A 56,345-nucleotide genomic window follows, 5' to 3' on the forward strand; every position below is an offset into this window, starting at 1 on the left:
CACTCATCGAGCTCGCAAAACACCTTGGGCGTCTGCGCAAGTTGGAAGGAGCCCTTCCAGCCCGGCAGGCAAGTCCGCAATCGTTCAACGAACTCCGGCAGGCTGCGCCCACCCGAACGTCTCGTCATTTCCCGGAGGCGTTGCTTGAAGGTCGCTTTGGCTTTGTCGGCAACCTTGCACCGGACCTGACCGCCTGGACCATACCAGAGAGTATAGCCCAGGAACTTCCGGCTCGAGGCCGCGGCAACCGCCGATTTTCAGGTGGAGTCGGTCATAGCGCTTCGTCAGGCCCGCCAGCACCCGGTCGCCCGCCTTGCGGCGTGCCTTCGTACCGCTCCATGACCACACCGCCATCCATGATCCCCGCCACGAGGTCGCGACGGATCCGCCGCAGCACGGCCTTGTCGTCGATTCGCCTCGCCAGCCGGGCCATCAGGATGTCGTGATTGACCCGGTCGAAGAATTTCTCCAGATCCACATCGACCACCACCCGGGTGCCATCCTGTACGTAGCGCTGTGCTTCGAGCAACGCGTCGTGCGCACGGCGTCCCGGTCGGAAGCCATAACGGTGTTCGGAGAACGTCGGGTCAATTCTGGGCTGCAAGACTTGCAGCAGGGCTTGCTGGATCAGCCGATCCGTCACCGTCGGGATCCCCAGCTCACGCACGCCCCCGTCAGGCTGCGGGATCTGGACGCGGCGCACCGGCGCGGGCCGGTAGCTGCCATCCAGTCAAGACGCCCGAATCCGGGGCCAGTGCGCGCTCAGCTCGTCCGCCGTCTCGGCAATCGACAATCCATCCACTCCAGCACTGCCACGATTGGATTTGACGCGTTTCCACGCCGCCCCCATGTTCGCGCTCGCGAGCGCCTGCGCAAGCAGGTCGTCTCGCCCTGGGCTTGCGGTTTCATGCCGCACCGTCCGTGCTTCATCGTGCACCGCTTCCGGCGCGGCTTCACTTCGCCCTCCCGCGTTTCGCCCCGGCTCACCGGGCTTCTGATGCTCTGCACGTCCGAGCGACATGGCCTTCGGCCCTCCTACTCGTTCGGCCCTTCCTCGTCGGCCTTCGACCTCACCGGTCCCGCTTCCGAGTACTACGACCTCTGCTGACCTCTCGCTCCGGTTCAGCTCCGTCGCCCTTTCAGGCGCAAGGCGAGATCTCCCCAGGTAAGAACGCACTCCTTCGCGGCACAACCGCCGGATCTACGCCGCGTCGCCTTGATCACGAGCGCTTCGCGGTTGCGTGCCCGCTCGCCCTGCTCGGCAGCGCCTTCTATCCGGTTCTTGTCCATCGGCTCGCAGCTTATGCTCTGCGCGTCCTCCCCACGCTCGGTCACCCTCACGCAGTTGCGCTTCACTTCGTGCGCTGTGATCCACTTACGGTGGGACTTGCACCCGCAGGAGTGCGCCCATGCTGGGCGCACGCAAAAAAGGCGCCCGGGAGGCGCCCTTTTGCTTGCCGGAGCCGGCAGGCTCAGGTGGACGGGGTGCGTACGGCACCGGCGATCTTCTGCTGCATCGCCGCGCTCTCCAGCCAGCGCTTCACGCGCTGGGCATCGGCCACCCGGGTGAAGCGGCCGAAGGAATCGAGCAGCACGATGATCATCGGCTTGTTGAGCAGCCAGGCCTGCATCACCAGGCACTTGCCCGACTCGTTGATGAAACCGGTCTTGGAGACGCCGATCTGCCAGTCGGGGCTGCTCACCAGGGCGTTGGTGTTGTTGAACTGGCGCATCCGCCCGTTGAGGGACACCGGGTAGTTGGCGGTCGTCGAGAACTCGCGGATCAGCGGGTAGCGGGAGGCCGCGGAGACCATCCGCACCAGATCGCGGGCGCTGGACACGTTGGCCGAGTTGAGGCCGGTGCTGTCGGAGAAGCGGGTGTCGCGCAGGCCGAGGGCCGCCGCCTTGCGGTTCATCGCGGCGACGAAGGCCGGCAGGCCGCCGGGGTAGTTGCGCCCGAGGGCCGAGGCGGCGCGGTTCTCTGACGACATCAGGGCCAGGCGCAGCATGTCCTCGCGGGTGAGTTCGGTGCCCACCGGCACGTGGGAGCTGCTGTTGCGCAGGGTGTCCACGTCTTCGTTGGCCACCACCAGCACTTCGCTCAGGCTCAGCCGCGCGTCGAGGACCACCATCGCGGTCATCAGCTTGGTGATGGAGGCGATCGGCAGGACGGCGTCGGAGTTCTTCTCGAGCAGCACCGAGCCGGTGGCCTGGTCGGCGATCATGAAGGCGGCGGAGTGGAGCAGCGGATTGCCTTCGTTGTCCACGTCGGGCGCACCCACCGGGGCGCTGCGCGGGGCGACGGAGGCGGCCTGAGCCAGTTGCGCGCGGCGGGCCTGGCGGGCCTCGGCGCGGGCGAACTTGATCGGCTTGGTCGGGCGCACCGCGACGACCTTGGCCGCCTTGGCGACCTTCTCGGCCTTCGCCGTGCGGGCCGGACTCTCCTTGGCAACCGAGACCTTCTTGGATGCCTTTTGCTGCGACGCAGCAAAAACATCGGCGGGCGCCAGATGGGTCAGCGCGAACACGCCCAGCAGGGTCATCAGGGATTTACGGATTTTCATCGTCTTTCAAGTACTTCGTTGCGGGAAGAAGGATTCTTCCGGGGTGAAACAGAAAACAAACAGGAAACCGTAATCAGCCTTGCCTGCGAAACGGGACCCCCTCACGGGGGACGGCTCCGCAGGCCTCCGGCGTGGCGGGAAGCCGCGGCGGCAGACTTCTCATTCAAAATAAGGCTTTATTTTAAATTTTTGAAGCATCTTGTGAATGATTTTTTTGCGTTGCCCGAATTGGTGCAGGACGCCTCACCGGCCCCCGGCCGTCACGCCTGCCCGACCCGCAGGAAGCGGGCGAGATCGTCGCGGCGGCTCATCGCGTCGCGGTAGCCGAGCTCGATCAGCGCACGGGTGTAGCCGGTCTCGAAGAGCAGGTAGGAGAGCAGCACCGAGCCGTTCTTCCGCGTTGCACCAATCCCGCTCAGGGCCAGGCGCAGGGCCTTCGGCAGGGCATTCCGGTGGCGGGCGGCAAGATAATCCAGGCGCTGGGACGGTGCAATCACCAGGATGTCGAGGGGCTTGAGGGGGATGCCGGCGGCCCGCCGCAGCTCTGGCGGGATCGCCGTGACGGTGGCGTTGATGCGCTCCAGGCGCTCGAGGTCGGTGGACAGCCCGTCGAGGAAGATGCTCGACATGCGTGGCCCGCCACCTGGGCCGGCGACGGATAGGCGTCGGCGCGCTGGCGCGCCTCCTCGGAGCGGCGCCCGCCGGCGATCACCAGGATGCGCTGCGCGCCCAGGTGGATCACCGGGCTGATGGGGGCCAGCTGCCGCATCGACCCGTCGCCGAAATACTCGCGGTTGATGCGTACCGCCGGAAACACGAAGGGGATGGCGCTGGAGGCCATCAGGTGGTCCACCTGCAGTTCGGCGCGCACCCCGATGCGCTGGGCCCGCCGCCAGGGCTGAAGATCTTCCCGCCCCTGGAAGAACGACAGGCTCTCGCCGGAGGTGTAGCCCGAGGCGGTGACCGTCACGGCCTCCAGGTGGCCGCCGGCGACGGCCCTGCCGATCGCCGAGAAATCCAGGTGCTCCGTGAGCAGGGCCCGCAGCGGGGCGTTGTCGAGGAGCGAGCGCGGCGACTGGCGGACCAGCCAGCCCAGGAAGATCGCCGACCCCCAGCGCAGCGCCGACCCGGCGATGGCCAGGGTGTCGGCGCGGTAGATCTGGCCGACATGGAAGTTGCGCCAGATGTGGGCCAGCCGGCGCACCCCGGCATCGAAATCCGCGGCGAACACCGCCAGCGCGACCGCGTTGATCGCCCCGGCGGAAGTTCCGCAGAGGATGGGGAAAGGGTTGCCGGGCCGCTTTCCCCACACCTCCCGGATCGCCAGCAGCACGCCGACCTGATAGGCCGCGCGCGCTCCGCCCCCGGTCAGCACGAGGGCCGTCTTGTCTTCCGTCATCACACCTCCGGTCCGCCGCCCATGCCTGAAGGATAGCGGCGGCCGGCGCGCAATGCACGGATTGACGTTTCAGCGCCCCGCCTCGACGACCGTCAGGGCGGTCATGTTGACGATACGCCGGACGGTTGCCGTCGGCGTGAGGATATGCACCGGCTTGCCCGCCCCGAGCAGGATGGGGCCGATCGTCATGCCGTCGCCGGCCGCCGTCTTGAGGAGGTTGAAGGCGATGTTGGCCGCGTCGAGGGTCGGGAAGATCAGCAGGTTGGCGTCCTCGCGCATCCGGGCGTTGGGGAAGACCTGGTTGCGGATGCCGGCGTCGAGGGCCGCGTCACCGTGCATCTCGCCTTCGACGTCGAGCTCGGGGTGCTCGTTGTGGAGCATCACCAGGGCCTTGCGCATCTTCTCGGCGGTGGGCGAGTTGTCGGTGCCGAAGCTGGAGTGGGACAGCAGCGCGATGCGCGGCTGGATGCCGAAGCGGCGGACCTCGTCGGCGGCCAGGCGGGTCATCTCGACCACCTGCTCGGGGGTCGGGTCGTAGTTCACGTAGGTGTCGCACAGGAAGACCGTGCGGCCCGGAAGCGCCAGCAGGTTCATGGTGTAGCAGTTGCGCACCCCCTTCTGGCGGCCGAGCACCGTCTCGATGAACTTGAGGTGCAGCCCGTGCATGCCGTAGGTGCCGCAGATCATCCCGTCGGCGTAGCCGAACTTGACCAGCAGCGAGCCGAACAGGGTCGCGCGGCGGCGCACCTCGCGCCGGGCGTAGTCCACCGACACGCCCTTGCGCTCCATCAGCGAGTGGTAGTGGGTCCACAGCTGCTCGTAGCGCGGATCGGCGTCCGGGTTGACCATCTCGAAGTCCAGCTCCGGGCGCAGGCGCAGGCCGAAGCGTTCGATGTTGTCGACCATCACCTCCGGCCGGCCGATCAGGATCGGGCGGCACACGCCCTCATCCACCACCGTCTGCACCGCGCGCAGCACGCGCTCGGATTCACCCTCCGAGAAGATGATGCGCTTGGGCGCCCGCTTGGCGGCCTGGAACACCGGCTTCATCACCAGGCCCGAATGCCACACGAAGTTGTTGAGCTGCTGCCGGTAGGCCTCGAAATCGGAGATCGGCCGCGTCGCGACGCCCGACTCGATGGCCGCGCGGGCCACCTCGGGGGCGATCTTGACGATCAGGCGCGGGTCGAAGGGCTTGGGGATGATGTACTCGGGGCCGAAGCCGGCGACGTTCTCGCCGTAGGCCGCCACCACGATGTCGGAGGCCTCGGCGCGGGCCAGCTCGGCGATCGCCTTGACCGCCGCCAGCTTCATCTGGTCGGTGATCGTCGTGGCGCCCACGTCGAGGGCGCCGCGGAAGATGAAGGGGAAGCACAGGACGTTGTTCACCTGGTTCGGGTAGTCCGAACGGCCGGTGGCCATCAGCGCGTCGTCGCGCACCTTGCGGACTTCCTCGGGCAGGATCTCGGGGGTCGGGTTGGCCAGCGCCATGATGAGCGGCCGCGGCGCCATCTTCGCGACCATCTCGGGCTTCAGCACGCCGCCGGCGGAGAGGCCCAGGAAGACGTCGGCCCCCTCGATCACCTCGCCGAGGGTGCGCGCGTCGGTGACCTTGGCGTAGCGGCCCTTGATCGGGTCCATCAGCTTGGTGCGGCCCTCGAAGACGACGCCCTCGATGTCCGTCACCCAGATGTTCTCGACCGGCACGCCCAGCATCACCAGCAGGTCGAGGCAGGCCAGCGCCGCCGCGCCGGCGCCGGAGGTCACCAGCTTGACCTTGGCGAGGTCCTTGCCGAGCAGGTGCAGGCCGTTGAGGATCGCCGCGCCGACCACGATCGCGGTGCCGTGCTGGTCGTCGTGGAAGACCGGGATCTTCATGCGCTCGCGGAGCTTCTTCTCGATGTAGAAGCACTCAGGCGCCTTGATGTCCTCGAGGTTGATGCCGCCGAAGGTGGGCTCCAGGGCCGCAATCATGTCGATCAGCTTGTCGGCGTCGGGCTCGTCGATCTCCAGGTCGAACACGTCGATGCCGGCGAACTTCTTGAACAGCACGGCCTTGCCTTCCATCACCGGCTTGGCCGCCAGCGGCCCGATGTTGCCGAGGCCGAGCACCGCGGTGCCGTTGGTGACGACGCCGATCAGGTTGCTGCGCGAGGTAAGGTTGGCCGCCTCGGCCGGGTCTTCGACGATGGCGTCGCAGGCCGCCGCCACGCCCGGCGAATAGGCCAGCGACAGATCCTGCTGGTTGGTCAGCGCCTTGGTCGGCGTGACGGAGATCTTCCCCGGCCTGGGCAGGCGGTGGTACTCCAGTGCGGCCTGGCGGATACGTTCGTCCATGGTTTCTCCCTCTTGGTTTGTTGTTCCGTTCGAATGACCACATGCTGCAGGCCCGTAATATCGGACGCAATTCGTGACATCCACAGCAGTTCACGCGTGACGTCTGAATTACTTCCGGGCCTGAAGCGTGGCATAATAAACAGCTACGTTCTTACGGGTTAATCCCGATTGACGACAATAATAACGCGCCGCGCGCCCTTGGCCAGAAGACGCGAAGACCACGCCGGTATCTCCCCCTCCGGCAAAGTGCACTCACGCATCCGTAACGTTGGAGAATCGTTAGATGTCCCAAAGCATTGCTCAAGCCGCGATCGCTGCCGCGCCCGCCTACGTCAAGAACGAAAAACTCAAGCAGTGGGTCGGTGAAATCGCCGCGCTCACCGAGCCCGATCGAGTCGTCTGGTGCGATGGCTCCCAGGAAGAGTATGACCGCCTGTGCGCCGAGATGGTCGAGGCCGGCATGCTCATCAAGCTGAACCCGGAAAAGCGCAAGAACTCCTACCTTGCCTGCTCCGACCCCTCCGACGTCGCCCGCGTCGAAGACCGCACCTACATCTGCTCCGTCAACAAGGACGACGCCGGCCCGACCAACAACTGGGAAGACCCGGTCAAGATGCGTGAAACCCTGAACGGTCTGTTCAAGGGCTGCATGCACGGTCGCACCCTCTACGTCATCCCGTTCTCGATGGGCCCGCTCGGCTCCCCGATCGCCCACATCGGCGTCGAGATCTCCGACAGCCCCTACGTGGTCGTCAGCATGCGCACCATGACCCGCATGGGCAAGGCCGTCTACGACGTGCTCGGCACCGACGGCGAGTTCGTGCCCTGCGTGCACACCGTCGGCGCTCCGCTCGGCCATGGCGAGAAGGACTCCTCCTGGCCGTGCAACCCGACCACCAAGTACATCGTCCACTACCCCGAGACCCGCGAGATCTGGTCCTACGGCTCCGGCTACGGCGGCAACGCGCTGCTCGGCAAGAAGTGCTTCGCGCTGCGCATCGCCTCCAACATGGCCCGCGACGAAGGCTGGCTGGCCGAGCACATGCTGATCCTCGGCGTCGAGAGCCCCGAAGGCGAGAAGACCTACGTGGCCGCCGCCTTCCCGTCCGCCTGCGGCAAGACCAACTTCGCGATGCTGATCCCGCCGACCTCCTTCAACGGCTGGAAGATCTCCACCGTCGGTGACGACATCGCCTGGATCAAACCCCGCAAGGATGCCGACGGCACCACCCGCTTCTACGCGATCAACCCGGAAGCCGGCTTCTTCGGCGTCGCCCCCGGCACCTCCGAGAAGACCAACTACAACGCCCTGGCCACCCTCAAAGAGAACATCATCTTCACCAACGTCGCACTCACCGACGACGGCGACGTGTGGTGGGAAGGCCTGACCAAGGAAGCCCCGGCCCACCTGATCGACTGGCAGGGCAAGGACTGGACCCCGGAGATCGCCAAGGAAACCGGCCGCAAGGCGGCCCACCCGAACTCCCGCTTCACCGCCCCGGCCAGCCAGTGCCCGTCCATCGACCCGGCCTGGGAAGACCCCGCCGGCGTGCCGATCTCCGCCTTCATCTTCGGCGGCCGTCGCGCAACCACCGTGCCGCTGGTGTACCAGGCCTTCAACTGGAACTACGGCGTCTACATGGCCGCCACCCTCGGCTCCGAGACCACCGCGGCCGCCTTCGGCGCCCAGGGCGTGGTGCGTCGCGACCCGTTCGCGATGCTGCCCTTCTGCGGCTACCACATGGGCGACTACTTCAACCACTGGCTGAAGATGGGTCACACCGTCGACCAGGCCCCCGGTATCTTCTGCGTCAACTGGTTCCGCATGAACGAGAAGGGTGAGTTCATGTGGCCGGGCTTCGGCGAGAACATGCGCGTCCTGAAGTGGATCGTCGACCGCGTCCGCGGCCGTGTCCACGCCAAGGAAAACGCCCTCGGCTGGATGCCCCAGTACGAAGACATCGACTGGACCGGCTCCGACGTCAGCAAGGAAGAGTTCGAAGCCCTCACCCAGGTCGACGCCGAAGCCTGGAAGACCGAGCTGGCTGGCCACAAGGAGTGGTTCGAGAAACTCCAGGACCGCCTGCCCAAGCAGTTCATGCTCAAGCGCGAGCTGTTCGAGCTGGCCATGTCGGTGTAAGTTGGTTGTCGGCAGCCGGAAGGCTGCCGCGGCTCAGAAAAGGCGCCGGGCAACCGGCGCTTTTTGTTTTTATCGAGGAATCCCCATGAACAAGATCGCCCGCCGGATGGCCGACATCCAGCCCTTCCACGTAATGGAAATCCTGAAGCGCGCCCATCAGCTGGAAGCCGCCGGACGCGACATCATCCACCTCGAAGTCGGCGAGCCGGACTTCCCCACCCCGCCGACCATCGTCGAGGCGGCCCGCGACTTTCTGGCCGGCGGCCACGTGCATTACACCCCGGCGCTGGGCCTCACCGCCCTGCGCGAAGCCATCGCCCGCTTCTACCACGACCGCTTCGGCGCCGACGTCGCCCCCGAGCGCATCATCGTGACCCCGGGCGCCTCGGGCGCCCTCATGCTGGCCCTGGCCGTCACCACCGACCCGGGCGACGAATGGCTGCTGCCCGACCCGGGCTATCCCTCGAACCGGCACCTGGTGCGCAGCTTCGAAGGCGTCGCACGGGCCCTGCCGGTGGATGCCTCGACCCGCTTCCAGCCCACCCCGGCCCAGGTTGCCGACGCCTGGACGGCGCGCACCCGCGGACTGATGATGGCCTCACCGGCCAACCCCACCGGCACCCTGCTCAGCCTGGACGAGATCGTTGCGCTGCAAGAGACGGTGGCTGCCCGCGACGGCATCCTGATCGTGGACGAGATCTACCAGGGGCTCAACTATGGCATCGATGCGAGCACGGCCCTGAGCCGCCTCGACGACGTCTTCGTGGTGAACAGCTTCTCGAAGTACTTCGGCATGACCGGCTGGCGACTCGGCTGGGTGGTGGCGCCCCAGGCCTACGTGCGCCAGATCGAGAAGCTCGCCCAGCACTTCTTCATCTCGCCGTCCACGCCAGCCCAGCATGCGGCCCTGGCGGCCTTCACGCCAGCCACCCTGGAGATCCTCGAGGAACGCCGCCACGCCTTCGCCGCGCGCCGCAACACGCTGCTGCCGGCGCTGCGCGAACTCGGCTTCCGCTTCGCCACGGAGCCGCAGGGCGCGTTTTATCTGTACGCGGACATCTCGGATCTGGCCGACAACAGCGAAACCCTCGCGCGGCGCCTGATCGAGGATGCCGGCGTGGCCACGACGCCCGGCATCGACTTCGGCGACAACGCCCCAGACCGCCACCTGCGCATCGCCTACACGACCGAGGAGGCGCGCCTCGTCGAAGCCGCCGAACGCATCGCCAGCGTGCTGCGCGCCGGCTGAGGGCGCGCGGGCCTGAAATCTGAAAAAACGGGCTGCCGGGCTGGCAGCCTGAAGGATGCATCGGCGGGCTGGGCGGCACAGCGGCAGGGATTGCAGCCAGCCCCGCCGCCGCCCCGGAGCCGGTGGTTGCCCCGACTCCGAAGGCCCCGCCGCGCTCAGGCGCCGACGAACTTGCCGCCGCTGCGGGCCGCCTGGCTGAGCTGGGCCTTCACGGCCATGACCTTGCTGGCGTAGGGCGCCGCCGGATCGCTGGAGCCGTTGTACTGCTGCAGGGCCCGCTCCACCGAGCCGGTGGTCTGGATGTATTCCTTGAGCACCAGCGCGCCGACGCGGATATTGGTGTTGGGGTCGAACATGGCGCTGCGGTCGGCTTTGACGTCCACCTTGTCCGGATGCCACCGGGGGATCACCTGCATCAGCCCCTGGGCGCCCATCGGGCTCTCGGCGAAGGGGTTGAAGCGGGACTCGATGGCCATCACGGCCACGAGGAGGAGCGGATCGACACCCACGCTGCGACCGGTCTGCTGGGCCGCCGCCAGGAGCGGCTCGAGGGCCACCGCCGACACCTGGTAGCGCTTGGCCACATAGGCCTTCACGCGCTGCAGGTCGGGGCTCAGCTTGACCGGCGTCTCGGCGGCCTCGGCCACCGGCTCGATGGCGGGTTCGTCATCGACCATGGCGCTGACGGACGGCTCCGCCGCACCGAAACTACCCAGGGACAAACCCTGAACGCCGTGATTGGCAATGCGCGAGGCAATGAACAGGGTGACGATGAGCCCGGCGACGAGAAGCCCGCCGTGGGCGAAGTGAAGCATGAATGAAGCCGCGTGACGTGCGTACTTCGCGATACGAGTTGCGAACATGGCTCTCCTTTCTGTGGCCACAGCCCGTCGAACGCGCACGCAAACCCACCCGAAGAAAAAGGGAGGCAGGATATCCGTGATGCTTCACCCGACAGCCCCGGGAAGCGGGGCCAGGTTCAACTCATCGGCCAGACTTCAGCCGAAGGCACTCGAAAGACTAGGTCGCCAGGGGTTGATCCAAACACGCTGACGCAACCAGACAGCGTGCCAAAAAAAGCGCCAAAACCAGACCTTTGAGATGGTCAGTAACCGGGGAGGGACGCCCGGTCATGCGACGGTTTCAGCGCTGACGTTTAACAAAAAAATGCATGCTGCACAGCACACAATACGCATTGTATTGATTCGATTCACTTTTGTCAATCCCCGGCCCTGCCGGGGGATCGTGAAGCAAGTCACATTGCATACATCGAAAGATGGCACGACAGGGCGCCGGGACACTGGACAAAAGGAAATCCCAGTGCCTGCGCGGGTTTCAGGGACCCTGCCGACGCCTCAAAGCGGGCGCCCCTGGAGCGGAAAAGGCCAGCGCATATACGCCGGGTCGGCACCGCCATCCCCCTCCCCGGGCTCGACCAGAACCGCAATCCGAGCTGCCCCCAGGTCGCGCAGATGCTGCCGCAAACGCCCCCACGAAAAATACGGCCCCGGATCGGTCTTGCGCCCCGGCGCGATGTCCGAATGGCCGACCACCCCCTCGACCGGAAAGCGGGCACACAGCTCGACCAGCAGCCCAGCCAGCACGGCGTACTGGACGCCCTCGAAGGGCAGGCTGTCACAGCCTTCCAGCTCGATCCCGACGGAGAAGTCGTTGCAGCGCTCCCTGCCCCGCCACGACGACACACCGGCGTGCCAGGCCCGCTTCTCGGGGGGAACGAAACAGATCAGCTCGCCGTCACGGCGGATGAAGTAATGCGCCGAGACGCGCAGATGATGGATCGTCGCGTAGAAAGGGTGCCCTGCAGGGTCGAGGCGGTTGGTGAACAGCTGTTCGACCCCCGCCCCGCCAAACCGGTCCGGCGGCAGGCTGATAGCGTGCACGACGACCAGCGACGGCAGCTCGCCGCCAGACCGCTCATCGCAATTGGCAACAGGCACGGAGGGAAAGGAGACTTTCATGGAGCAGCCCCTGGAGAGCCGCGCGCGGCGGCGCGCCGGACAAAACAAAACGGGGAAAACGAATCATCGTTTTCCCCGTTAATCCTGGAGCGGCAGAAGAGTCTCGAACTCTCGACCTCAACCTTGGCAAGGTTGCGCTCTACCAACTGAGCTACTGCCGCATCAAACTTCACAAACTGGAGGCGCGAGCCGGAGTCGAACCGACCTACACGGATTTGCAATCCGGTGCATAACCGCTTTGCTATCGCGCCGTGCATCTTACGGAACAAGCAACGCTCATCCCAGAATCCTGGAGCGGCAGAAGAGTCTCGAACTCTCGACCTCAACCTTGGCAAGGTTGCGCTCTACCAACTGAGCTACTGCCGCTGAAAGAGCCGCCATTATAGACAGCCAGACAGGCTTGTCAACACGAACACTCAGAAATTTATCGGCTGCGTTTCTGCAGCTCGGGCCAGGCGCAGCGCATGTAGTAGCCCATCGACCACAGGGTGAGCACGGCCGCCACGTAGATCAGCAGGGTGCCGAGCTTGAGGCTGTCGACGCCCAGCACGGGCGACTCGATCAGCAGCAGCGGGATCGCCGACATCTGGGCCGCCGTCTTGAGCTTGCCCACGAAGGCCACCGCGACGCTGCCGGAGGCGCCGACCTTGGCCATCCACTCCCGCAGGGCCGAGATGGTGATCTCGCGACCGATGATCACCAGCGCGATCAGGGAATCCACCCGCCCGAGGTGCACCAGCACGATGAGCGCCGCCGCTACCATCAGCTTGTCCGCCACCGGGTCGAGGAAGGCGCCGAAGGCCGAGGTCTGCCCCAGGCTGCGGGCCAGGTAGCCGTCGAACCAGTCGGTCACCGCGGCGGCGATGAAGGTAAGGGTGGCGATCAGGTTCTTGTTCTCGGCCGACATGACGTCGGGCGGCAGGTAGTAGATGCCGACGAAGAACGGGATCAGCGCGATGCGCGCCCAGGTCAGGGAGTTGGGTATGTTGAAGGGCATTGGGACATTGACTGCGGCTATCGCAGGGCATTGTATATCTGTTCTGCGAGGTGCCGGTTGATCCCATCCACCCGGCAGAGGTCTTCGACCGTGGCATCGCGCACGCCGTCGAGGCCGCCGAAGGCCGCCAGCAGCTTGCGACGGCGCGTCGGCCCGACGCCGGGGATGTCCTCGAGGCGGGAGGTGTTGCGGGCCTTGGCGCGCCGGGCGCGGTGGCCGGTGATCGCAAAACGGTGGGCCTCATCGCGGATCTCCTGGATGAGGTGGAGGGCCGGTGCGTCGGGGCGCATGTGCACCGGCTCGCGACCGTCGGGGAAGACCAGCTCCTCGAGGCCCGGCTTGCGGCTCTCCCCCTTGGCGACGCCAAACATGGTGATGTCGAGGCCGAGCTCGGCCAGCACCTCGCGGGCGACGCCCATCTGCCCCTTGCCGCCGTCGATGAGGATGAGGTCCGGCCGGACGCCCTCACCGCTGGCCACCTTCTCGTAGCGCCGGGTGAGGGCCTGGCGCATCGCCGCGTAATCGTCGCCCGGGGTGATGCCGGCGATGTTGTAGCGGCGGTATTCGGACTTCTTCATGGCGCTGCCGTCCCACACCACGCAGGAGGCCACGGTGGCCTCGCCCATCGTGTGGGAGATGTCGAAGCACTCGATGCGCCGTGGCGTGTCGGCCAGCTGCAGCGCATCGCGCAGGGCCTCGAGGCGCAGCTCGCCCCGCGACGACTCCTGCTCGCGGGCCAGCAGGGCGAGGCCGGCGTTGTTTTCGGCCATCCCGATCCAGGCCCGCTCGTTCTCGTAGCGGGCGGCAACGACCACCACCTTGCCGTCGACGATCGCCTCGAGGGCTTCTCGCACCGGCGCCGGGTCGAGATTGACGAGGATGCGCCCCGGCAACGGATGATCCTGGTAATGCTGCTCGACGAAGGCCACCAGCGCATCGAGGGGCGCGCAGCCCTGGGCGTTGGCCGGAAACAGCGGCCGGTCACCCAGATGGCGCCCGCTGCGGATCATCGCCAGATTGACGCACACCAGCCCGCCCCGCTCCACCGCCGCCAGCACGTCCACGTCCTCGTCGCGGGCGCTCTCGACGAACTGCTTGTGGAGCACCGCCTGCAGGTTGCGGATCTGGTCACGGTAGGCGGCGGCCTGCTCGAAGGCCAGGCGGTCGGAGGCCTCCTGCATGCGCCGCGAGAGATCGTCCACCACGTCGCCATGGCGCCCGCCGAGGAACAGGCTGGCGAGACGCACGTCGGCGGCGTAGGCCTCCTTGTCGATCATCCCGACACAGGGGCCGGTGCAGCGCTGGATCTGGTACAGCAGGCAGGGCCGCGAGCGGTTGCTGAAGGTGCTGTCCTCGCAGGTGCGCAGGCGGAAGATCTTCTGCATCAGGTGCAGGGTGTCCCGCACCGCCCACGAGTTGGGGAACGGCCCGAAGTAGCGCACGCCTTTGCGGAAGCCGCCCCGGTGGTAGTAGATCTGCGGAAACTCGTCACCCGACAGGGCGATGTAGGGGTAGGACTTGTCGTCCCGAAACAGGATGTTGTACTTGGGCCCGAGGCTCTTGATGAGGTTGTTCTCGAGGATCAGCGCCTCGGCTTCGGAGCGGGTGGCGGTGGTGTCCACGCGCACCACCTGCCCCACCATGATCGCGATGCGCGGCGACAGCTGGGTGCGCTGAAAATACGACGACACCCGCCGCTTGAGGTTCTTGGCCTTGCCCACGTAGAGCACCACCTCGCCCTCGCCTATCATGCGATAGACCCCGGGCTCCTCGGTGAGCGTGCGCAGGAAGGCCTTGGCGTCGAAGCTCATCGTGGCGGGCCCGCTCAGGCCAGGGCCAGCACGCGGTCGCGGGCCTGGCTGTAGGGCGCCCAGCCGTCAAGGGTGGCCGGGTCGGCGGGCAGGCTGCCCTCCCGCGGGCGCAGGGCGGCGATACGCTCGGCGCTGCCGGCGGCCAGGGTCGGATGCCAGCGGTCGAGGAGCTGCACCGCCAGATCGGGCCGGTTGCACACCAGCACCATGTCGCAGCCGGCCGCGTGGGCCGCGCCGGCCCGGGCGACGATATCGCCGGCCACGCTGGCCCCTTCCATGGTCAGGTCGTCGCTGAAGATCACCCCGCCGAAGCCGAGCCGCCCGCGCAGCACCTCCTGCAGCCAGAAGGGCGAAAAGCCCGCCGGGCGCGGGTCGATCTTTCCGAAGATCACGTGGGCGGGCATCACGCCGGCCAGCTCGCCGGCCAGCAGGCGGAAGGGCTGCACGTCTTCGGCCCACACCGCCTCGAAGCCGCGGCCATCCACCGGGATCGCCACGTGGGAGTCGGCCTCCACCGCGCCGTGGCCGGGGAAGTGCTTGCCCACCGCGCCCATGCCCGCTTCGCGGAGGCCGGCGACGAGGGCACGGGCCAGCTCGGCGGCCACCTGCGGATCGCGGTGGAAGGCGCGGTCGCCGATCACCGAACTCACACCGTAATCGAGGTCGAGCACCGGCGCGTAGCTGAGGTCGACGCCATGGGCGCGCAGCTCGGCGGCCAGCACGAAGCCGGCGCTGCGGGCCGCCTCCCGAGCCGCAGCCGGATCGGCGCCCCAGGCCTCGCCGAAGCGGCGCATCGCCGGCAGCCGGGTGAAACCCTCGCGGAAGCGCTGCACGCGGCCGCCTTCATGGTCCACCGAGATCACCAGGCCCGGGCGCACCGCCCGGATCGCCGCCGTCAGCGCCCGCAGCTGGCCTGGCTCGGCGTAGTTGCGGGCAAACAGGATCACGCCGCCGACCAGCGGGTGCTGCAGGATCTCGCGCTCCTCGGCGCTGACTTCGTGGCCGACCACGTCGAGCATGACGGGACCGGCGGGGCGATGGGATGGCTTCATGGTTTTTCGATGACGGCAAAGGCGACGACGTAGTCGGTTTCGTCGGAGAGGCTCAGATGGGCGTGCAACCCGCGCTCGCGCATGTACTCGGCGAGGGCCGGGGAAAATTCGAACAGCGGCTTGCCCAGCGCGTCATGGCCGACGCGCACCGCGTGGAGCGTGGCCGGCGCGGCGACGCCGGTGCCAAGGGCCTTGCCGAAGGCCTCCTTGGCGGCGAAGCGCTTGGCCAGCAGGCGGGCCGGGTCGGGCGCGGCGGCGAAGGCTGCGCGCTCGGAGGCGTCGAGGATGCGCTCGGCGAAGCGGGCGCCGTGGCGGGCCAGCGCCTCGGTGAGGCGCGCCACCCGCACGATGTCGGTGCCGACGCCGTGGATCACGGCCGCAGGCCGCGTTCGGCGCCCTCGCGCATCAGGCGCTTCATTTCGCGCACGGCCTCGCGCAGGCCGGTGAACACCGACCGGCTGATGATGGAGTGGCCGATGTGCAGCTCGCGGATGCCGGTGAGGCGGGCAATGGGCTGGACGTTGTAGTAGTTGAGGGCGTGGCCGGCGTTGAAGCGCATGCCGAGGCTGCGCACCGCGGCCCCCGCGTCGGCGATCCTGGCGATCTCGGCCAGCACCGCCGGGCTCTCGGCGTCGCGGCCGGCGGCATGGAAGGCGTGGGCGTAGGGGCCGGTGTGGATCTCGCAGACCTTGGCGCCGATGCGCGCCGCGGCCTCCACCTGGGCGACATCGGCGTCGATGAAGACGCTGACGATGATGCCCCGGTCGGCCAGGCGGGCCACCGCGTCCTTCAGCTGCACCTCCTGGGCGACGATGTCGAGGCCGCCCTCGGTGGTGACCTCGTGGCGCCCCTCGGGCACGAACATCGCCATTTCGGGCCTGATCTCGCAGGCGATGCCGACCATCTCGTCGGTGGCGGCCATTTCGAGGTTGAGCTTGATCTGGGTGAGATCACGCAGCTTGCGGACATCGGCGTCCTGGATGTGGCGGCGGTCTTCGCGCAGGTGCACGGTGATGCCGTCGGCGCCGCCGAGGTGAGCCTCGACGGCGGCCCACACGGGATCGGGCTCCCAGGTGCGCCGGGCCTGGCGCAGGGTGGCAACGTGGTCGATGTTGACGCCGAGTTCGATCAAGACGGATCTCCGGGAAAGGCAAACAGTTCGGTGAACACACGGCGGGACTGGAGCACCTGCCCGCCGAGGTAATGCTGGATCAGCCGGCGCATCAGCGCCTTGGCGCCGGCCAGGGTTTCGGGCTCGCGGAAGTCGCCGCGGGCCATGTCGAGGAGCACCCGGCCGGCCACCACCGACGCGTCGTCGATGCCGTATTCGTCGAGGGGCACCGCGCCGCGCTCGATTATATAGGCGTAGCGTACCTCGGGCCGGACCGGCACGCCGTCGGCGTCCGCATCCAGCTGCAGGCCGTAGCCGAGCTCCTGCAGCAGGGCAAGCTCGAAGCGGCGCAGGATGACCTCCTGCCCCTCCCCCGCCGCCAGCGCACGCAGGGCGTCGCCGTAGGCCCGGTAGAGGGTCGGGTGCGGATCTTCCCGCGGCAGCAGGCGCATCAGCAGCTCGTTGAGGTAATAGGCGCACAGCAGCGCCTGGCCGCCGAGCAGCGGCTGACCACCCTGCCATTCGGCGCGGACGAGGGTCTTCATCTCGCCACCGCCGCTCCAGTCGATCAGGAGCGGCTGGAAGGCCATCAGCACGCCGCGCAGCTGCGACATCGGCCGCCGCGCGCCCTTGGCCACCAGGCCCAGCCGGCCATGGTCGCGGCTGAAGATCTCGACGATCAGGCTGGTCTCGCGGTACGGGTAGCTGTGCAGCACGAAGCCCGGCTGCTGGTCGATGCGTTGCCTGGCGCTCACGGCCGTGCCACGACAGGGGGATTACTCGTAGCCGAGGCTCTTGAGCGCGCGCTCGTCGTCGGCCCAGCCGCTCTTGACCTTGACCCAGGTTTCGAGAAACACCTTGGAGTCGAACAGCTTCTCCATCTCGAGGCGGGCCTCGGTGGCGATGCGCTTGAGGCGCTCGCCGCCCTTGCCGATCACCATCGCCTTATGGGCGTCGCGGTCGACGATGATCGCCGCGTGGATGCGGCGCAGGCCGGGCTCGGCCTCGAACTTCTCGATCTCGACGGTCATGCCGTAGGGCAGCTCCTCGCCGAGTTGGCGGAACAGCTTCTCGCGCAGGAACTCGGCGGCCAGGAAGCGCTCGCTGCGATCGGTGATGTCGTCGGCGTCGAAGATCGGCTCGCCCTCGGGCAGGTAGGGCTCGGCGGCCTTCAGCAGCTCGGCGGTATTGCGGCCCTTCTCGGCGCTCACCGGGACGATCTCGGCGAAGGGGTAAACCGCGCTCATCTTCTGGAGGAAGGGCAGCATGCGGGCCTTGTCCTCGAGGAGGTCGACCTTGTTGACCACCAGGATCACCCTGGCGCCCTCGGGCAGCAGCTTGACCACCTGCTCGTCCGCCGGGCCGTAGCGGCCGCTCTCGATGACGAACAGCACGAGGTCGACATCGGCGAGCACCTGGGTGACGGTGCGGTTCATCGCCCGGTTGAGGGCGTTCTTGTGGCGGGTCTGGAAGCCCGGCGTGTCGACGAAGATGAACTGGGCCTGCCCCTCGGTGAGGACCCCCGTCACCCGGTGGCGGGTGGTCTGGGCCTTGCGCGAGACGATGCTGATCTTCTGGCCGACCAGCCGGTTGAGCAGGGTGGACTTGCCCACGTTGGGGCGGCCGACGATGGCCACGAAGCCGGTACGGAAGGGCTTGGCGGCGGCGCTGTTGGATTCGGTCATTACTTGGGAAGGAGCTCCAGCGCCCGCTGGGCGGACTGTTGTTCGGCGGCGCGGCGGCTCACGCCGACACCGCGGGTCTTGAGGCCAAGGCCGGCGATCTCGCACTCGACCTCGAATTCCTGCTGATGGGCCTCGCCACGGGTATCGGCGAGGGAGTACCGGGGCAGCGGCATGCGCCGGCCCTGCAGCCATTCCTGCAGGGCGGTCTTCGGGTCCTTGAGGGCGCGGGCGGGATCGAGGCCGGCGAGGGACGCCGCGTAGAGCCGGTCGATGACCGCCTTGGCGCCCTCGAAACCGGCATCCAGGAAGACCGCCGCGAAGATCGCCTCGAGGGCGTCAGCCAGGATGGACGGACGGCGATGGCCGCCGCTCTTCATCTCGCCCTCGCCGAGGCGCAGGTAGTCGCCGAGCTTGAGGCCGTCGGCAAGACGGTACAAGGCCTCCTGGCGCACGAGATTGGCCCGCAGGCGCGACATGTCGCCCTCGCGCAGCTCGCCGAAACGCTCGAACAGGGCGATGGCGATCACGCAGTTGACGATGCTGTCGCCGAGAAACTCCAGCCGCTCGTTGTGCGGCGAACCGAAACTGCGGTGGGTGACGGCCTGCTGGAGCAGCTCGGGGCGGGTGAAACGATGGCCGATGGCCTGCTGCAAGGCGTCGAGCTTCATGCGCGCCGCCTAGTGGTTGTCAGCGGTGGACACATTGAAATCGATGAGCAGGCTCACGTTGCCGAACAGCTTGACCTTGCGCGCGTACTCGACGGAGATGACGATGCGGCCGTCCTCCTTGGTGATGTCGAGATCGGAGGCGCTGACGGTGGTGACGTCGTCGACCATGGCGCGCTTGGAGAACGCGCTGCGCAGCTCCGAGACCGTCGCGGTCTGGGGATTGGCCCCCGCCACGACCGCCGCTATCGAGCGCTTGACGCCCATGAACTCGGAAATCACCGGAATCAGCTTGAGGCCGACCAGCAGCAGCGCGACAAGCACGGCACCGCCGACCATCACGCCGATCAGGGTAGCCCCGGACTGAGATTTATATTTCATGATCAATGGAAGCTGCCGATACGCTTCAGGTCACTGAAATTGAACCAGATGAAGAAGGCCTTGCCCACGATGTTTCCTTCCGGGACGAAACCCCAGCCCCGGCTGTCGTAACTCCCGTCCCGGTTGTCACCCATCATGAAGTAGTGCCCCGCCGGAACGGTGCAGGAAACGCCCCGGTTAGTATAGGTGCAGTTGTCGCGGAAAGGGTATTGAACGCTCTGCGATACGAAGGCCGGCGCGTCGTTCTCCACGATGATCTGGTGTTCTACCGCGCCGAGCTTCTCGGTGAAGCGCGGCGAATAGAACAGCCGCTCCGTGTGCAGGTAATCGCCGTCCGGCGTCTGGGTCATGGCCTGGCCGTTGATGGTGAGCTTCTTGTCGATGTACTCGACCTTGTCGCCCGGCAGACCGACGACACGTTTGATGTAGTCGAGGGACGGATCCTGGGGGAAGCGGAAGACCATCACGTCGCCCCGCTGGGGATGGCTCACTTCGACGACCTTCTTGTTGATCACCGGCAGGCGGATGCCGTAGATCCACTTGTTGACCAGGATGAAGTCGCCCACCAGCAGGGTCGGGATCATCGAACCGGACGGGATCTTGAAAGGCTCGACCACGAAGGAGCGCAGGCAGAACACCACCAGGATCACCGGGAAGAAGCTGGCCCCGTACTCGACCCACCAGGGGCTCTTGGCCCCCACGCTGCGGCGCTTGCTCGCCACAAAGTGGTCGAGGGCCCACAGGGCCCCGCTGACGAGGAGCAGTATGAAAAGAATCAACGCGAAATTCACGTAAGCACTCCTGCTGCCGGCCCGGGAGCCGGTTTATTTACCTTCGTCCACCCGCAACACGGCCAGGAACGCCTCCTGCGGGATTTCTACGTTGCCCACCTGCTTCATGCGCTTCTTGCCCTCTTTCTGCTTCTCGAGGAGCTTCTTCTTGCGGGTGATGTCGCCGCCGTAGCACTTGGCCAGCACGTTCTTGCGCAGCGCCTTGATGGTTTCGCGGGCGATGATGTGCGAACCGATCGCCGCCTGCACCGCCACGTCGAACATCTGCCGCGGGATGAGCTCGCGCAGCCTGGAGACGAGCTCGCGGCCGCGGTACTGGGAGCTCGCCCGGTGCACGATGATGGACAGCGCATCGACCTTCTCGCTGGACACCAGCACGTCGAGCTTGACCAGGTCGGCGGCACGGTACTCCTTGAAATCGTAATCGAGGGAGGCGTAGCCGCGGGAGACCGATTTCAGCTTGTCGAAGAAGTCCATCACCACTTCGTTCATCGGCATGTCGTAGATCAGCTGCACCTGGCGGCCGTGATAGCGCATGTCCACCTGCACGCCGCGCTTCTGGTTGCACAGGGTGATCACCGGGCCGACGTAGTCCTGGGGCAGGAAGATGGTGGCGGTGATGATGGGCTCGCGCACCTCCTCCACCTTGGAGAGGTCGGGCAGCTTGGACGGGTTCTCGATCTGCTGGACCGTGCCGTCCTTCATCAGGACTTCATACACCACGGTCGGCGCCGTGGTGATGAGGTTCATGTTGAACTCGCGCTCGAGGCGCTCCTGGACGATCTCCATGTGCAGCAGGCCGAGGAAGCCGCAGCGGAAGCCGAAGCCCAGCGCCTGGGAGACTTCCGGCTCGAACTGCAGGGAGGCGTCGTTGAGGCGCAGCTTCTCGAGGGACTCGCGGAGCTGGTCGTACTCGTTGGACTCGACCGGGTAGAGGCCGGCGAACACCTGGGGCTTGATCTCCTTGAAGCCGGCCAGCGGCTCGGCGGCAGGCCGGCCCGCCAGGGTGATCGTGTCGCCGACCTTGGCCGACTTGAGCTCCTTGATGCCCGCGATGATGAAGCCCACCTGGCCGGCGGAGATGCTGTCGCGGCTCTGGGACTTGGGCGTGAACACCCCGACCTGCTCGCACAGGTGCTGGCTGCCGTTGGACATGAAGAGGATCTTGTCCTTGGGCTTGAGCATGCCGTCGACCACGCGGACGAGCATCACCACGCCAACGTAGTTGTCGAACCACGAGTCGATGATCAGCGCCTTCAGCGGCGCCTCCGGGTCGCCCTTGGGCGGCGGGATGCGCGCGATGACCGCCTCGAGGATGTCCTCGACGCCCATGCCGGTCTTGGCCGAGCAGGGGATCGCGTCGCTCGCGTCGATACCGATCACGTCCTCGATCTCCTGCTTGGCGCCATCGGGGTTGGCCTGGGGCAGGTCCATCTTGTTGAGGACAGGCACCACCTCGACGCCCTGCTCCAGCGCGGTGTAGCAGTTGGCCACGGTCTGCGCCTCGACGCCCTGGGACGCATCGACCACCAGCAGGCCGCCCTCGCAGGCCGCCAGGGAGCGGGAGACTTCATAGGAGAAGTCCACGTGCCCCGGGGTGTCGATGAGGTTGAGGTTGTACACCTGGCCATCGCGGGCGCGATAGCTCAGCGCCGCCGTCTGGGCCTTGATGGTGATGCCACGCTCCCGCTCGATGTCCATCGAGTCGAGCACCTGCGCCTCCATCTCGCGGTCCGACAGACCGCCGCAGAGGTGGATGATCCGGTCGGCCAGGGTGGATTTACCGTGGTCGATGTGGGCAATGATCGAGAAGTTTCTGATGTGTTGCATGGGCCATGAAAAAGGGTGCCGGTGGGCACCCTTGAAAATTTGTTTGCCTGGCAAAGACTTGGATTCTAACCGATACGCTGGAAATGAGCACGAACCGCAGCTTCGTCGAGAAAGTAATGGCACAGTTCGCGCCCGCCGGCCAGCACCACCGGAACCTTCTCGCTCCACTCGGCCTCGAGCTCGGGGAAGGCGTCCACATCGAGCACCTCGACCTCGAAGCCGAGCTCGCCCTGCAGGGGCCTGAGGGCATCGAGCAGGTCGTGGCACAGATGGCACCACTCCCGGCTGAGCACGGTGAGACGGCGTTCAGCGTTCAAGGGTACGCACCGGCACGAAGGTCTGGGTGTCGCCCCGCTGCACCAGCAGGGTCACCGCCTGCCCCGGGTCGAGGGCGGCGACCACGCGGCCGAACTGCTCGGCCGAGCGCAGGTCGGTGCGCACACCGCGATTGACGATGGCCAGGATCGCGTCGCCGGCCTGGATCTCGGAAGCCCGCGCCGACGGGCTGCGCAGCGCCTCGACCACCACCCCCCCCGACGCCAGGCGGCTGTCACGCCTCTGCTGGACACTCGGGTCGGCGACCACGATGCCAAGCTTGTTGGGCGACACCTCCGGCCGGGCCATGGGCAGCACCGGCTTGCGCGGCTTGTCGTCCGGCAGCTCTGCCACCACCACCTGCATCTCCCGCTGGCTGCCCTTGCGCCACACCTGCACCGGCACGCGGCTGCCCGGACGGGTGCTGCCGACGAGGCGCGGCAGATCACCCGAAACCCCCACCGGGCGGCCGTCGAAGCGCAGCACGATGTCTCCCTGCTCGAGGCCGGCCCGGTCGGCCGGGCCGCCCTTCTCGACCGAGCTGACCAGCGCCCCCACCGGCTTGTCGAGCCGGAAGCCGTCGGCCAGCTCGCGGGACACCTCCTGGATGACCACCCCGATCCGGCCGCGCTGAACCCGGCCATGGGCCTTCAGCTGGCTCTGCACGTCCATCGCCACGTCGATGGGGATCGCGAACGAGAGGCCCATGAAGCCCCCCGTCTGGCTGTAGATCTGGGAATTGATGCCGATCACCTCGCCCTTCAGGTTGAACAGTGGCCCGCCGGAGTTGCCCGGATTGATCGCCACATCGGTCTGGATGAAGGGGACGAAGTTTTCCTGGGGCAGCGACCGCCCCTTGGCGCTGACGATGCCGGCGGTGACGGAGTTCTCGAAACCGAAGGGCGAACCAATGGCCAGCACCCAGTCCCCCACCCGCAGCTTGCCCGGATCCCCGAGGCTGACCTTGGGCAGGCCGCTGGCCTCGATCTTGAGCAGCGCCACATCCGAGCGCGGATCGGCCCCCATCAGGCGGGCACGGAACTCGCGCTTGTCGCTCAGCTTGACGATGATCTCGTCGGCGCCCTCCACCACATGGGCGTTGGTCAGCACATAACCATCGGACGACACGATGAAACCCGACCCCAGGGAGCGGTTGTCGGGGTCGATCTTCGGGCTGCCGCCCGGCTGACGGGGCACGAAGCGGCGGAAGAAGTCGAACATCGGGTCGTCTTCGTCGAGCCGCGGCAAGCCCGGCCGCGCCTGACGGAGCGCCTGCGTGGTGCTGATGTTCACCACCGCGGCCCCCTGACGGTCGGCGAGTTCGGCAAAATCGGGGAGATCCCGGGTCGGCGCCGCCGCCGCGGGCAGATGGACGGCCGCCGACGCAATCAGCGCCGCAGCCCAGACACGCAACAGACGACTCACCCGCGACACTCCCCCGGAGCCGTGCCGCCACCCCGCTCGAGGCGCACCGGCAACTCGGCACCAGCCGGCACCGGCTTACCGCGGACCAGCCAGACGGCGACACCGCCCCCGGCCAGCGCGCCGAGCCCGGCGGACAGATCCACCAGCCCCACCGGCGCAAACGAAGTCCCGAGCGCAGCCCCCGCCAGCACGCCAAGTACCGGCGCCGCATAGGCACGGAGGGCCGCCTTGAGCGGAACCCCGTCATCGATCACCACGCCGACCTGCTCGCCGGGCTGGGCGCCGGCGTCGTTGCAGACCTTGAGCACCTGCCGGGCGGCACCGAAAGGCTTCGCGATATTGACGCCGCCGCACCCCCCCGGCTCGTGGCAGCGGCCACAACCCTGGGCAACGGACACGTCCACCCACGCATAGGGCCCATCGACCCGCTGCACCACGCCATTCACCTTCATCAACGCTTCCGCATCTCGACACCGTCGGCGATACGCATCAGCGCCTGGGGCGGCACCTCGCCGAGCACGGTGATCAGCTTGTCGCCGATCGTCCGCCGGAAGATGTTGAACGCACCCGAGGTGCTCATGCCGCTCTGGGTGTTGTTCTTTGCCGCGAGGGGTTCGATGAACACCGAAATCGCCGCCAGGCCATCGGAGAAGACCACATGGTAGGCATCCCCGTGGCCATGGCGCGACGGCCGCAACACCGACACCACCTGACGGAAACCCGGAATGGTATGGCGGAAGGCCCAGCCGGTATCCTCCATCCGGACCTCGTTGCCGCGGGCGTTGACGACCTTCCAGTCGCTGCCGCGGACAAAACGCGGCCGCACCGTCTCCTTGTCGAAGGGCGCGCCGATGGTCACCTCGGTAAAGGTGAACTGCTCGACCGTCTCGCCCTTCTCGCCGACGATGCGCGCGCGCAGCAGCAGCCCCGACGCGACGTCGGCCCAGAAGTGATGCCCGAAACGCATGTCGTCCTTGGGCTCGAGGATGATCTGCTGGCTCTCCATGCCGGCGATCCGCACGACCTCACCCTTTCGGATGCGGTAGTGTTCGCCGAGCGCCGCCGGCGACTGGGGCAGCCGGGCCGGAAAGCTCCGGCGCGCCGAGGACTGGTCGACGATCAGGAGCTTCTGATCCGGCAGGAAACACTGCACTTCATCCTGGTTGCGGACGACCTCCCGCGGGCTCCCGTCGAGGGCTTCGAGGCGCTCGTATTCGGCGCCATTGCCATCCACGAGATGCGCGATGCGCGAGGTCTCTATGCTCTTGCCGCTCTGGTAGGTGAAGCTTCCGGTGTAATTGAGCTTGTGGGCTGCACTGGAAATCCGCCCGAGCCAGCTGAGGGGGTCCCCCGGCGTCTCGGCTGCAACAGCGCTGCCCCAGCACAGGGCGGCAACGAGGATGCTGAAGAGATGCTTCATCGTTCGCCGGCCACGCGGGTATCCGAGACCGTGCGTACGTAATGCGCCACCCCGGGCATGCCGGCGGCCGGCGCCATGGCCTGGTGGGCAAACAGGTATTCCCGCTCCGAAGCCTCGGCCGGCGCCAGCGCCACCCGCTCCACGGGCGCCGCCGCAACGGCGGCCGGCCTGGCACTGGCGAGGCGCTGCACCTCGGGAGCGGGGCCGTTCAGGGTCAGGGCAACCCAGCCCACAGCCGCAACGCCCATCACCGAGGCGGCGATCGGCATCAGCCGGGCAGCCCAGGCGGAGCGCTCCCGCCGGACCGGCGCCAGCACCGTCGGCTCGCCGTCGAGGCTCGCCATCACCTTGTCGGTAAAACCCGCCGACAGCGAGGACTCGTCGCGGAGGACGTCGCCGATCAGGCAATAGCGCTCCCAATCCTCGCACAAGCCCGCATCCCGCTTGATGGACTCGAACACTCGCGCGGAGGCGTCGTCGTCGAGCGCGCCATCCAGCAGGGCAGAGACTCTTTCTTTCATCGTGTTACCACCTCTTGTTCGGAGCCGTGTCGAGCAACGGCTTGAGCTTCTCGGAAATGGCCTCGCGCGCACGGAAGATCCGCGAACGCACCGTACCTATCGGACAATCCATGATCGTGGCGATCTCGTCGTAGCTCAAACCTTCTATCTCCCGCAGCACGATCGCAGTCTTCAACTCTTCCGGCAGGGCTTCCATGGCCGAATTCACCGTATCCCCGATCTGCCGCGTCATCAGCAGCCGCTCGGGCGTATTGATGTCGCGAAGCTGGTCGCCATCCTCGAAGGTTTCAGCCTCCTCGGAATCGAAGTCGGTCGTCGTCGGTGCGCGCCGCCCCTGGGAAACGAGAAAGTTCTTCGCCGTGTTGATCCCTATCCGGTAAAGCCACGTATAGAAAGCACTATCCCCCCGAAAGGACGGCAAGGCGCGATACGCCTTGATGAAGGTCTCCTGAGCGACGTCCTCGACCTCGGCAGGATCCCTGATCAATCTCGACAGCAGGCGACCGAGCTTGCGCTGATACTTGGCAACCAACAGGCCAAAGGCCTGCTTGTCGCCGCGCTGGACGCGCTCGACCAACTGCTGGTCAACTTCACGATCACTCATGGTCGGGGCATCCACCTCCGTTATCGTGACCAGACTGGTCACCGACCGCGCAGTATACCCGAGAGACCACCAATGGCCGTCGAAGCACTCTTATTGACCAATGCACTTGCGCATAGTTCAGTCAGCAGAAGGGTTTTGCGAAATTCGGCACGCTCCGGTGCGCGTGCTATAGTCGCCGCTCACAATATCGCTCCCCGCGCGGAATTCCCGAAGTGACCGCTTTCGATGTACTGATCCTGGGCAGTGGTCTTGCTGGCCAATCGCTCGCCCTGCGCCTCGCTGACAAACTCAAGGTCGCCCTCGTCACCAAACGCAGCCTGGAGGACAGCGCCAGCGCCTGGGCCCAGGGCGGTATCGCCTCCGTACTCGACCCCAGCGACACGACCGAAGCCCACATCGCCGACACGCACACGGCCGGCGCCGGCCTGTGCGCAGAAAAGGCCACCCGCTTCGTCGTCGAAAACGGCCCCCGCGCCATCCGCTGGCTGATCGATCACGGCGTCCCGTTCACGCCGGACGCCAACTCGCCCATCGGCTACCACCTCACCCGCGAGGGCGGGCATAGCGCGCGACGCATCATCCACGCCGCCGACGCCACCGGCGCCGCCGTCCAGGCGACCCTCACCGAGCAGGTCCGGACCCACCCCAACATCGCGATCTTCGAGCAGCACATCGCCGTAGACCTCATCATCGGCCGCAAGATCGGCCGCCCCGATGAAGGCTGCCTCGGCGCCTACGTCCTCGACATCGCCAACGACGAAGTCCGCACCTTCACCGCACGCCACACGGTGCTGGCGACCGGCGGCGCGGGCAAGGTCTACCTGTACACCACCAACCCCGACACCGCCACCGGCGACGGGGTTGCGATGGCCTGGCGTGCCGGCTGCCGGGTGGCCAACATGGAGTTCATCCAGTTCCACCCCACCTGCCTGTACCACCCCCAGGCCAAGTCGTTCCTGATTTCCGAAGCCGTCCGCGGCGAAGGCGGCCTGCTGCGACGCCCCGACGGCAGCCGCTTCATGCCCGAGCACGACGCCCGCGCCGAACTCGCACCCCGCGACATCGTGGCCCGCGCCATCGACTTCGAGATGAAGAAGCACGGCCTCGACTGCGTCTTCCTCGACATCAGCCACAAGCCGGCCGACGAGCTCAAGGACCACTTCCCCAACATTCTGGCCCGCTGCCTCGAGCTGGGCATCGACATCACGCGCCAGCCGATTCCTGTCGTCCCGGCGGTGCACTTCTCGTGTGGCGGCGTCGTCACCGACCTGCGCGCACGGACCGACGTGGCCGGCCTGTATGCCATCGGTGAAACCGCCTGCACCGGCCTCCACGGCGCCAACCGCCTGGCCAGCAATTCGTTGCTGGAATGCCTGGTGTTCGGCGAAGCCGCCGCGGCCGACATCCTGGCCAATCCGCGCGCCCTCGCCACCGAGTTGCCGCAATGGGACGAAAGCCGGGTAACCGATGCCGACGAAGCCATCGTGATCTCCCACAACTGGGAGGAACTGCGACGCTTCATGTGGGATTACGTCGGGATCGTCCGCACCAACAAGCGCCTGCAGCGGGCCCAGCACCGGATTCGCCTGCTGGCCCGGGAGATCGACGAGTTCTACAGCCACTTCCGCGTCAGCAACGACCTGATCGAGCTGCGCAACCTCGTCGTGACGGCCGACCTCATCGTGCGCAGCGCACTCCAGCGCAAGGAGAGCCGCGGCCTGCACTTCAGCCGGGATTACCCGGAAACCCTGCCCAAGGCCCGCGACACCGTCCTGCGGCCGCGCCGCTGAAGCCGCGCCCCTAAGAGCGCGCCACCCCGGCCTCCGGCCGGGCCCGCAGGCGGGCCCACACCTGCAGATGCCGCCAGTCTGCGGGCGCCAGTTGGTCCTCCAGCAGCACCAGAACGCCTCGCCGCCTGCCTTGCCGCTCCCGCCAGGTCAGCCACAGCGCCTGACGCAGCACGACAGACGCTCCGTCCGCCAAAGCCTGGAGTTCGTCCTCACCGCCCGCCCGCAACACCAGGCCGCCATCGTCCCCGAGCCCCAGCATCATCGGCAAGCCGCGCCGCGCCCGCGCGATGCTGCGGAACAAGGACACGGCCACCAGCATCGCGGCCAGCTCCCCCAAAAGGCCGTCATCCAGACCGAGCAGAAACGAAAAGGCCGCCGCTAGATGCAGGGCCACCAGAAAGATGACCTGCAGCCGCGACGGCCTGACTTCAACGACGATCATCGCACGGCTTCCCGCGCCACGATAGCGTCAGAATTTCTTGAACACGAGCGTACCGTTGGTACCGCCAAAACCGAAGTTGTTCTTCAGCGCAAAATCGATCTTCATCGGGCGGGCGACGTTCGCACAGTAATCCAGATCACACTCCGGATCCTGCTCGAAGATGTTGATCGTCGGCGGCGACACCTGATGATGGACCGCCAGCACCGTAAATACCGACTCCAGACCGCCGGCGCCACCCAGCAGATGACCCGTCATCGACTTGGTGGAGTTGACCACCAGCGACTTCGCGACATCCGCACCAAAAGCGAGCTTGATCGCTTCGGTTTCGTTCTTGTCGCCGAGGGGGGTCGAGGTGCCGTGGGCGTTGAGGTAATGCACCTGATCCGGATTGATGCCCGCGTTCCGCATCGCCGAGACCATGCTGCGACGGGGTCCGTCGGTATCGGGGGCCGTCATGTGGTAAGCGTCGCCGCTCATGCCGAAGCCGGAGAGCTCGGCGTAGATGCGCGCACCGCGCTTGACCGCATGCTCGTACTCCTCGAGCACCAGCACGCCGGCACCTTCACCGAGCACAAAGCCGTCGCGATCCTTGTCCCATGGCCGACTGGCAGTGGCCGGGTCGTCATTGCGGGTGGACAGCGCCTTCGCCGAAGCAAAGCCGCCCACCGCCAACGGCGTGACCGAAGATTCACTCCCGCCGCAAACCATCACGTCCGCATCGCCGTATTCGATCATGCGGGCGCTCATGCCGATCGCGTGCAGGCCCGTTGTACAGGCCGTCACCACCGCGATGTTCGGCCCCTTCAGGCCAAGCATGATCGACAGGTTGCCGGAGATCATGTTGATGATCGTGCCGGGAATGAAGAAGGGAGAGATCTTGCGAGCCCCACCGGCGAGGAAATCGTCGTGGGTATCCTCGATCATCGGCAGGCCACCGATGCCCGAACCGATATTGACACCGATCCGGTCGGCATTGGCCTCGGTCACTTCGAGGCCGGAATCACGGAACGCCTGGATGCCCGCAGCGAGGCCGTAATGGATGAACTTATCCATGCGGCGCGCTTCTTTCGGGGAAAGATAGGCCCCAACGTCGAAGTTCCTCACCTCGCCGGCGATCTTCACCGGAAAGGCAGTGGTATCGAAGCGGGTTATCTCGCCGATGCCGGAACGGCCATTGGTAATGGCGTCCCAGGCCTCAGCCACGGTATTGCCGACCGGCGAAATTGCGCCTAGGCCGGTTACGACGACTCTGCGACGGGTCAAGGCAGGGCTCCGGGAGTCTTACTTCTTGAGGTGAGCGGTGACGTAGTCGATCGCTTGCTGCACGCTGGTGATCTTCTCGGCCTCTTCGTCGGGGATCTCGCACTCGAATTCTTCTTCGAGGGCCATCACCAGCTCGACGGTGTCGAGGGAGTCGGCGCCGAGGTCGTCCACGAAGGAGGACTCGTTCTTGATTTCGGATTCGTTGACACCGAGTTGTTCGGCAACGATTTTCTTGACGCGCTGTTCGATATTTTCCATGTAAATACTCCTTCGCTGATTGAGCGGGGTGAATTCAAAACCCCTGCATTCTACCAAAAACGCGCACCCTCGCCAGTGGGACGAGATTTACGCCATGTACATGCCGCCGTTGACGTGCAGGGTGGCGCCCGTCACGTAGGCCGCTGCCGGAGTGGCGAGGAAACCCACCACGGCCGCGATTTCTTCGGGCTTGCCGAGACGACCCAGCGCGATCTTGCCCTGCAGGGCCTCGCGCTGCGCGTCGGGCAATTCCTTGGTCATGTCCGTGTCGATGAAGCCCGGCGCGACGCAATTGACCGTGATGTTGCGGCTGCCGAGCTCCTGGGCCAGCGCACGGCTCATGCCCGCCACGCCGGCCTTGGCCGCTGCGTAGTTGGCCTGGCCCGGGTTGCCGGAGCTTCCCACCACCGACGTGATGTTGATGATGCGGCCGGTACGCGCCTTCATCATGCCGCGCATGACCAGCTTGGACATCCGGAACACCGACTTGAGGTTGGTGTCGAGCACGTCGTCCCACTCGGCATCCTTCATCCGCATAGCGAGGTTATCCCGGGTGATCCCGGCATTATTGACGAGGATCGTTACAGCACCGAGACTTTTTTCGATATCGCCGAGGGCCGCCTCGCAAGCCGCCGCGTCGGTCACGTCGAGAGCCAGGCCACGCCCGGCGATCCCGGCGGCGTCGAGGCCGGCCTGGATGTCGGCTGCGCCCTTGTCGGACGTTGCGGTGCCCACGACAGTCGCCCCCAGCCGCCCCAGCTCGAGGGCGATGGCGCGACCGATGCCACGGGAAGCGCCGGTGACCAGCGCCACCTGACCTTGCAGAACCTGGCTCATGCGGCCTCCGTCGTCTTGAGGATTTCTTCGAGGCTGGCCGCATCGGCGATCGCGGCGCCCTGCAGGCTGCCTTCGATGCGCTTGGTCATGCCGGCCAGCACCTTGCCCGGGCCGCACTCGAACACATGGGTGGCACCACGGCGGGCGATCTCCTGGACCGTCTCGATCCAGCGGACCGGCGAATAGGCCTGCCGCACCAGGGCGTCCTTGATGCGCGCCGGATCGGTCTCGACCGCCACGTCCACGTTGTTGAGGACGGGAATTGCCGGCACGCGCACCTCGATTTCGGCCAGACGCTGCTGCAGCCGCTCGGCGGCCGGCTTCATCAGGGCACAGTGGAAGGGCGCGCTCACCGGCAGCAGCACCGCGCGCTTGGCACCACGGGCCTTGGCCGCAACCATCGCCCGCTCGACCGCCGCCCGGGCGCCGGCGATGACGATCTGACCCGGGGAGTTCAGGTTGGCGGCCGAGACGACCTCACCCTGGGCCGCTTCGGCACAGGCTTCGACCGTGGCGGCCTCGTCGAGGCCGAGCAGCGCCGCCATGGCACCCTCGCCCTGGGGCACGGCTTCCTGCATGGCCTGGGCGCGCAGACGCACCAGCTTGACGGCTTCCTGGAAGTCCAGGGCGCCGGCAACCACCAGCGCGGAATATTCACCGAGGCTGTGGCCGGCCACCAGGGACGGCTGGACGCCGCCCCGGGCGATCCATTCGCGGTACACGGCGACGCCGGCAGTCAGCATCAGCGGCTGGGTATTGACCGTCTGGGCCAGCACTTCGGCGGGGCCGTCGGCCACCATCTGCCAGAGGTCCTCGCCCAGCGCCTCGGAGGCCTCGGCGAAGGCCTGGCGGATCACCGCCGACTCACCGTAAGCGGCCATCATGCCGACGGACTGGGAACCCTGCCCCGGAAACACAAACGCGAAATTCATCGTCGCCTACCCTTCAATGGCTGTGACTGGATTGATCAGAACTCGAGCAGCGCGGCGCCCCAGGTGAAGCCGCCGCCGACTCCCTCGAGGAGAATCTTGTGGCCCCGCTGGATGCGTCCGTCGCGGACGGCCAGGTCGAGGGCCAGCGGAATCGACGCCGCCGAGGTGTTGCCGTGCTGGCCCACCGTGGCAATGACCTTCTCGGGCGGCACGCCGAGGCGCTTGCCCGTGGCCTGGATGATGCGGATGTTGGCCTGGTGGGGAATCAGCCAATCGACGTCGTCGATGCCGAGGCCGGCAGCCCCCATCACCTCGCGGGCCACATCGGCCAGCACCTTGACCGCGAACTTGAAGACGGCCTGCCCGTCCATGCGCAGGAAGGGGTCGCCGACCACCTCGCCGCGGTTGATCTGACCGGGCACGGCCAGGATGGGGTTGTGGCTGCCGTCGGCATGCAGGGCCGTGGCGAGGATGCCCGGCCGCTCGCTGGCCTCGAGCACCACCGCGCCGGCGCCGTCGCCAAAGAGCACGCAGGTGCCACGATCCTTCCAGTCGAGGATGCGCGAGAACACCTCGGCCCCCACCACCAGCGCGCGCCTGTGGCTGCCGGAGCGGATGAACTTCTCGGCGGTGGCGAGCGCGTAGGCGAAGCCGGTGCACACCGCCTGCAGGTCGAAGGCGGCGCCGCCGTTGGCAATGCCCAGGCGGGCCTGGAGCAGCGCCGCGGTGCTCGGGAAGATATAGTCGGGCGTGGACGTGGCGACGATGATCAGGTCGATGTCGGCGGGCTGCACCCCGGCCGCCTCGATGGCACGCCGGCTCGCCTCGTAGGCCAGCTCGCTCGCGGTGACCTCCGGCTCGGCCAGGTGGCGCTGGCTGATGCCGGTACGTTCGACGATCCATTCGTCCGAGGTGTCTATCCCCCGCGCCACCAGGTCATTGTTGGTAACGGGCTTGCCGGGCAGGAAGCTCCCCGTCCCGGCCACACGAGCGTGAATCATGCCTCGGACCTCTCACGTTCCATCATGCGTTCGCTGATTCGATCGATGAGGCGGTTGCGCGCCGCTTCGGCCGCCCGCCAGATCGCCTGTTCAAATGCAAAGACATCCGCCGAGCCGTGGCTCTTGACCACCACCCCGCGCAAGCCCAGCAGGGCCGCGCCGTTGTAGCGCCGGGAATCGACGCGGCGCTTGAAGCCCTTGAGGGCCGACATCGCAAAGAGCGCCGCCAGCTTGGTGAGCCAGTTGCGCGAGAACTGCTCGCGCAGGAAGGTCGCCACCATCTGGGCCAGGCCTTCGGAGGTCTTGAGGGCGACGTTGCCGACGAAGCCGTCGCAGACGACCACATCGACGGTGCCCTTGTAGATGTCATCCCCTTCCACGTTGCCGTAGAAGTTGAGGCCGCTGTTGCGGAGCAACTCGCCGGCCTGCTTGACGATCTCGTTGCCCTTGATGTCCTCTTCGCCGATGTTGAGCAGCCCGACGCTGGGGCGCTCGTTGTGCTCCACGGCGGCCACCAGCATCGCCCCCATGATGCCGAACTGCAGCAGGTGCTCCGGGGAGCAATCGACGTTGGCGCCGAGGTCGAGCATGTGGGTCTGGCCGCGCATCGACGGCAGCGTGCTGCAGATCGCCGGGCGGTCGATACCGGGAAGGGTCTTCAGGACGAAGCGGGAGATCGCCATCAGCGCGCCGGTATTGCCGGCGGACACCGCGGCCTGGGCCTCCCCTTCCTTGACGAGATTGACCGCCACGCGCATCGAGGAGTCTTTTTTGTTGCGCATGGCGAGCGCGGGCGGCTCATCCATGGCAACGACCTCGGAAGCCCGCTGAAGGCGCAGGCGCTCTCCGAACTCGGCGAGGGCCGTGCCGATGTGCGGCTCGATGGCTTCCGGACGACCAACCAGCACGATGCGGGTGTCGCGGTCGGCGCGCAGAAAATCCAGGGCGGCGGGAACGGTCACCGAAGGGCCGTGATCGCCCCCCATGCAATCAATGGCGAGCGTGACAGTCATTCGGCGCGAACATAGGAAATTTTTATAAAAACGGCGCGATCACCCCGGGGGTGTCGCGCCGCTTCCCGACCGGGAGAATTACTCGCCCTTGGCCTTGGCAACCTTCTTGCCACGGTAGACGCCGGAGGGCGACACGTGGTGACGCAGGTGCACTTCGCCGGTGGTCGGCTCGACGGCCAGCGGAGGGGCAACCAGGAAATCGTGCGAACGGTGCATACCGCGCTTGGACGGGGACTTCTTGTTCTGTTGGACAGCCATGAAAAACTCCTTGAGGAATACTTAAACCTTGCCGCGCAACTGGCGCAGTACGGCGAAGGGTGATGTCTCTTCATCTACGCCGGCCTTCACAGGCGGCTCGCAATCATCGTGACGCGGCACGAGCGGCAAGGCAAGCAGCACCTCGTCCTCCACCAGCGCGAGCAGATCGGTCAGCGGCTCCACCTCGAGGGCGTCCACCGCGTCGTTCTCCAGCTCATCCTCCGGCAACGGATCGCCGGGACGGAGGAGCAGCAGACGATTCTGCACATCGCAAGGCCACTTCAGGCCCTCGAGACAACGCTGGCATTCCAGCACCAGACCCGCCTGGATGTGCAGATCGACATAGAGCTTGCCCTCGTCGTCACGCTCACCCTGGAACGAAAACACCACCGTACCGGACGGCTCCAGCACCGACCCGGCCAGACGACCGAGCCTCGACACCGGCGCTTCGCCTTGTACGAGACGTCCGTCCCTGGCGAGTGCGCGCAGGTCGATCACGAAGCTTTCTTGCGACATAAGCGCGGCATGATATTATTTTCGGCTTCCCCTGTCAAAACCCTTCGACGCTTCCGCGGCCATCTTCTGGCCCATGGCGTCCGCCCCCATGAAACTCGTCCTCGCCTCCACCTCGGCTTACCGCCGGGAGCTCCTGCAGCGCTTCGACCTGCCCTTCGACGTCGCCCGCCCGGACATCGACGAAACCCCGCTGCCCGGCGAAACGCCCCAGGCCACCGCCGAGCGCCTGGCCGTCGAGAAGGCCCGCGCCGTGGCGGGCCAGTTCGAGGACGCGCTGATCATCGGCAGCGACCAGGTGGCCCACATGGGCGACACCCGCTTCGGCAAGCCGGGCACCGTCGAGCGCGCCATCGCGCAGCTCCAGGCCATGAGCGGCCGCACGGTGATCTTCCACACCGCGCTGGCCGTGCTCAACACCCGCAGCGGCCACGTGCAGCTCGACGCCGTCCCCACCCAGGTGCGCTTCCGCACGCTCGGCGACGACGAGATCGTGCGCTATGTAAACAAGGAGCGTCCCCTCGACTGCGCCGGCAGCGCCAAATCCGAAGGGCTGGGCATCACCCTGCTCGACGCCCTCTCCGGCGACGACCCCAACGCCCTGGTCGGCCTGCCGCTGATCGCGCTGGCCCGCATGCTGCGTAACGAAGGCATCGCGCTCCCCTGATGGCCGCCGGCACCCTTTACCTCATCCCGGTCAGCCTGGGCCCCGCCGGCACCGGCCTGACGACCCCCGCCGACGTGGCCACGCGGGCGCGCAGCCTCGGTTATTTCGTGGTCGAGAACGCCAAGACCGCGCGCGCCGAACTCAAGCGCCTCGAGCACCCGGCGCCGCTGCGCGAGCTCGACATTCGCGAACTGCCCGAAAAACCCGGCACAGCCGACCTCGACGCCCTGCTCGCCCCGGTCCTGGCCGGCCAGGACGCCGGGCTGATGTCCGAAGCCGGCTGCCCGGCGGTGGCCGACCCGGGCGCCCTGCTCGTCCGCCGTGCCCACGAGAAGGGCGTCAAGGTCGTTCCGCTGGTCGGCCCGTCGTCGCTGCTGCTGGCGCTGATGGCCTCCGGCCTCAACGGCCAGAGCTTCGCTTTCCACGGCTACCTGCCGGTGGACGAGGAAGCCCGCAAGCGCCGCATCCGCGAGCTCGAGGCCGAATCGGCGCGCCATGCGCGCACCCAGCTGTTCATCGAGACGCCCTACCGCAACGACCGCATGTTCGAGGCCCTGAAGGCCACCTGCGACCCCGAGACCCGGCTGTGCGTGGCCCGCGACCTGACCACCGCCGACGAATGGATCGCCACCCGGCGGATCGCCGACTGGAAGAAGACCAGCGCTCCCGACCTCTCCAAGCGTCCGACGGTGTTCCTGCTCCTCGCCGGCTGAGGCGCGGCGCTCAGCGCAGCGGGCTGCCCGCCAGCACGCTCGCCGCCCGCTCGGCCATGCCGGCGCCGAAGCGCTGGGCAAAACGCTCGGCCAGGTTCTGCTTCTGGGTGTAGTCGCGGATGTTCTCGGCCTTGATCACATCCCGCGCCACCGAATCCACCGTCCCGAAACCGTCGGCCAGGCCCATCTCGACGCTCTTCGCGCCGGACCACATCAAGCCCGAGAACATCTCGGGCGTCTCTTTGAGCCGCCCGCCGCGACCCTTGCGCACCGTGTCGACGAACTGGGCATGGATCTCCTGGAGCATCAGTTTGGCGTGCTCCAGCTGCTTCGGCTGCTGGGGCGAGAAGGGATCGAGGAAGCCCTTGTTCTCACCGGCGGTCAGCAGGCGGCGCTCGATGCCCAGCCGCTCCATCAGCCCGGCAAAGCCGAAGCCGTCCATCAGCACGCCGATCGAACCGACGATGCTCGCCTTGTCCACGAAGATCCGGTCGGCCACCGCCGCCACGTAGTAGCCGCCCGAGGCGCAGATATCCTCCACCACCGCGAACACCGGCACCTGCGGGTGCAGCGTGCGCAGGCGCACGATCTCGTCGCTGATGATGCCCGCCTGCACGGGGCTGCCGCCGGGGCTGTTGATGCGCAGCACGACCCCCTGGGTGCCCGCGTCGGCGAAGGCCGCCTGCAGCGAGGCCACCACGTGCTCGGCGCTGACCTCGCCCTTCGCGGCGATCTCGCCCTCCAGGCTGATCAGGGCGGTGTGACGCCCCCCCTCCAGCTGCTCGACCTCGCCGAAACCGCCAAAGATCCACAGCGCCGTCGCCACGCAGGCCAGCGTGGTGAGCCGGAAGAACACGCTCCAGCGCCGCCGCCGCCGCTGCTCCGCCAGGGTCTCCAGCGCCAGCCGCTCGAGCACCTGGCGCTCCCAGCCTTCATCCCTGCCTTCAGTCATTGTCGTCCTTCAAGAAAACACCGCCGTCCCGTTCGATGACCGCCACGGGCTCCAGCCGGGCACCCCGGCACGGCCCCTCGACACAATAACCGCTCCCGGGCACATACATCGCACCATGGGTGGCGCAGATCAGAAAATCGCCGGACGCATCGAAGAAGCGCCCGGGCAGCCAGTCGAGCTCGATGGGCACATGGGCGCAGCGGTTGATGTACGCATGCACCCGGCCACCGTGGCGCACCACGAAGGCCGGCAGCTCCGCATCGCCCCGCTGCACCATGAAGCGCACACCGTCGCCGCCGTCCTGCAGGGCCGCGGAGGTGCAGATCATGCATGGGCCTCGAGCCAGCCGCGCAGCTCGGCCGGCGTATGCACGCAGGCCAGCGGCGCCTCGGCCAGCAGCTGGTCCACCGGATGGGCGCCGAAGCTCACCGCCAGGCCCGCCACACCGGCGTTCCTGGCCATCAGCAGGTCGTGGGTGGTGTCGCCGATCATCAGGCAGGCGTCGGCCATCACGCCGAGCTCGTCCATCAGCTCGTGGAGCATCGCCGGGTGCGGCTTCGAGAAGCACTCGTCGGCACAGCGGGTGGCGTGGAAATACGCCCCCAGCCCGGAATGCCCCAGCGCCCGGTTCAAGCCCTGGCGGCTTTTGCCCGTCGCCACCGCCAGCAGGTAGCCGGCGGCGTGGAGCGAGGCGATCAGCTCGACGGCGCCCTCGAACAGGGTCAGCTCGTGGTCGGTGGCCAGAAAATGGTGACGATAGCGCTCGACCATCTTGGGGTAATCATGCGGCGCCAGCTCGGGCACCGCGTGGCGCAGCGCGTCCTGCAGGCCCAGCCCGATCACGTGGCGGGCCCGCGCGTCCGGCGGCACCGGCAGCCCCAGGTCGGCGCTTGCGGCCTGGATGGCCCGCACGATCGCCGCGGCGGAGTCCATCAGGGTGCCATCCCAGTCAAAGACGATCAGCTCGAAACGCTTAGCCATATTCCCTCTCCTCGTTCTGTTCCACGCTCGCCACAAACGCTTCGAGCTCCGCCGGCAGCGGCGACTCGAGCTCGATCTCCCGATCCGTGAGCGGATGCCGGAAGGCAAGCTTTGCCGCGTGCAGGAACATGCGCTTCAGGCCGGCCTTCTCGAGCTGCTTGTTGAGGGCGAAGTCACCGTACTTGTCGTCGCCGAACAGTGGGAAGCCCGAATGGCTGAGGTGCACCCGGATCTGATGGGTGCGCCCGGTCTTGAGCTCCACCTCCACCAGGCTGCAGGTCTGCCAGCGCCGGACGAGCCGCACGATGCTGTGGGCCGGCTTGCCGTCGCGGCTCACGCTCACCCGGCGCTCGCCGTCTTCGGTGAGATATTTGTGCAGCGCCAGCTTGATGTGCTGCTGCAGGTTGAGCCAGCGCCCCGCCACCAGGGTCAGGTAGCGCTTGTGCACGCGCCCCTCGCGCATCATGTCGTGGAGCACGGTGAGGGCGCTGCGCTTCTTCGCGACCATGAGCAGGCCGGAGGTCTCCCGGTCGAGGCGGTGGACCAGCTCGAGGAACTTCGCCTCCGGGCGCTGGCGGCGCAGTTGCTCGATGACGCCGAAGCTCACCCCGCTGCCGCCATGCACGGCCAGCCCGGCCGGCTTGTCGAGCACCAGCAGGGCGTCGTCCTCGAAGACGATGTCGAAGGGCTTGCCCACCGGCACCGGCGGCGCGTCGGGCTTGTCGGCCAGGCGGATCGGCGGGATGCGCAGCTCGTCGCCCTCCTGCAGGCGGTAGGTCTGGGCCACGCGCTTGCTGTTCACGCGCACCTCGCCACTGCGCAGGATGCGGTAGATGTGGCTCTTCGGCACGCCCTTGCAGACGCGCACCAGGAAATTGTCGATCCGCTGACCGGCACTGCCGTCATCCACGCGAACATGGGTAACGGCGGGAGCTTTACTCAAGGCCATCTTTTTGAAATATACTGTTTAGCGGTTTTTCGGTTCTGCTGCGTCGTGCACGCCTCATCCGGTGTTGTTCTGAGATTCGACACCCGGCCGCGCCGCGCCAGAGCGACTCAACGCTGAGGCCCCAAAGTCTGGGCCGCACCCGGCGCCACATCCAGCCCATCCAGCGTGTAACCCGCTCCCGAAAAGCCACAGGAAGGTCCGTCGCCAGACAAAAAGAGGGCGATGGTACTGTATTCGACACTAAACTTGTACCAATTGCGCACTAGCGCACACGCAGATTGACGGCCCTGAAACCGGGGGCCGCGAAGACTCCAGGCAAGCAGGCCCGAGGTCGCGAGGGGAGCGTTCCGTACCGGAAGTACGGCCTCCCTGATCCGCGAGACCAGGCGACGCAGCCCGCCCTTCGCAGCCTCCCAGCGATCATCGCGGTTCAGGGTGCCATAGACGAAACCCGCCACCCGTTTTAGTTTGATTCCCCTCGATGAAGGACAGTCGCGACAACGCCAAACTAAGTCACCGCAGTTAAGCGGGTGGCGCGCTTCGTCCTGCCCGTGTGCCGCGCGGGAGAAAAAGACGAATGAAGCGCATGCTCTTCAATGCGACGCAGGCCGAGGAACTCCGCGTTGCCATTGTCGACGGTCAGAAGCTGATCGATCTCGACATTGAGTCGGCCGCCAAGGAACAACGCAAGAGCAACATCTACAAAGCCGTCATCACGCGCATCGAGCCCAGCCTCGAAGCCGCGTTCGTTGACTATGGCGCCGAGCGCCACGGCTTCCTGCCGTTCAAGGAAATCTCCCGCTCCTACTTTCAGCCCGGTGTCGAGGCCAGCCGCGCCACCATCAAGGAAGCCCTGCGCGAAGGCCAGGAGCTGATCGTCCAGGTCGAGAAGGACGAGCGCGGCAACAAGGGCGCCGCCCTCACCACCTTCGTCTCGCTGGCCGGCCGCTACCTGGTGCTGATGCCCAACAACCCACGTGGCGGTGGCGTGTCCCGCCGCGTCGAGGGCGACGAGCGCGCCGAACTGCGCGACGTCATGGACCAGCTCGAAGTGCCCGGCGGCATGAGCCTGATCGCCCGCACCGCCGCCATCGGCCGCAACGCCGAAGAGCTGCAGTGGGACCTCAACTACCTCCTGCAGCTGTGGCGCGCCATCGACGGCGCCGCCCAGGCCCAGGACGGCGCCTTCCTGATCTACCAGGAGGGCAGCCTCGTCATCCGCGCCATCCGCGACTACTTCCAGCCCGACATCGGCGAGATCCTCATCGACACCGACGACGTCTATGAGCAGGCGCGCCAGTTCATGGCCCACGTGATGCCGCAGAACGTCAACCGCGTGAAGCGCTACCACGACGACGTCCCGCTGTTCTCGCGCTTCCAGATCGAGCACCAGATCGAATCGGCCTACTCGCGCCAGGTCAGCCTGCCCTCCGGCGGCGCCATCGTGATCGACCACACCGAGGCCCTGGTCTCCGTGGACGTGAACTCCGGCCGCGCCACCCGCGGCGCCGACATCGAGGAAACCGCCTTCAAGACCAACTGCGAAGCCGCCGACGAAGTGGCCCGCCAGCTGCGTCTGCGCGACCTCGGCGGCCTGATCGTCATCGACTTCATCGACATGGAGTCGCAAAAGAACCAGCGCGAGGTCGAGAACCGCCTGCGCGACGCCCTGCGCTACGACCGCGCCCGCGTACAGACCGGCAAGATCAGCCGCTTCGGCCTGCTCGAGCTGTCCCGCCAGCGCCTGCGCCCGGCCCTCGCCGAGACCAGCTACATCCCCTGCCCGCGCTGCAACGGCACCGGCCACATCCGCAGCACCGAATCCTCGGCCCTGCACATCCTGCGCATCCTCGAAGAGGAGGCCATGAAGGACAACACCGGCGCCCTGCACTGCCAGGTCCCGGTGGATGTCGCCACCTTCCTGCTCAATGAGAAGCGTGACGACATCGCCAAGATCGAGCTGCGCCACAAGGTCGGCCTGGTGCTGATCCCCAACCGCCACCTCGAGACGCCGCAGCACGAGATCGTCCGCCTGCGCCACGACCAGCTCAACCAGGACGACAGCAGCATCCCCAGCTACCGGATGGCCATCAAGCCGGTCAGCGAGGACTACACCCCGCCGTCGGCCAACACCGATCGCCCGGCCCGCCAGGAAGCCGCGGTCAAGGGCATCACTCCCGACCAGCCGGCGCCGGTCTTCGAACCCAAGGCAACCCCGGCACCGGCTCCGGTGCCCGAGAGCCAGCCCGGCCTGCTGGCCCGCATCTTCGCCTTCTTCCGCGGCGAGAAGCAGCCCGCGCCGGCCCCGGTGGTGGCCCAGCCCGAGGAGCCCCCGCGCCGCGAAGCCCGCCCGCGCAACGACCGCAGCCGCCGCGACGGTGGCCGTGGCGGCCGGCGTGACGGCCAGCGCGAGGAGCGTGGCGAACGCGCCGAGCGCCCGGAACGCGCTGAACGTCCCGAGCGCGGCGAAGGCCGTGACAACCGCGAAGCCCGCGACAACAACCGCAACCCCGACGCAAACGGCGAGCAGCGCGAGAAGCGCCCCCGCGGCGAGCGCCAGGAACGCGGCGAACGCACCGAGCGGGGCGAACGCCCGGAGCGCGGCGAACAGCGCGGCCGTAACCGCAACGCCGCCAAGCCCGCCGACGCAGAAGGCGTGGCCGCCAGCGCCGAGCAGCTGACCGCCGTTGCCGCCACTGCCGCCGTCGCCGTCGCCAGCGCCGTGGTGGCCGACGAAGCCACCGCTGCCCCCGGCGCCGAAGGCGAAGCCGGTGCCGAACGCAGCCGCCGCAGCCGTCGCGGCCGCCGTGGTGGTCGTCGCAACGAGGAAGGCAACACCAGCGAAGGCAGCGCCCAGGCCGAACTCGAGATCGGCGAACAGCCCAGCCCGGCCGCAGAAGCTGCCGAAGCTGCGCCGGTCGCCGCCCAGGTCGAAGCCGCCGCGGTCGTCGACACCGTGGCCGTGACGCCGGCTGCCGAAGCGCCCGAGGTCGCAGCCGCTGCAGCCGTCGTCGAGGCACCGGCCGCCGCACCTGAGGTCACGACCGCGGTGGCCGCTGAAGCCACCGAGCCGGCAGCCAAGCCCGATCTCATCGAGCAGGCCGTCGAAGCCGCCCGCCAGGTCGCCGCCGAACCGGCCCCGGTGGCGCAGGCCGCAGCCGAGGAGGCTCCGGTGGTGGTCGAGACCGCTCCGATCGTCGAAGCCGCTCCGGCGGCTGCCGAAGCCAGCGTCGCCGAGGCCGCTCCGGTCCCCGTCGAGGTGGCACCAGCCAGCGAAGCGCCCGTCCCCGTGGAAGCGCCGGTCGCCGAAGCCCCGGTCGTGGCCGAAGCCGCCCCGGCACCGAGCGCACCGGTCGATCTGTCCACGGCGCTGGTCGACAGTGGCCTCGTGATGATCGAGACCCGCCCCGAAGCCGTCCAGGCCTACCAGCCCGAGGCGCCGGCCGAACAGCCCGCCCAGCCCCGCCGCCGTCGCCGTGCCGCGGCACCGGTCGTGGATGAGCCGCTGATCCAGGTGGAAACCGGCCAGAAGTAACAGCGCCGCCCATCGGCAAAAAGGCCAGCCCTCACGGGCTGGCCTTCTTTTTTTGGCTTCGGCCAACGGGCCGTGGCAACCCAGCCGCGGGGACGCTCAGACCGCCGATCGGCGGCGGCGCTCCACCTCCGGCCGGATCTCCTCGAGCAGGCCCTGGACGGCCTCCTCGCACAGGTCGAGCACCGCGTCGAAACCCTTCGCTCCTCCGTAATAGGGGTCGGGCACGTCGTCGCGGGAGACCCGCGGCGCAAAGCTCAGGAACATCCGGACCTTGTGGCGGGAGCCCTCCGGCGCCTTGTCGCGCAGGTAGTGAAAATGGTCGCGGTCCATCGCCAGCAGCAGATCGAACTCGGCAAAATCCCTGGGCTCGACCTTGCGCGCCCGGAGCCGCGACAGATCGTAGCCGCGCCGCTGTGCCGCCGTCTGGCTGCGCGGGTCGGGCGACTCGCCCACATGATGACCGCTGATCCCCGCGGACTCGACGTGCACCTGTCCCTCGAGGCCGGACATGGCGATCCAGCGCCGCGCAACCCCCTCGGCGGTCGGCGACCGGCAGATGTTGCCGGTACAGACAAACAGTATTTTCATTATCGGAACCCCTCCTGCCTTCAATTTAAGCAGGCGGCGGGCCGAACGTACAAGGGTCAGCACCAATTTGGACAGCTCCCTTCAGGCATCGGGTTGGGCGGGCACATCGTGGGCATCGGCCCCGAAAGCTTGCTGGCGCAGACGGAACAGCTTGTCCCGGGCCGCGGCGGCCTTCTCGAATTCGAGGTTGCGGGCATGCTCCTGCATCTCCTTCTCGAGCTGGCGGATGGTTTTCGCCAGGGCCTTTTCGTCGAGCGTGGCATAGTCGGCGCCGGCCTCGGCCACGCCCTCGGCGCGCTCCGACGACGCATCATAGACGCCATCGATGATGTCCTTGATGCGCTTTGTCACGGACTTCGGCGTGATGCCGTTGGCCGCGTTGAAGGCCAGCTGCCTGGCGCGACGGCGTTCGGTCTCGCCGATGGCGGCCTTCATCGAATCGGTGATCCGGTCGGCGTAGAGGATCGCGGTGCCGTGGAGGTGGCGGGCAGCCCGGCCGATGGTCTGGATCAGCGAACGCTCGGAGCGCAGGAAACCCTCCTTGTCCGCGTCGAGGATCGCCACCAGCGAGACCTCGGGGATGTCGAGGCCCTCCCGCAGCAGGTTGATGCCCACCAGCACGTCGAACTCACCCAGGCGCAGGTCGCGGATGATCTCGACCCGCTCCACGGTGTCGATGTCGGAGTGCAGGTAGCGCACCCGGATGCCGTTCTCGGCCAGGTACTCGGTGAGGTCCTCGGCCATCCGCTTGGTGAGCACCGTGACGAGGATGCGCTCGTGGGCGTCGAGGCGCTGCTTGATCTCGCCGAGCAGATCGTCTACTTGCGTGGACGCCGGCTTGACCACGATGATCGGGTCTACCAGACCCGTGGGCCGCACCACCTGCTCCACCACCTGGCCCTGGTGCTCCTTCTCGTAGGCCGCCGGGGTGGCCGACACGAACACCGTCTGGGGCAGCAGGCGCTCGAACTCCTCGAACTTGAGGGGCCGGTTGTCCAGCGCCGACGGCAGGCGGAAGCCGTACTCGACGAGGTTCTCCTTGCGCGAGCGGTCTCCCTTGTACATCGCCCCCACCTGCCCGATCGACACGTGGGATTCGTCGATGAACATCAGGCCGTCCTTGGGCAGGTAGTCGATCAACGTCGGCGGCGCCTCGCCCGGGCTGCGCCCCGACAGGTGCCGCGAGTAGTTCTCGATGCCCTTGCAGAAGCCCAGCTCGCCCAGCATCTCGAGGTCGAAGCGGGTGCGCTGCTCGATGCGCTGGGCCTCGACCAGCTTGCCGGCCTTCTGGAAGACCTCGATGCGCTCCCGCAGCTCCTCCTTGATGCCCTCGATGGCCTTCAGCACCGTCGCCCGCGGCGTCACGTAGTGGCTGGACGGGAAAACCGTGAAGCGCACGATCTTCTGCTTGAGGTGGCCGGTGAGCGGGTCGAACAGCGTGAGGTGCTCGATCTCGTCGTCGAACATCTCGATGCGCAGCGCGTGCTCGGCGCTTTCGGCCGGGAACACGTCGATCACGTCGCCCCGCACCCGGAAGGTGCCGCGCCGGAAGTCGATGTCGGCCCGGTCGTACTGCATCGCCACCAGGCGCTGCACCAGGTCGCGGTGGGCGACGCGCTCACCCTCGCGCAGGTGCAGCACCATCGCGTGGTAGTCGGCCGGGTCGCCGATGCCGTAGATGCACGACACCGAGGCCACGATCACCACGTCGCGCCGCTCCATCAGGCTCTTGGTGGCCGACAGGCGCATCTGCTCGATGTGCTCGTTGATCGCCGAATCCTTCTCGATGAAGAGATCCCGCGACGGCACGTAGGCCTCCGGCTGGTAGTAGTCGTAGTAGCTCACGAAGTATTCCACCGCGTTCTCGGGGAAGAACTCGCGAAACTCGGCGTACAGCTGGGCCGCCAGGGTCTTGTTGTGGGCCAGCACCAGGGCCGGGCGGCCGCAGCGGGCGATGACGTTGGCCATCGTGTAGGTCTTGCCCGAGCCCGTCACGCCCAGCAGCGTCTGGAACATCAGGCCATCCTCGATGCCCTCGACGAGCTGCCGGATCGCCTCCGGCTGGTCGCCGCCGGGCGGAAAGGGCTGGTGGAGCCGGAACGGGCTCCCCTCGAAAACCGCCACGCGCCCGCTACCTGATTGATCGGCCATGATAATATTTTCGTCTTGAGTCAATCGGCGCTGCCCGCCTCGGTTCCCGGGGCAGACAACTTCGCATTATCACCCAGCGGCCGCGCTCCTGCGCACCGCTCCTTCGCCCCCAATGGAGAATCCATGAGCTCTTCGATCTTTGCTGCGGTGGAAATGGCCCCCCGCGATCCGATTCTTGGCCTGAATGAAGCCTTCAACGCGGATAGCCGCAGCACCAAGGTCAACCTGGGCGTTGGCGTCTACTTCGACGACAACGGCAAGATCCCCCTGCTCGGCGCCGTGCGCACCGCCGAAAAGGCCCGCCTCGAAGCCGCCCCCCCGCGCGGCTACCAGCCCATCGAAGGCCCGGTCGCCTACAACAGCGCCGTGCAGAACCTGCTCTTCGGCGCCGACAGCGCCATCATCCGTGACGGCCGCGTCGTCACCGCCCAGGCCCTCGGCGGCACCGGTGCCCTCAAGATCGGCGGCGACCTGATCAAGCGCATCGTCCCGGGCGCCACCGTGTACATCTCCGACCCGAGCTGGGAGAACCACCGCGCCCTGTTCGAGGCCGCCGGCTTCCCGGTCGAGAACTACCCCTACTACGACCCGGCCACCCGCGGCGCCAACGCCGAGGCGATGATCGCCAAGCTGAACACCCTGCCGGCCGGCTCGGTGATCGTGCTGCACGCCTGCTGCCACAACCCCACCGGCGCCGACCTCACCGAAGCCCAGTGGGCCGAAGTGGTCAAGGCCTGTGCCAGCCGCGGCCTGATCCCCTTCCTCGACATGGCTTACCAGGGCTTCGCCGACGGCATCGAGCCCGACGCCGTGGCGGTCAACCTGTTCGCCGCCTCGGGCCTGTCCTTCTTCGTGTCCAGCTCCTTCTCCAAGAGCTTCTCGCTGTACGGCGAGCGCGTCGGCGCCCTGTCCATCGTCACCCAGAACAAGGACGAATCGGCCCGCGTGCTGTCGCAACTGAAGCGCGTGATCCGCACCAACTACTCCAACCCGCCGATCCACGGCGGCGCCATCGTGTCGGCCGTGCTGTCCACCCCGGCCCTGCGCGCCGAGTGGGAAGCCGAGCTCGCCGGCATGCGTGACCGCATCCGCGCGATGCGCACCGGCCTCGTCGACAAGCTGGCCGCCCGCAACATCGACCAGGACTTCTCCTTCGTCATCAAGCAGCGCGGCATGTTCTCGTACACCGGCCTCACCGCCGCCCAGGTCGAGCGCATGAAGGAAGAGTTCGGCATCTACGCCGTCAGCACCGGCCGCATCTGCCTGGCTGCCCTCAACACCAAGAACCTCGACTACGTCGCCGACGCCATCGCCGCCGTCGTCAAGGGCTAAGCCAGCACCGCAGCACTCCATCCAGGCCGCTGCCGGGTTTCCGGCGGCGGCTTTTTTTACGCCCTCACGCCAGCCCTGCGGTGCACCAGCCGGCGGACTCACGGGCCCACAAGCACAACTCGCGCCTCCTCCCCAGCCTCTCCTGACCTCCCCCATAAGGCGAAAACAAAAAACCCTTGACACCCCACACGCCAGCCACTATATTGCGCGCCTCTGTTCCTCGATAGCTCAGTCGGTAGAGCGCCGGACTGTTAATCCGTAGGTCCCTGGTTCGAGCCCAGGTCGAGGAGCCAGAATAATTTTCGGTGATGTGTTCAAAAGAGCGCACGACCAACCCTTAGTTCCTCGATAGCTCAGTCGGTAGAGCGCCGGACTGTTAATCCGTAGGTCCCTGGTTCGAGCCCAGGTCGAGGAGCCAAACAATTTGCGGTGACGTGTTTTGCAAAAACACGTGGCCAGATCCGTCAGATCCTCGATAGCTCAGTCGGTAGAGCGCCGGACTGTTAATCCGTAGGTCCCTGGTTCGAGCCCAGGTCGAGGAGCCAAGACAACAAAAAAGCCAATCCGCGAGGGTTGGCTTTTTTGTTGTCTGGTCGATTGCTGGTCCGGAGTTTTCGATGCCGGGCACGGGATCGCGCATCCAGGCGCGGCCGCTCAGCCGCCCTCGCCCAATGCGCCGCGAGGGGCGCCCCAGCAGCTCGTCACGCCACGAACCCGGTTCCGCAGCCCTTGCGGCGCGACGGCCCCCTTCCAACTGCATGCCCCCGCTATCTGCCACAGTCTCACCGTCGCGCGGAGCCGGGAAACACAGACTCTTCAACGCACTCCCCGCCTTGAGACCGGCAAGGACCGGCCCTTCGGCGGATTCCGAGCGGCCGATCGCCCTTGGTGTCAATTTCGACAAGGGGGTCTATGTAGTACGCCAATTGACACCACCCTTGCCAGCTCTCCGTTCTGCCGCCATCCCCCCCTGCCCCTGACAAGACCACTCCATCGGCGCCAACTTGAGCCCGGCGCAGGATCAAAGAACCTGCGCCGGGTGTCCCGATCGTTAATCCCCTGCGAGTCTGGCTCGCTGGGGTGACCTTGAAGACGTTAAGGCTGCAGGTGGAGCTTGTGGAAGCGTTGCTGGAGAACCTGCTGACCGAGGCGGAAGGAGCCAGTGGACCGCGTTCCTTGTGAGCTGCTGCTGGTCGGCCATCGCGGTCATTCGGCCCGCTGGCGAGTTCAGTCAGCAATACATCTTTAAGCGGATCCAAAACGTCCAACCGGGCTGGGTTGCAGCATTTTCGGTCAGCGAACTCAACCGACTGTGTCGAGCCGTCTGCGGACCAGCAAAAATCTTAAAGCCCGACCCGACTACTCTGGCGTAGCCAATTAATTAAGAATCCATATCAAAACTGCCCGTTTTATCGCTAGTCACAGACAGAATGATGGATGTCGCCGACGCGACATCCATCATCAGTTTTCCGACACGACATACTTCTGATAATGCCCATTTCCTGAACCACTTCCGCAACGCGATAGCCCTCGCTCTGCAGACACGTGGCCGAGTCACTTTGGGCTGTCGTTCAGCTCATACCCGGTACTCCGCCCGCCTCCAGCCATCTTCCGAAGCACTCCGCGGGCCAGCAGCTCATTGATGTCCCGCAGCGCCGTGTCCGCCGAGCACTTGCAGATTGCCGCCCACTTGCTGCTGGTGAGCTTTCCATCGAAGCCATCCAGCAGCCGGTTGAGCACCTTGACCTGGCGCTCGTTGAGCGGAGTAGCCGCCCACCGCTGCCAGAATCGGGCCTTGGTCAGCACGGCATCGAGGGTATGATGGGCTTGATCCAGCGCGCGGTGAAGGCTGTCGAGGAACCACGCGAGCCAACCCGTGACATCCATATCGCCTTTCTGGATTCGCTCGAGAATCTCGTAGTAAGCCTTCCGGTCCCGCTGGATCTGCGCCGAGAGGCTGTAAAAGCGTTGTGGGCTGCCGTCCGCTCGGGCGAGTAACAGGTCGCCTATGGCTCTGGCGATCCGGCCATTGCCATCGTCAAACGGGTGCAGCGTGACGAACCACAGGTGCCCCAACCCTGCCTTGAGAAGAGGCGGAATATCAGTGTCGGCGTTGAGCCAGTCGAGAAAGCAGACCATCTCCAGAGGCAGACACTCGGCTGGCGGCGCTTCAAAGTGAACCTTCTGCCGACCCATCGGCCCTGAAATCACCTGCATCGGCCCCGTCGCATCGTCCCGCCAAGCCGCAACCTTGATCCGCGCCATCCCCGAATACCCAGTCGGAAACAGCGCCGCATGCCACCCGAACAGGCGTTCTTCAGTCACCGACCGCTGGCAGTTGGCGGTTGCATCCAGCACCATCTCGACCACGCCCTCGACGTGGCGATCGACCGGCGCCAGGGCCCCGATATCCACACCGAGACGACGCGCGATGCTCGAGCGGACAGAGGCGACGTTGAGGTGCTCACCTTCGATCTCGCTGGTCTTTACAACGTCGTCGGTGAGCGCCAACAGACTTGCCTGATCTCGCATCGTTGCACCGACATCGACCAGCCGCCCGAGGAGAAGGCCCTGAGCCCGACTGACTTCTGCAAGCGAGCGAGCCAACGCCGTGAGGTCGTAACGCCACTGTGGCCAGTCGGGGGCCTGCCAGATATAAAGATAATCACCGTAATTCATGCGGTGATTATCAACCGCTTTCACCGCACCGGCAAGCCAATCGCCGCGCGAAACGCGGCGATTGATACACATATTGTCCGCGAAACCTGGACGAACGACTCTCCTTGCAAACCAATCCAGGTTAGTGCTCCAGCACCCGAGTTCCAGCTTGCAAGCTGGATTCAAAAACAAAAAAGTTCTTTTTTTCAATGGACTGTTAATCCGTAGGTCCCTGGTTCGAGCCCAGGTCGAGGAGCCAAGACAAGCAAGCAGAAAAGCCAATCCGCGAGGGTTGGCTTTTTTGTTGTCGATTGGCGATCCTGGAGGGGTACGGCAACGGAAGGCGAAATCAAGCGCTCCACACCCAGGCACAAGAAGGCATTGGTGATGGCGATCCCGCAAGGAAAGACGACGAAGGCAGCAGTCAGCCGCGCGTGGGCTCTCCCCCCGACCAGGATCAAGACCTGGACCGACATGTTGTCTGCCGTCGAGCCGGGTGTCGATCGAGGGCTGCAACTACGCGATCTCGTCCTCAGGCAAGGCGGGGCGTCAGGGCCAACAACGGTGCCGCCCGATACGTCATACTGCCGCCATGACCAAACGCCGACTCCCCTCCCGCATCGTTTGCCTGACCACCGAAACCGTCGAGGTGCTGTACGCCCTCGGCGAGGAGGCACGCATAGTCGGAATTACCGGCTACACCGTCATCCCGCCCCGTGCGCGCAAGGAAAAGCCCAAGGTGTTCGCTTTCTCCAGCGGCGACCTTGAGAAGATCCTCGCCGTCCAGCCCGATCTGGTGTTGGGCTTTTCCGACATGCAGGCCGAGGTCGCCCGTGATCTCATCAAGGCCGGGGTGGCGGTACATGTGTTCAACCAGCGCAGCATCGACGGCATCCTGGCGATGATTGAAACCGTCGGCCGACTGGTGGGAGCGGAGGACCAAGCCCTTTCCCTCGTTGCGGAGCTCGAGGCCACGATCGATACCGTGCGGGCCCAGGCGGCACTGCTGCCGCGTCGGCCGCGGGTCTATTTCGAGGAGTGGGACGAGCCGCAGATCAGTGCGGTGCGGTGGGTGTCCGAGCTCATCGGGATTGCTGGCGGCGATGACATCTTCGCCGAGCGCGCCTGCCACCCGGCGGCAGCCCAGCGCATCCTCGCCGATCCGCTGGAGGTGGTGCGCCGGGCGCCCGACCTCATCGTGGGCTCCTGGTGCGGCAAACGCTTCCGCCCCGAGCACGTAGCCGGCCGTGCAGGCTGGGCAGAGGTGCCTGCGGTGCGCGATGGAGAAATGCATGAGCTCAAGTCGGCGCTGATCCTGTCACCCGGTCCGGTCGCGATCCGCGAGGGGCTGCCGGCACTGGCGGCCATCATTGCGCGCTGGGCGGCGCGTACGTCGACGGAATGACACACCAGCCCCCGCCTTCCCCCAGTGGGTGAAGACCAGGGGCATCTCACCTTCATCAAAAGCCAATCCGCGAGGGTTGGTTTTTTGTTGTCCGAACGCCTCCCCAAGCAAGACCCTCGCCAAGAAACGTCCGCCCCCGTCGTCGATCGCAGCCCACTGGTGAATGCCGCCCTACCCGATGCGAACCGGGCTGCGGCCTCGGGCTTTATCTTGGGGTCAGGCGAAGGCTGCCGCCACGCGCCCCCACAGACGAACAATCAAATTTATGTTTTTTGGTAAAAATAACATTTTCTTTGAAATTTACTGATCCAAGCCCTAGGATTGGACTGTAGAGGTACGTTCGCATAGAGGAGTCTCGTCATGGTCGCGGATATTTACGGTGTGATGTCGCAGGCCAGCCTGCAAAGGCTTGGCCCGTCCTTGTCCGCTCAAGCTTCGCAGCGCAACCCGCCGGCGTCGCCGAGTGGCAACGATGGTGCCGGCAGCCTGGTCAGCCTCAGCGAGCGGGCGAAGCGGATGTCCAGCGCCGAGGGTAAGGCGGAAATGCAGGCCCTGGCCGCACAGATCAAGGACGCACGGGCAACAGCCGATACCGGCAGTGCGGAAGGGAAAGCCCGCTTGCGTGCCGACATCCAGACCATGGTGGACGGTTACGGCAGCCAGCAGAAACCGGCGACGGCCGTCGACCCGGCGTCCCAGAGCCAGGGCATGCAGCAGGCTGCAGTGGCTTCGTATCTGGCCATGAGCCTCATGCGCTGAGCGACGCAGACCGGGCAGGCGGGACGGCTTGAGGACGCCCCGCCCAAGCAAGGCGTCGCGCATCGCGAGGCAACGGCTTGGTTGCGACCAAGGAGCCGGAGCATGAGCAGCGGTCTCGAGATTACCGGGGGTTCGGCTCTCTCCCAGGGCTTCGTCCAGCTTCAGCGCCAGCAGGCATTACGCCAGGCCCGGCAACTGGAGGTCCAGGCGGAAGCCCTGGCCTCCCAGGCTTCACGCGCCCGCCAGGAGGCCGATGCCGCCGACCGCCGCGCAGATGAGCTCGAGACCCGCGCGGGTGGCGTCCGCTCGGCAGCCCGTTCGGCCGGCCTCCGCAATGCCTCGGCCGAGGGCTTCGACCGGCTTGTGCAAAGAATCAACAACGGGGCCGCCACCTCCGTCCAGCCCGCCGCAGCGCCGGCGGCCGGCGGCGTGACCTACACCAGCACGGCCGGCACCAGCCCGGTGTTACAGGCCGGGGCCGGACAGATCATCAACGAGCTGGCCTGAAGCGGCGGCGCTCCTCAGCCCGCAGCGCTCAGCGCCAGACGCGGCTTGCGCCCCTCGGTCACCCACCCCAGCACGCTGGCGTACATGTCGGCGAGCGCCGGACGGCTGGCGCGCTCCTTGTCGGCGCGGTCGGCGTAGAAGGCGAGGGATTTCTCGCGGTTGGCGGACCACTGGTAGGCCACCCACAGCGCGGCCTGGCTCTCGTCCTTGCGACCGGCGAGGGCCAGCGCCTCGGCCAGCGGCGTCCAGGTGGAACTGCGACGGGGGTCGAGCTGCAGCGCGGCGGTCAGCACCTCGGCGGCCTCCTGGGGCTTGCCGGCCTTCACCAGCGCATAGCCGAGGTTGCCGGCAATCTCCACGTCGCGGGGGTTCTCCGCGAGTCCCTTGCGGAACAGTTCGGCGGCCCGCGCCGGGTCATCGGCCTTCAACGCCTCCAGCCCTTCGGTGTTCAGCTTGCGGGAGACCGGTCGGTTGCCGGGCGCCGGCTTGCCCAGCTCCTCGATGCGGGCGGCCAGCGCGAAGACGCCATTCACATCCTCCCGCGCGGCGGCGCCCAGAGTCTGGGCCAGACACTGGCGGGCCGACGTGCAGGCGGCGGCGAGCGGCGCCGCAGGGGCGGCTGCGGGCGCAGCCATCGGAGCAGCAGCAACGGGGGCCGGCGCGGCTGCGGGAGCTTCGGCGGGAGCGGCCGGCGCGGCGGGCGCCTCCAGTTCCTCCTCGAACAGCACCGGCGCGGGCGCAGCCGGCTCGGCGCGCGGCAGGTTGCGGGCCAGCCGCGGCGCGTCGAGGAAGGCGTTCAGCGCGAGATCGGCGTTGGCGAGGCTGGCCTGCACGACACTGCCGTCGAAGATCCGGCCGTTGGTGCGCAGCACCCCCTCAGCGTACTCGAAGCTGCCCTTCAGGCTGCCGTCCTTCTCCTGGATGAAACCGGCGGCGAGCGCGTTCTGGCGCTTCTGCGCGTCGAGCGCCTCGCCCTTCACCAGCAGCTCGCCGCTGGCGCGGAACAGCTGGGCCAGCGAGATCGGCCCGGTGGCCGACGGCGCCTTGCGCGCCTCGAGGATCAGCTTGCCTTCGAGGCTGCCCTTGCCCACCGACCCGGCGAGCTTGGGCACGCCAACGGAGAAGCCCTGGGTCAGCAGGGTGCGCAGCGCCTTGCGGAAGGCCTGATCCTCGTCGGCGGTCATGTTCTGCATGCCGCAGGTGTCGCCGGCGAGGCGGCTGAGGGTTTCGACGCTCCGCTTGTCGAGGTCGCGGATGGCGATCTCCAGGCTCAGGTCGCGCATCGTCTCGCCGCCGAAGGCGGCCATGCGCAGGCTCTCCGTCACCTGGGCGTTGAGACGTTCGCCCTCTTCCGTCACCAGGGTGGCGTGGCGGAAGCCCTCGGCGGTGCCGTGGCTGGTGGAGATGCGCTCGATCGACAGGGAGGTGGAGCCGGTGCCGAGGTGACGGTCCTTCAGGTCGAGGTCGAGGACGATCTTGCCCAGTTCGAGGGCCTCGCCGTGGCCGCGGGAGAGCAGCTTGTCCACACCCCAGCTGACCGCCAGCGCGCTCTTGCCGATGGTCACGCTGCCGCTCGACGGGGCGATGGTGAGCTTCTGGCCGCCCCGGTCCATCGCCAGCTCGGGCAGCGCCATGGCCGAACGGAAATCACCGCCGAAGCTTACCCCGCCGTTGCCCTGCAGCCTGAGGCTGGGCCCGAAGACCTCGGCCAGCGCCACAGCAAGCTCGCCGGTGGGCCTGGCGCTCCAGGTCACGCGCAGCGGCGCGGTGGGCAGGATCAGGTTGGCGATGCCGTATTCGACCTCGAAGGCGGCGCCAGGCTCGCCCTCGTCGCCGGCGCACTGGTTGACCACCTCCAGCCCGAAGGAGCCGGTGGCCGAGAGCAGGCCGGCGTTGTGCTGGAGGTTGCGCACCCGCACGCCGGTCTCCGACGACGGCCGGGCTGCGAAGGCGCGGATCTCGCGCTCCGCCACGCTGCCGGCATACATGCTGGCGCCGAACCAGCCGGCCAGCACGACGCTGACACCGCCCACCGCCAGGATTTTCTTGTTGCCATTGCCCATTTCGATCTCCCGCCGTTGGACGGCGACTGGTTTGAACGAAACGGAGCAGACACCCGGACGGCCGGACCGACAGCGGCACAGGAAGGAAGGGAATGCCCACGGAAAACCCGACGCGGGCGCGAACGCACCGGCGCTGAGGCAACCCGGCCATCCTTTCTGCATGCAGGTTAGGATCCGAAGCTTTGCGTCCGGGGCTCTCACCCCGTTTGCCTTTATCTCGTAAGCAAATGATAACGCGGCCGCCGGCGCCGGGACTGACTTATGTCACAGGCGGGGCAATCAAAGCGCATCCCCGGGATATGGCAGACGGCCACGCCGGCATGCTCAGCGCCCGGCCACGATGCCCCGCCGGGCAAGCCCCTGACGGAGCACCTCCGAGGCGGCGGCAAAGTCGCAGTGCTGGACGGCCCAGGTGAGCTCGCGCTGGGCATCGCCGAGCAGGCTGGCCAGCAGCGGCGCATTGTCGGCGAGCACCTGATGGCAGGCGAAGTCGTCCTCGTCGAACATCTCCAGCAGCACGCGGCAGACCTCCCCGGCCCGCCCGGTGTCGAGCTCCTCTGCCACCGCGCCCGCGGGGTCGGCGACCGGCGCCCCGTCGGCGGCGCTCCGCGGCCTGATCCACCGCACCAGCCGGGCGGCGATTTCCGCATGGTCGATGGGCTTGGCGATGAAATCGTTCATCCCGGCCTCGAAACAGCGCGCCCTGTCCTCGGACATCGCGCTGGCGGTCATCGCGAGGATGGGCAGGCCGTCGAAACGTGGGTCGCGGCGGATCTCCCGCGTGGTGGCGATGCCGTCCATCACCGGCATCTGCATATCCATCAGCACGAGATCGAACGCACCGGCCCTGACCTTGTCCAGGGCGGCCGCGCCGTCGGCGGCGACATCCACCTCGAGGCCGGCGTCGGTCAGGATGGCCCGCGCCACCTCCTGGTTCACTTCGTTGTCCTCGACCAGCAGCACCCGCGCGCCGGAAAGCGCCGCCAGGTCGGGCTCCACGGGCCCGGCAGACGGGCCGGCTGGCACCGCGCCGCCGGCCCCCAGCACGCGCCGCAGCGCATCCCGCAGCGGCGACACTCCCACCGGCTTGACGAGCACGCCCGCGATGCCCGACGCCGCCGCCTGCGCGGCGGCGCTGCGGTGGTCGATGACGTCCGCCAGCAGCAGGCACGGCGGCGCTCCGGGCTGCAGGCGATCGATCTCGCGGGCGGCAGCGATGCCGTCCAGCCCGGGCATCCGCCAGTCGAGCAGAACCACCGCATGGGCCAGCGGACCGCCCCGGGTGCGGCGGACCTCATCGATCGCCGCGGCCCCCGAGCCGACCGCGGTGACGGTGAGGCCCTGGCGGCCGAGCATGTCGCCGAGGGCGCGGCGGGCCGCCGCGTTGTCGTCGGCGAGCAGCACCCGCGCCGCCGGCAGCGGTCCGACGGCCCCCGCCCCGGCCACCTCCCCCGCCTCGAGGCGCGCGGTGAACCAGAAGGTCGAGCCGACGCCCAGGGTGCTTTCGACGCCCACCATACCGCCCATCAACCCCGCCAGCCGCTTGGTGATCGCCAGGCCAAGGCCGGTGCCGCCGTATTTGCGGGTGATCGACTGGTCGGCCTGCTCGAAGCTGCGGAACAGCGACTGGCGCTGCCGCTCGTCGAGGCCGATGCCCGTGTCCCGCACCGAGAAGCGCAGCGTGACGGCCGCATCGTCGGGCGCTTCGACGCGGTCCACCCGCACTTCGATCTCGCCCTGGGTGGTGAACTTCAGCGCATTGTTGGCGTAGTTCAGCAACGCCTGGCGCAGGCGCAGGGGGTCGCCCTTCAGCCGCGCGGGCACGGCGTCGCCCTGCCCCACCACCAGCTCGATGCCCTTCTCGGCGGCGCGCTCGGCGAGGAGCTCCGTCACCTCGGCGAGCAGCTGGTCCACGTCGAAATCGATGTGTTCGAGATCCAGCTTGTCCGCCTCGATCTTGGACAGGTCCAGGATGTCGTTGATGAGGGCCAGCAGGTGGTGGCTGGAGGCCTGGATCTTCACCAGGAACTCCTGCAGCCGCGCCGACGGGTCGGCCTTGAGGGCGAGGTGGGTCAGGCCGACGATGGCGTTCATCGGGGTGCGGATCTCGTGGCTCATCACCGCCAGGAAATTGCTCTTGAGGCGCGTCGCCGCCTCGGCGGCCTCCTTCGCCTCGCGGAGGTCGAGCTCCAGCTGCTTGCGGGCGGTGAGATCGACGTGGGTGCCGGCGGCGCGCAGGGGCCTGCCGTCCGCCCCGCGGGCGACGACCTTGCCGCGGCTCAGGATCCACTTGTAGCTGCCGTCCTTGCAGCGCATCCGGAACTCGACCTCGTGGGCGCCGCGGCTGTCGAGCTCGGCCCGCACGCGGGCCGGCACGCTGTCACGCTCGTCGGGATGCAGCAGCGCCACCCAGCCCCCCTCGGGATTGGCGGGCAGCTCGTCCGGCGCGTAGCCGAGCATCCGGGCGTAGGCCGGGTTGACGTGGCTGCCGCCGGTCTGCAG

General features: G+C 67.1%; 51 protein-coding genes, 6 tRNA genes, 1 pseudogene and 1 riboswitch (1 of these 59 running past the window's edge). Of the genes and pseudogenes, 13 read left to right on the plus strand and 45 right to left on the minus strand.

Translation table 11 applies throughout. The annotated features are described in order from the left end of the window. The 5 genes and pseudogenes from ACE3OU_RS01820 to ACE3OU_RS01840 form a co-directional block, all read right to left on the minus strand. A partial coding sequence (locus ACE3OU_RS01820) for a group II intron maturase-specific domain-containing protein (protein ID WP_374240090.1) occupies nt 1-128 on the minus strand: 128 nt, incomplete at its 3' end. A 143-nt stretch (nt 129-271) separates the two neighbouring features. Next, nucleotides 272-703 carry a reverse transcriptase domain-containing protein gene (locus ACE3OU_RS01825; protein WP_374239829.1) on the minus strand — a complete coding sequence of 144 codons (432 nt, stop codon included), beginning with the start codon at nt 701-703 and terminating at the stop codon, nt 272-274. A 769-nt stretch (nt 704-1,472) separates the two neighbouring features. Beyond that, complete coding sequence (pbpG, locus tag ACE3OU_RS01830; protein ID WP_374239830.1) at nt 1,473-2,564, minus strand: D-alanyl-D-alanine endopeptidase; 1,092 nt, start codon at nt 2,562-2,564, stop codon at nt 1,473-1,475. Nucleotides 2,565-2,824: 260 nt separating this feature from the next. Then, nucleotides 2,825-3,963: pseudogene (locus ACE3OU_RS01835) on the minus strand (patatin-like phospholipase family protein). A 69-nt stretch (nt 3,964-4,032) separates the two neighbouring features. Next, nucleotides 4,033-6,300 (minus strand): NADP-dependent malic enzyme, encoded by a 2,268-nt coding sequence (locus tag ACE3OU_RS01840; RefSeq protein ID WP_374239831.1) that lies wholly within the window; start codon nt 6,298-6,300, stop codon nt 4,033-4,035. Nucleotides 6,301-6,583: 283 nt separating this feature from the next. On the opposite strand from ACE3OU_RS01840, the gene ACE3OU_RS01845 reads away from it, so the two are divergent. Continuing rightward, nucleotides 6,584-8,440 carry a phosphoenolpyruvate carboxykinase (GTP) gene (locus ACE3OU_RS01845; RefSeq protein ID WP_374239832.1) on the plus strand — a complete coding sequence of 619 codons (1,857 nt, stop codon included), beginning with the start codon at nt 6,584-6,586 and terminating at the stop codon, nt 8,438-8,440. Between the two features lie 85 nt (nt 8,441-8,525). Beyond that, nucleotides 8,526-9,689, plus strand: coding sequence for a pyridoxal phosphate-dependent aminotransferase (locus tag ACE3OU_RS01850; protein WP_374239833.1), 1,164 nt, complete (start codon nt 8,526-8,528; stop codon nt 9,687-9,689). A 155-nt stretch (nt 9,690-9,844) separates the two neighbouring features. On the opposite strand, the gene ACE3OU_RS01855 is transcribed toward ACE3OU_RS01850, so the two are convergent. From ACE3OU_RS01855 to rpoE, 22 genes are all read right to left on the minus strand, one after another. Then, entirely contained in the window at nt 9,845-10,504 is a 660-nt protein-coding gene (locus tag ACE3OU_RS01855; protein WP_374239834.1) for a transglycosylase SLT domain-containing protein, read from the minus strand. A 540-nt stretch (nt 10,505-11,044) separates the two neighbouring features. Continuing rightward, entirely contained in the window at nt 11,045-11,668 is a 624-nt protein-coding gene (ampD, locus tag ACE3OU_RS01860) for a 1,6-anhydro-N-acetylmuramyl-L-alanine amidase AmpD (RefSeq protein ID WP_374239835.1), read from the minus strand. Nucleotides 11,669-11,753: 85 nt separating this feature from the next. After that, nucleotides 11,754-11,829: transfer RNA gene (locus tag ACE3OU_RS01865), tRNA-Gly, on the minus strand. 16 nt (nt 11,830-11,845) lie between these two features. After that, a tRNA-Cys gene (locus ACE3OU_RS01870) sits at nt 11,846-11,919 on the minus strand. 39 nt (nt 11,920-11,958) lie between these two features. Next, nucleotides 11,959-12,034 (minus strand) — tRNA-Gly (locus ACE3OU_RS01875). A 58-nt stretch (nt 12,035-12,092) separates the two neighbouring features. Further along, the gene (gene pgsA, locus ACE3OU_RS01880) at nt 12,093-12,665 is read right to left on the minus strand and encodes a CDP-diacylglycerol--glycerol-3-phosphate 3-phosphatidyltransferase (protein WP_374239836.1); all 573 of its coding nucleotides are present in this window, start codon (nt 12,663-12,665) and stop codon (nt 12,093-12,095) included. Nucleotides 12,666-12,682: 17 nt separating this feature from the next. Further along, complete coding sequence (gene uvrC, locus ACE3OU_RS01885; protein ID WP_374239837.1) at nt 12,683-14,476, minus strand: excinuclease ABC subunit UvrC; 1,794 nt, start codon at nt 14,474-14,476, stop codon at nt 12,683-12,685. 14 nt (nt 14,477-14,490) lie between these two features. Then, nucleotides 14,491-15,528, minus strand: coding sequence for a beta-N-acetylhexosaminidase (gene nagZ / locus ACE3OU_RS01890; protein WP_374239838.1), 1,038 nt, complete (start codon nt 15,526-15,528; stop codon nt 14,491-14,493). Beyond that, complete coding sequence (gene acpS, locus ACE3OU_RS01895) at nt 15,525-15,902, minus strand: holo-ACP synthase (RefSeq protein ID WP_374239839.1); 378 nt, start codon at nt 15,900-15,902, stop codon at nt 15,525-15,527. Before acpS ends, nagZ begins: the two co-directional genes overlap by 4 nt. Next, nucleotides 15,899-16,660, minus strand: coding sequence for a pyridoxine 5'-phosphate synthase (locus ACE3OU_RS01900; RefSeq protein WP_374239840.1), 762 nt, complete (start codon nt 16,658-16,660; stop codon nt 15,899-15,901). The genes acpS and ACE3OU_RS01900 overlap by 4 nt, the downstream gene beginning before the upstream one ends. Further along, nucleotides 16,657-17,394 (minus strand): DNA repair protein RecO, encoded by a 738-nt coding sequence (gene recO / locus ACE3OU_RS01905; RefSeq protein ID WP_374239841.1) that lies wholly within the window; start codon nt 17,392-17,394, stop codon nt 16,657-16,659. Before recO ends, ACE3OU_RS01900 begins: the two co-directional genes overlap by 4 nt. 21 nt (nt 17,395-17,415) lie before the next feature. Continuing rightward, nucleotides 17,416-18,324 (minus strand): GTPase Era, encoded by a 909-nt coding sequence (gene era / locus ACE3OU_RS01910; RefSeq protein ID WP_374239842.1) that lies wholly within the window; start codon nt 18,322-18,324, stop codon nt 17,416-17,418. Next, nucleotides 18,324-18,992: a ribonuclease III gene (rnc, locus tag ACE3OU_RS01915; RefSeq protein WP_374239843.1), complete on the minus strand. Its 669-nt coding sequence runs from the start codon at nt 18,990-18,992 to the stop codon at nt 18,324-18,326. Before rnc ends, era begins: the two co-directional genes overlap by 1 nt. 9 nt (nt 18,993-19,001) lie before the next feature. Then, nucleotides 19,002-19,370: a DUF4845 domain-containing protein gene (locus ACE3OU_RS01920; protein ID WP_374239844.1), complete on the minus strand. Its 369-nt coding sequence runs from the start codon at nt 19,368-19,370 to the stop codon at nt 19,002-19,004. 2 nt (nt 19,371-19,372) lie between these two features. Further along, nucleotides 19,373-20,161, minus strand: a complete 789-nt coding sequence (gene lepB / locus ACE3OU_RS01925; protein ID WP_374239845.1) for a signal peptidase I — start codon at nt 20,159-20,161, stop codon at nt 19,373-19,375. A 33-nt stretch (nt 20,162-20,194) separates the two neighbouring features. Beyond that, entirely contained in the window at nt 20,195-21,991 is a 1,797-nt protein-coding gene (lepA, locus tag ACE3OU_RS01930) for a translation elongation factor 4 (RefSeq protein ID WP_374239846.1), read from the minus strand. Between the two features lie 65 nt (nt 21,992-22,056). Then, complete coding sequence (locus ACE3OU_RS01935; protein WP_374239847.1) at nt 22,057-22,308, minus strand: glutaredoxin family protein; 252 nt, start codon at nt 22,306-22,308, stop codon at nt 22,057-22,059. Further along, the gene (locus tag ACE3OU_RS01940) at nt 22,298-23,740 is read right to left on the minus strand and encodes a DegQ family serine endoprotease (RefSeq protein WP_374239848.1); all 1,443 of its coding nucleotides are present in this window, start codon (nt 23,738-23,740) and stop codon (nt 22,298-22,300) included. Before ACE3OU_RS01940 ends, ACE3OU_RS01935 begins: the two co-directional genes overlap by 11 nt. Continuing rightward, the gene (locus tag ACE3OU_RS01945; RefSeq protein ID WP_374239849.1) at nt 23,728-24,183 is read right to left on the minus strand and encodes a SoxR reducing system RseC family protein; all 456 of its coding nucleotides are present in this window, start codon (nt 24,181-24,183) and stop codon (nt 23,728-23,730) included. Before ACE3OU_RS01945 ends, ACE3OU_RS01940 begins: the two co-directional genes overlap by 13 nt. Next, on the minus strand, nt 24,183-25,151 hold the full coding sequence (locus tag ACE3OU_RS01950) for a MucB/RseB C-terminal domain-containing protein (RefSeq protein WP_374239850.1): 969 nt from the start codon (nt 25,149-25,151) through the stop codon (nt 24,183-24,185). Before ACE3OU_RS01950 ends, ACE3OU_RS01945 begins: the two co-directional genes overlap by 1 nt. Beyond that, nucleotides 25,148-25,672, minus strand: a complete 525-nt coding sequence (locus ACE3OU_RS01955; RefSeq protein ID WP_374239851.1) for a sigma-E factor negative regulatory protein — start codon at nt 25,670-25,672, stop codon at nt 25,148-25,150. The genes ACE3OU_RS01950 and ACE3OU_RS01955 overlap by 4 nt, the downstream gene beginning before the upstream one ends. A 4-nt stretch (nt 25,673-25,676) precedes the next feature. Further along, nucleotides 25,677-26,276, minus strand: a complete 600-nt coding sequence (rpoE, locus tag ACE3OU_RS01960; RefSeq protein WP_374239852.1) for an RNA polymerase sigma factor RpoE — start codon at nt 26,274-26,276, stop codon at nt 25,677-25,679. A 212-nt stretch (nt 26,277-26,488) separates the two neighbouring features. On the opposite strand from rpoE, the gene nadB reads away from it, so the two are divergent. Continuing rightward, nucleotides 26,489-28,066, plus strand: coding sequence for an L-aspartate oxidase (gene nadB, locus ACE3OU_RS01965; protein WP_374239853.1), 1,578 nt, complete (start codon nt 26,489-26,491; stop codon nt 28,064-28,066). A gap of 10 nt (nt 28,067-28,076) precedes the next feature. Here nadB and ACE3OU_RS01970 read toward each other — a convergent pair whose 3' ends face one another. The 9 genes from ACE3OU_RS01970 to ACE3OU_RS02010 all read right to left on the minus strand — a co-directional run bounded on the left by ACE3OU_RS01970 (nt 28,077) and on the right by ACE3OU_RS02010 (nt 34,568). Next, nucleotides 28,077-28,508, minus strand: coding sequence for a protein YgfX (locus tag ACE3OU_RS01970; protein ID WP_374239854.1), 432 nt, complete (start codon nt 28,506-28,508; stop codon nt 28,077-28,079). Between the two features lie 27 nt (nt 28,509-28,535). Then, nucleotides 28,536-29,771: a beta-ketoacyl-ACP synthase II gene (fabF, locus tag ACE3OU_RS01975; protein WP_374239855.1), complete on the minus strand. Its 1,236-nt coding sequence runs from the start codon at nt 29,769-29,771 to the stop codon at nt 28,536-28,538. Between the two features lie 18 nt (nt 29,772-29,789). Continuing rightward, nucleotides 29,790-30,029, minus strand: coding sequence for an acyl carrier protein (gene acpP / locus ACE3OU_RS01980; protein ID WP_079435598.1), 240 nt, complete (start codon nt 30,027-30,029; stop codon nt 29,790-29,792). An 87-nt stretch (nt 30,030-30,116) separates the two neighbouring features. Then, nucleotides 30,117-30,866: a 3-oxoacyl-ACP reductase FabG gene (gene fabG / locus ACE3OU_RS01985; protein WP_374239856.1), complete on the minus strand. Its 750-nt coding sequence runs from the start codon at nt 30,864-30,866 to the stop codon at nt 30,117-30,119. Then, the gene (gene fabD / locus ACE3OU_RS01990; protein WP_374239857.1) at nt 30,863-31,798 is read right to left on the minus strand and encodes an ACP S-malonyltransferase; all 936 of its coding nucleotides are present in this window, start codon (nt 31,796-31,798) and stop codon (nt 30,863-30,865) included. Before fabD ends, fabG begins: the two co-directional genes overlap by 4 nt. A 35-nt stretch (nt 31,799-31,833) precedes the next feature. After that, a complete protein-coding gene (locus tag ACE3OU_RS01995) occupies nt 31,834-32,799 on the minus strand; it encodes a beta-ketoacyl-ACP synthase III (protein WP_374239858.1) in 966 nt (321 codons plus the stop codon). Next, nucleotides 32,796-33,812, minus strand: coding sequence for a phosphate acyltransferase PlsX (plsX, locus tag ACE3OU_RS02000; RefSeq protein ID WP_374239859.1), 1,017 nt, complete (start codon nt 33,810-33,812; stop codon nt 32,796-32,798). The genes ACE3OU_RS01995 and plsX overlap by 4 nt, the downstream gene beginning before the upstream one ends. A gap of 78 nt (nt 33,813-33,890) precedes the next feature. Next, nucleotides 33,891-34,070, minus strand: a complete 180-nt coding sequence (gene rpmF, locus ACE3OU_RS02005) for a 50S ribosomal protein L32 (protein ID WP_079435603.1) — start codon at nt 34,068-34,070, stop codon at nt 33,891-33,893. A gap of 21 nt (nt 34,071-34,091) precedes the next feature. Continuing rightward, nucleotides 34,092-34,568: a DUF177 domain-containing protein gene (locus ACE3OU_RS02010; RefSeq protein ID WP_374239860.1), complete on the minus strand. Its 477-nt coding sequence runs from the start codon at nt 34,566-34,568 to the stop codon at nt 34,092-34,094. A gap of 106 nt (nt 34,569-34,674) precedes the next feature. Between ACE3OU_RS02010 and ACE3OU_RS02015 the strand changes: the two genes are divergently transcribed. Further along, nucleotides 34,675-35,250 carry a nucleoside triphosphate pyrophosphatase gene (locus tag ACE3OU_RS02015; RefSeq protein WP_374239861.1) on the plus strand — a complete coding sequence of 192 codons (576 nt, stop codon included), beginning with the start codon at nt 34,675-34,677 and terminating at the stop codon, nt 35,248-35,250. After that, nucleotides 35,250-35,963, plus strand: coding sequence for an SAM-dependent methyltransferase (locus tag ACE3OU_RS02020; RefSeq protein ID WP_374239862.1), 714 nt, complete (start codon nt 35,250-35,252; stop codon nt 35,961-35,963). The genes ACE3OU_RS02015 and ACE3OU_RS02020 overlap by 1 nt, the downstream gene beginning before the upstream one ends. A 10-nt stretch (nt 35,964-35,973) precedes the next feature. Here ACE3OU_RS02020 and ACE3OU_RS02025 read toward each other — a convergent pair whose 3' ends face one another. The 4 genes from ACE3OU_RS02025 to ACE3OU_RS02040 are packed head-to-tail and all read right to left on the minus strand — an operon-like array spanning nt 35,974 to nt 38,845. After that, the gene (locus ACE3OU_RS02025; RefSeq protein ID WP_374239863.1) at nt 35,974-36,915 is read right to left on the minus strand and encodes a S49 family peptidase; all 942 of its coding nucleotides are present in this window, start codon (nt 36,913-36,915) and stop codon (nt 35,974-35,976) included. Next, nucleotides 36,908-37,243 carry a Rieske (2Fe-2S) protein gene (locus ACE3OU_RS02030; protein ID WP_374239864.1) on the minus strand — a complete coding sequence of 112 codons (336 nt, stop codon included), beginning with the start codon at nt 37,241-37,243 and terminating at the stop codon, nt 36,908-36,910. The genes ACE3OU_RS02025 and ACE3OU_RS02030 overlap by 8 nt, the downstream gene beginning before the upstream one ends. Next, nucleotides 37,240-37,896 carry an HAD-IA family hydrolase gene (locus tag ACE3OU_RS02035; protein WP_374239865.1) on the minus strand — a complete coding sequence of 219 codons (657 nt, stop codon included), beginning with the start codon at nt 37,894-37,896 and terminating at the stop codon, nt 37,240-37,242. Before ACE3OU_RS02035 ends, ACE3OU_RS02030 begins: the two co-directional genes overlap by 4 nt. Beyond that, a complete protein-coding gene (locus tag ACE3OU_RS02040; protein WP_374239866.1) occupies nt 37,889-38,845 on the minus strand; it encodes an RluA family pseudouridine synthase in 957 nt (318 codons plus the stop codon). Before ACE3OU_RS02040 ends, ACE3OU_RS02035 begins: the two co-directional genes overlap by 8 nt. A gap of 577 nt (nt 38,846-39,422) precedes the next feature. Between ACE3OU_RS02040 and ACE3OU_RS02045 the strand changes: the two genes are divergently transcribed. Continuing rightward, complete coding sequence (locus ACE3OU_RS02045) at nt 39,423-42,380, plus strand: Rne/Rng family ribonuclease (RefSeq protein ID WP_374239867.1); 2,958 nt, start codon at nt 39,423-39,425, stop codon at nt 42,378-42,380. A gap of 96 nt (nt 42,381-42,476) precedes the next feature. On the opposite strand, the gene ACE3OU_RS02050 is transcribed toward ACE3OU_RS02045, so the two are convergent. Together ACE3OU_RS02050 and uvrB are read right to left on the minus strand one after the other, a co-directional pair. After that, nucleotides 42,477-42,971 (minus strand): low molecular weight protein-tyrosine-phosphatase, encoded by a 495-nt coding sequence (locus tag ACE3OU_RS02050; protein WP_374240091.1) that lies wholly within the window; start codon nt 42,969-42,971, stop codon nt 42,477-42,479. A gap of 78 nt (nt 42,972-43,049) precedes the next feature. Then, nucleotides 43,050-45,119, minus strand: a complete 2,070-nt coding sequence (uvrB, locus tag ACE3OU_RS02055) for an excinuclease ABC subunit UvrB (RefSeq protein WP_374239868.1) — start codon at nt 45,117-45,119, stop codon at nt 43,050-43,052. A 123-nt stretch (nt 45,120-45,242) separates the two neighbouring features. On the opposite strand from uvrB, the gene ACE3OU_RS02060 reads away from it, so the two are divergent. The 4 genes from ACE3OU_RS02060 (at nt 45,243) to ACE3OU_RS02075 (ending at nt 46,996) form a co-directional block, all read left to right on the plus strand. Beyond that, nucleotides 45,243-46,451, plus strand: a complete 1,209-nt coding sequence (locus ACE3OU_RS02060) for an amino acid aminotransferase (protein WP_374239869.1) — start codon at nt 45,243-45,245, stop codon at nt 46,449-46,451. Between the two features lie 217 nt (nt 46,452-46,668). Continuing rightward, nucleotides 46,669-46,744: transfer RNA gene (locus ACE3OU_RS02065), tRNA-Asn, on the plus strand. 49 nt (nt 46,745-46,793) lie between these two features. Next, nucleotides 46,794-46,869 (plus strand) — tRNA-Asn (locus ACE3OU_RS02070). Nucleotides 46,870-46,920: 51 nt separating this feature from the next. After that, nucleotides 46,921-46,996 (plus strand) — tRNA-Asn (locus ACE3OU_RS02075). A gap of 1,009 nt (nt 46,997-48,005) precedes the next feature. Here the strand turns inward: ACE3OU_RS02075 and ACE3OU_RS02080 are convergent. Then, nucleotides 48,006-49,202, minus strand: a complete 1,197-nt coding sequence (locus ACE3OU_RS02080; RefSeq protein WP_374239870.1) for a Fic family protein — start codon at nt 49,200-49,202, stop codon at nt 48,006-48,008. Between the two features lie 499 nt (nt 49,203-49,701). On the opposite strand from ACE3OU_RS02080, the gene ACE3OU_RS02085 reads away from it, so the two are divergent. The 3 genes from ACE3OU_RS02085 (at nt 49,702) to ACE3OU_RS02095 (ending at nt 51,780) form a co-directional block, all read left to right on the plus strand. Next, on the plus strand, nt 49,702-50,514 hold the full coding sequence (locus tag ACE3OU_RS02085) for an ABC transporter substrate-binding protein (RefSeq protein ID WP_374239871.1): 813 nt from the start codon (nt 49,702-49,704) through the stop codon (nt 50,512-50,514). A 360-nt stretch (nt 50,515-50,874) separates the two neighbouring features. Beyond that, the gene (locus tag ACE3OU_RS02090) at nt 50,875-51,273 is read left to right on the plus strand and encodes a hypothetical protein (RefSeq protein ID WP_374239872.1); all 399 of its coding nucleotides are present in this window, start codon (nt 50,875-50,877) and stop codon (nt 51,271-51,273) included. 102 nt (nt 51,274-51,375) lie between these two features. Continuing rightward, entirely contained in the window at nt 51,376-51,780 is a 405-nt protein-coding gene (locus ACE3OU_RS02095) for a hypothetical protein (protein ID WP_374239873.1), read from the plus strand. Between the two features lie 14 nt (nt 51,781-51,794). Here the strand turns inward: ACE3OU_RS02095 and ACE3OU_RS02100 are convergent, their stop codons facing one another. Beyond that, the gene (locus ACE3OU_RS02100; RefSeq protein ID WP_374239874.1) at nt 51,795-53,843 is read right to left on the minus strand and encodes a DUF945 family protein; all 2,049 of its coding nucleotides are present in this window, start codon (nt 53,841-53,843) and stop codon (nt 51,795-51,797) included. A gap of 134 nt (nt 53,844-53,977) precedes the next feature. Then, a riboswitch (cyclic di-GMP riboswitch) is annotated at nt 53,978-54,064 on the minus strand. 103 nt (nt 54,065-54,167) lie between these two features. Beyond that, nucleotides 54,168-56,345, minus strand: partial view of a response regulator gene (locus tag ACE3OU_RS02105; RefSeq protein ID WP_374239875.1) — the 3' portion only. The gene runs 1,485 nt beyond the window's last position; 2,178 of the gene's 3,663 nt are visible here — the last part of the coding sequence; the start codon falls outside the window, past its right edge; it ends in the stop codon at nt 54,168-54,170.

The organism is Zoogloea sp. (assembly GCF_041908905.1).
Taxonomy (GTDB): domain Bacteria; phylum Pseudomonadota; class Gammaproteobacteria; order Burkholderiales; family Rhodocyclaceae; genus Zoogloea.

Excerpts from the sequence above, each read along its gene's own strand:
- ACE3OU_RS02100 (WP_374239874.1), bottom strand. The coding sequence starts at position 53,843 with ATGGGCAATGGCAACAAGAAAATCCTGGCGGTGGGCGGTGTCAGCGTC.
- ACE3OU_RS01920 (WP_374239844.1), bottom strand. The coding sequence starts at position 19,370 with ATGAAATATAAATCTCAGTCCGGGGCTACCCTGATCGGCGTGATGGTC.
- ACE3OU_RS01850 (WP_374239833.1), top strand. The coding sequence starts at position 8,526 with ATGAACAAGATCGCCCGCCGGATGGCCGACATCCAGCCCTTCCACGTA.
- ACE3OU_RS01845 (WP_374239832.1), top strand. The coding sequence starts at position 6,584 with ATGTCCCAAAGCATTGCTCAAGCCGCGATCGCTGCCGCGCCCGCCTAC.
- ACE3OU_RS02015 (WP_374239861.1), top strand. The coding sequence starts at position 34,675 with ATGAAACTCGTCCTCGCCTCCACCTCGGCTTACCGCCGGGAGCTCCTG.
- ACE3OU_RS01955 (WP_374239851.1), bottom strand. The coding sequence starts at position 25,672 with ATGAAAGAAAGAGTCTCTGCCCTGCTGGATGGCGCGCTCGACGACGAC.
- ACE3OU_RS02040 (WP_374239866.1), bottom strand. The coding sequence starts at position 38,845 with ATGGCCTTGAGTAAAGCTCCCGCCGTTACCCATGTTCGCGTGGATGAC.
- ACE3OU_RS02080 (WP_374239870.1), bottom strand. The coding sequence starts at position 49,202 with ATGTGTATCAATCGCCGCGTTTCGCGCGGCGATTGGCTTGCCGGTGCG.
- ACE3OU_RS02060 (WP_374239869.1), top strand. The coding sequence starts at position 45,243 with ATGAGCTCTTCGATCTTTGCTGCGGTGGAAATGGCCCCCCGCGATCCG.
- rpoE (WP_374239852.1), bottom strand. The coding sequence starts at position 26,276 with ATGAGTGATCGTGAAGTTGACCAGCAGTTGGTCGAGCGCGTCCAGCGC.
- ACE3OU_RS01950 (WP_374239850.1), bottom strand. The coding sequence starts at position 25,151 with ATGAAGCATCTCTTCAGCATCCTCGTTGCCGCCCTGTGCTGGGGCAGC.
- fabD (WP_374239857.1), bottom strand. The coding sequence starts at position 31,798 with ATGAATTTCGCGTTTGTGTTTCCGGGGCAGGGTTCCCAGTCCGTCGGC.
- ACE3OU_RS01995 (WP_374239858.1), bottom strand. The coding sequence starts at position 32,799 with ATGATTCACGCTCGTGTGGCCGGGACGGGGAGCTTCCTGCCCGGCAAG.
- rnc (WP_374239843.1), bottom strand. The coding sequence starts at position 18,992 with ATGAAGCTCGACGCCTTGCAGCAGGCCATCGGCCATCGTTTCACCCGC.
- ampD (WP_374239835.1), bottom strand. The coding sequence starts at position 11,668 with ATGAAAGTCTCCTTTCCCTCCGTGCCTGTTGCCAATTGCGATGAGCGG.
- ACE3OU_RS01855 (WP_374239834.1), bottom strand. The coding sequence starts at position 10,504 with ATGCTTCACTTCGCCCACGGCGGGCTTCTCGTCGCCGGGCTCATCGTC.
- ACE3OU_RS02025 (WP_374239863.1), bottom strand. The coding sequence starts at position 36,915 with ATGACTGAAGGCAGGGATGAAGGCTGGGAGCGCCAGGTGCTCGAGCGG.
- ACE3OU_RS01840 (WP_374239831.1), bottom strand. The coding sequence starts at position 6,300 with ATGGACGAACGTATCCGCCAGGCCGCACTGGAGTACCACCGCCTGCCC.
- era (WP_374239842.1), bottom strand. The coding sequence starts at position 18,324 with ATGACCGAATCCAACAGCGCCGCCGCCAAGCCCTTCCGTACCGGCTTC.
- ACE3OU_RS02085 (WP_374239871.1), top strand. The coding sequence starts at position 49,702 with ATGACCAAACGCCGACTCCCCTCCCGCATCGTTTGCCTGACCACCGAA.
- ACE3OU_RS02090 (WP_374239872.1), top strand. The coding sequence starts at position 50,875 with ATGGTCGCGGATATTTACGGTGTGATGTCGCAGGCCAGCCTGCAAAGG.
- ACE3OU_RS02035 (WP_374239865.1), bottom strand. The coding sequence starts at position 37,896 with ATGGCTAAGCGTTTCGAGCTGATCGTCTTTGACTGGGATGGCACCCTG.
- nagZ (WP_374239838.1), bottom strand. The coding sequence starts at position 15,528 with ATGAAGCCATCCCATCGCCCCGCCGGTCCCGTCATGCTCGACGTGGTC.
- lepA (WP_374239846.1), bottom strand. The coding sequence starts at position 21,991 with ATGCAACACATCAGAAACTTCTCGATCATTGCCCACATCGACCACGGT.
- ACE3OU_RS01970 (WP_374239854.1), bottom strand. The coding sequence starts at position 28,508 with ATGATCGTCGTTGAAGTCAGGCCGTCGCGGCTGCAGGTCATCTTTCTG.
- ACE3OU_RS02045 (WP_374239867.1), top strand. The coding sequence starts at position 39,423 with ATGAAGCGCATGCTCTTCAATGCGACGCAGGCCGAGGAACTCCGCGTT.
- ACE3OU_RS02020 (WP_374239862.1), top strand. The coding sequence starts at position 35,250 with ATGGCCGCCGGCACCCTTTACCTCATCCCGGTCAGCCTGGGCCCCGCC.
- pgsA (WP_374239836.1), bottom strand. The coding sequence starts at position 12,665 with ATGCCCTTCAACATACCCAACTCCCTGACCTGGGCGCGCATCGCGCTG.
- pbpG (WP_374239830.1), bottom strand. The coding sequence starts at position 2,564 with ATGAAAATCCGTAAATCCCTGATGACCCTGCTGGGCGTGTTCGCGCTG.
- ACE3OU_RS02030 (WP_374239864.1), bottom strand. The coding sequence starts at position 37,243 with ATGATCTGCACCTCCGCGGCCCTGCAGGACGGCGGCGACGGTGTGCGC.
- uvrB (WP_374239868.1), bottom strand. The coding sequence starts at position 45,119 with ATGGCCGATCAATCAGGTAGCGGGCGCGTGGCGGTTTTCGAGGGGAGC.
- rpmF (WP_079435603.1), bottom strand. The coding sequence starts at position 34,070 with ATGGCTGTCCAACAGAACAAGAAGTCCCCGTCCAAGCGCGGTATGCAC.
- ACE3OU_RS02095 (WP_374239873.1), top strand. The coding sequence starts at position 51,376 with ATGAGCAGCGGTCTCGAGATTACCGGGGGTTCGGCTCTCTCCCAGGGC.
- uvrC (WP_374239837.1), bottom strand. The coding sequence starts at position 14,476 with ATGAGCTTCGACGCCAAGGCCTTCCTGCGCACGCTCACCGAGGAGCCC.
- fabG (WP_374239856.1), bottom strand. The coding sequence starts at position 30,866 with ATGAGCCAGGTTCTGCAAGGTCAGGTGGCGCTGGTCACCGGCGCTTCC.
- acpP (WP_079435598.1), bottom strand. The coding sequence starts at position 30,029 with ATGGAAAATATCGAACAGCGCGTCAAGAAAATCGTTGCCGAACAACTC.
- plsX (WP_374239859.1), bottom strand. The coding sequence starts at position 33,812 with ATGACTGTCACGCTCGCCATTGATTGCATGGGGGGCGATCACGGCCCT.
- ACE3OU_RS01945 (WP_374239849.1), bottom strand. The coding sequence starts at position 24,183 with ATGAAGGTGAATGGCGTGGTGCAGCGGGTCGATGGGCCCTATGCGTGG.